The 57,671-nt window shown below is 39.7% G+C and carries 49 protein-coding genes and 1 riboswitch (1 of these 50 only partly in view); of the genes, 32 read left to right on the forward strand and 17 right to left on the reverse strand.

The window, feature by feature from the left end; translation table 11 throughout:
- Nucleotides 1-267 precede the first annotated feature (267 nt).
- The 3 genes from BM000_RS05890 to BM000_RS05900 are packed head-to-tail and all read right to left on the reverse strand — an operon-like array spanning nt 268 to nt 2,313.
- The gene (locus BM000_RS05890; RefSeq protein WP_091495822.1) at nt 268-1,434 is read right to left on the reverse strand and encodes a M20/M25/M40 family metallo-hydrolase; all 1,167 of its coding nucleotides are present in this window, start codon (nt 1,432-1,434) and stop codon (nt 268-270) included.
- A gap of 36 nt (nt 1,435-1,470) precedes the next feature.
- Nucleotides 1,471-1,680: a helix-turn-helix domain-containing protein gene (locus tag BM000_RS05895; protein ID WP_091495824.1), complete on the reverse strand. Its 210-nt coding sequence runs from the start codon at nt 1,678-1,680 to the stop codon at nt 1,471-1,473.
- A 12-nt stretch (nt 1,681-1,692) separates the two neighbouring features.
- Nucleotides 1,693-2,313, reverse strand: a complete 621-nt coding sequence (locus BM000_RS05900) for a DUF2975 domain-containing protein (RefSeq protein WP_091495826.1) — start codon at nt 2,311-2,313, stop codon at nt 1,693-1,695.
- 225 nt (nt 2,314-2,538) lie between these two features.
- On the opposite strand from BM000_RS05900, the gene BM000_RS05905 reads away from it, so the two are divergent.
- The gene (locus BM000_RS05905; RefSeq protein WP_091495828.1) at nt 2,539-3,231 is read left to right on the forward strand and encodes a uracil-DNA glycosylase; all 693 of its coding nucleotides are present in this window, start codon (nt 2,539-2,541) and stop codon (nt 3,229-3,231) included.
- A 161-nt stretch (nt 3,232-3,392) separates the two neighbouring features.
- Here the strand turns inward: BM000_RS05905 and BM000_RS05910 are convergent, their stop codons facing one another.
- The gene (locus BM000_RS05910; protein WP_091495830.1) at nt 3,393-4,142 is read right to left on the reverse strand and encodes an EcsC family protein; all 750 of its coding nucleotides are present in this window, start codon (nt 4,140-4,142) and stop codon (nt 3,393-3,395) included.
- Between the two features lie 411 nt (nt 4,143-4,553).
- A complete protein-coding gene (locus tag BM000_RS05915) occupies nt 4,554-4,862 on the reverse strand; it encodes a hypothetical protein (RefSeq protein WP_091495832.1) in 309 nt (102 codons plus the stop codon).
- A gap of 154 nt (nt 4,863-5,016) precedes the next feature.
- Between BM000_RS05915 and BM000_RS05920 the strand changes: the two genes are divergently transcribed.
- The 4 genes from BM000_RS05920 to BM000_RS05935 all read left to right on the forward strand — a co-directional run bounded on the left by BM000_RS05920 (nt 5,017) and on the right by BM000_RS05935 (nt 9,938).
- A complete protein-coding gene (locus BM000_RS05920) occupies nt 5,017-5,742 on the forward strand; it encodes a MurR/RpiR family transcriptional regulator (RefSeq protein WP_245751591.1) in 726 nt (241 codons plus the stop codon).
- 504 nt (nt 5,743-6,246) lie between these two features.
- A complete protein-coding gene (locus BM000_RS05925) occupies nt 6,247-7,836 on the forward strand; it encodes a PTS transporter subunit EIIC (protein WP_091495836.1) in 1,590 nt (529 codons plus the stop codon).
- A gap of 35 nt (nt 7,837-7,871) precedes the next feature.
- Nucleotides 7,872-9,197 carry a 6-phospho-alpha-glucosidase gene (locus BM000_RS05930; RefSeq protein WP_091495838.1) on the forward strand — a complete coding sequence of 442 codons (1,326 nt, stop codon included), beginning with the start codon at nt 7,872-7,874 and terminating at the stop codon, nt 9,195-9,197.
- Nucleotides 9,198-9,482: 285 nt separating this feature from the next.
- On the forward strand, nt 9,483-9,938 hold the full coding sequence (locus BM000_RS05935; RefSeq protein ID WP_091495840.1) for an 8-oxo-dGTP diphosphatase: 456 nt from the start codon (nt 9,483-9,485) through the stop codon (nt 9,936-9,938).
- On the opposite strand, the gene BM000_RS05940 is transcribed toward BM000_RS05935, so the two are convergent.
- The gene (locus tag BM000_RS05940; protein ID WP_091495841.1) at nt 9,930-10,283 is read right to left on the reverse strand and encodes a winged helix-turn-helix transcriptional regulator; all 354 of its coding nucleotides are present in this window, start codon (nt 10,281-10,283) and stop codon (nt 9,930-9,932) included. The two genes, BM000_RS05935 and BM000_RS05940, sit on opposite strands and share 9 nt — an antisense overlap.
- A 116-nt stretch (nt 10,284-10,399) precedes the next feature.
- Here BM000_RS05940 and BM000_RS05945 point away from each other — a divergent pair, with 116 nt between their 5' ends.
- The 4 genes from BM000_RS05945 to BM000_RS05960 all read left to right on the forward strand — a co-directional run bounded on the left by BM000_RS05945 (nt 10,400) and on the right by BM000_RS05960 (nt 13,502).
- On the forward strand, nt 10,400-11,482 hold the full coding sequence (locus tag BM000_RS05945; RefSeq protein WP_425425164.1) for an LLM class flavin-dependent oxidoreductase: 1,083 nt from the start codon (nt 10,400-10,402) through the stop codon (nt 11,480-11,482).
- A 12-nt stretch (nt 11,483-11,494) separates the two neighbouring features.
- On the forward strand, nt 11,495-12,064 hold the full coding sequence (locus BM000_RS05950; protein WP_091495843.1) for an NADPH-dependent FMN reductase: 570 nt from the start codon (nt 11,495-11,497) through the stop codon (nt 12,062-12,064).
- A gap of 123 nt (nt 12,065-12,187) precedes the next feature.
- Nucleotides 12,188-12,913, forward strand: a complete 726-nt coding sequence (locus tag BM000_RS05955; RefSeq protein ID WP_091495844.1) for a YhfM domain-containing protein — start codon at nt 12,188-12,190, stop codon at nt 12,911-12,913.
- Nucleotides 12,914-12,998: 85 nt separating this feature from the next.
- Nucleotides 12,999-13,502 (forward strand): hypothetical protein, encoded by a 504-nt coding sequence (locus BM000_RS05960; RefSeq protein ID WP_091495845.1) that lies wholly within the window; start codon nt 12,999-13,001, stop codon nt 13,500-13,502.
- Nucleotides 13,503-13,843: 341 nt separating this feature from the next.
- On the opposite strand, the gene BM000_RS05965 is transcribed toward BM000_RS05960, so the two are convergent.
- The 5 genes from BM000_RS05965 to BM000_RS05985 all read right to left on the reverse strand — a co-directional run bounded on the left by BM000_RS05965 (nt 13,844) and on the right by BM000_RS05985 (nt 20,138).
- Nucleotides 13,844-15,523 carry an ABC transporter permease gene (locus BM000_RS05965; RefSeq protein WP_091495847.1) on the reverse strand — a complete coding sequence of 560 codons (1,680 nt, stop codon included), beginning with the start codon at nt 15,521-15,523 and terminating at the stop codon, nt 13,844-13,846.
- Nucleotides 15,523-16,617: an ABC transporter ATP-binding protein gene (locus tag BM000_RS05970; RefSeq protein ID WP_091495849.1), complete on the reverse strand. Its 1,095-nt coding sequence runs from the start codon at nt 16,615-16,617 to the stop codon at nt 15,523-15,525. The genes BM000_RS05965 and BM000_RS05970 overlap by 1 nt, the downstream gene beginning before the upstream one ends.
- Before the next feature lie 17 nt (nt 16,618-16,634).
- Complete coding sequence (locus tag BM000_RS05975; protein ID WP_091495851.1) at nt 16,635-17,660, reverse strand: extracellular solute-binding protein; 1,026 nt, start codon at nt 17,658-17,660, stop codon at nt 16,635-16,637.
- An 89-nt stretch (nt 17,661-17,749) separates the two neighbouring features.
- On the reverse strand, nt 17,750-18,517 hold the full coding sequence (locus BM000_RS05980) for a response regulator transcription factor (protein WP_091495853.1): 768 nt from the start codon (nt 18,515-18,517) through the stop codon (nt 17,750-17,752).
- Nucleotides 18,510-20,138 (reverse strand): sensor histidine kinase, encoded by a 1,629-nt coding sequence (locus tag BM000_RS05985; RefSeq protein WP_091495855.1) that lies wholly within the window; start codon nt 20,136-20,138, stop codon nt 18,510-18,512. The genes BM000_RS05980 and BM000_RS05985 overlap by 8 nt, the downstream gene beginning before the upstream one ends.
- A 264-nt stretch (nt 20,139-20,402) precedes the next feature.
- On the opposite strand from BM000_RS05985, the gene BM000_RS05990 reads away from it, so the two are divergent.
- The 9 genes from BM000_RS05990 (at nt 20,403) to BM000_RS06030 (ending at nt 32,295) form a co-directional block, all read left to right on the forward strand.
- The gene (locus tag BM000_RS05990; protein ID WP_091495857.1) at nt 20,403-21,578 is read left to right on the forward strand and encodes a sugar ABC transporter substrate-binding protein; all 1,176 of its coding nucleotides are present in this window, start codon (nt 20,403-20,405) and stop codon (nt 21,576-21,578) included.
- Nucleotides 21,579-21,672: 94 nt separating this feature from the next.
- Nucleotides 21,673-23,193 (forward strand): sugar ABC transporter ATP-binding protein, encoded by a 1,521-nt coding sequence (locus BM000_RS05995; protein WP_091495859.1) that lies wholly within the window; start codon nt 21,673-21,675, stop codon nt 23,191-23,193.
- Nucleotides 23,194-23,205: 12 nt separating this feature from the next.
- Entirely contained in the window at nt 23,206-24,381 is a 1,176-nt protein-coding gene (locus tag BM000_RS06000) for a sugar ABC transporter permease (RefSeq protein WP_091495861.1), read from the forward strand.
- Nucleotides 24,382-24,539: 158 nt separating this feature from the next.
- Nucleotides 24,540-25,517, forward strand: a complete 978-nt coding sequence (locus BM000_RS06005) for a sugar ABC transporter substrate-binding protein (RefSeq protein ID WP_245751592.1) — start codon at nt 24,540-24,542, stop codon at nt 25,515-25,517.
- Nucleotides 25,514-26,947 carry a sensor histidine kinase gene (locus BM000_RS06010; protein WP_091495863.1) on the forward strand — a complete coding sequence of 478 codons (1,434 nt, stop codon included), beginning with the start codon at nt 25,514-25,516 and terminating at the stop codon, nt 26,945-26,947. The genes BM000_RS06005 and BM000_RS06010 overlap by 4 nt, the downstream gene beginning before the upstream one ends.
- Nucleotides 26,948-26,952: 5 nt before the next feature.
- Nucleotides 26,953-28,488, forward strand: coding sequence for a response regulator (locus BM000_RS06015; protein ID WP_091495864.1), 1,536 nt, complete (start codon nt 26,953-26,955; stop codon nt 28,486-28,488).
- 14 nt (nt 28,489-28,502) lie between these two features.
- Nucleotides 28,503-29,576 carry a sugar ABC transporter substrate-binding protein gene (locus BM000_RS06020; RefSeq protein ID WP_245751593.1) on the forward strand — a complete coding sequence of 358 codons (1,074 nt, stop codon included), beginning with the start codon at nt 28,503-28,505 and terminating at the stop codon, nt 29,574-29,576.
- A 583-nt stretch (nt 29,577-30,159) separates the two neighbouring features.
- Nucleotides 30,160-31,083, forward strand: a complete 924-nt coding sequence (locus BM000_RS06025) for an AEC family transporter (protein ID WP_091495868.1) — start codon at nt 30,160-30,162, stop codon at nt 31,081-31,083.
- A 24-nt stretch (nt 31,084-31,107) separates the two neighbouring features.
- Nucleotides 31,108-32,295: a class I SAM-dependent rRNA methyltransferase gene (locus BM000_RS06030; protein WP_218144079.1), complete on the forward strand. Its 1,188-nt coding sequence runs from the start codon at nt 31,108-31,110 to the stop codon at nt 32,293-32,295.
- Nucleotides 32,296-32,344: 49 nt separating this feature from the next.
- On the opposite strand, the gene BM000_RS06035 is transcribed toward BM000_RS06030, so the two are convergent.
- On the reverse strand, nt 32,345-33,241 hold the full coding sequence (locus BM000_RS06035; protein ID WP_091495872.1) for a DUF2268 domain-containing putative Zn-dependent protease: 897 nt from the start codon (nt 33,239-33,241) through the stop codon (nt 32,345-32,347).
- Nucleotides 33,242-33,451: 210 nt separating this feature from the next.
- Between BM000_RS06035 and BM000_RS06040 the strand changes: the two genes are divergently transcribed.
- The 4 genes from BM000_RS06040 (at nt 33,452) to splB (ending at nt 36,480) form a co-directional block, all read left to right on the forward strand.
- Nucleotides 33,452-34,321 carry a PD-(D/E)XK nuclease family transposase gene (locus BM000_RS06040; RefSeq protein WP_091495874.1) on the forward strand — a complete coding sequence of 290 codons (870 nt, stop codon included), beginning with the start codon at nt 33,452-33,454 and terminating at the stop codon, nt 34,319-34,321.
- Nucleotides 34,322-34,454: 133 nt separating this feature from the next.
- On the forward strand, nt 34,455-35,063 hold the full coding sequence (locus tag BM000_RS06045) for an acetate uptake transporter (RefSeq protein WP_091495877.1): 609 nt from the start codon (nt 34,455-34,457) through the stop codon (nt 35,061-35,063).
- Between the two features lie 141 nt (nt 35,064-35,204).
- Nucleotides 35,205-35,459 carry a transcriptional regulator SplA domain-containing protein gene (locus BM000_RS06050; RefSeq protein ID WP_091495879.1) on the forward strand — a complete coding sequence of 85 codons (255 nt, stop codon included), beginning with the start codon at nt 35,205-35,207 and terminating at the stop codon, nt 35,457-35,459.
- Entirely contained in the window at nt 35,452-36,480 is a 1,029-nt protein-coding gene (gene splB / locus BM000_RS06055) for a spore photoproduct lyase (protein WP_091495881.1), read from the forward strand. Before BM000_RS06050 ends, splB begins: the two co-directional genes overlap by 8 nt.
- A gap of 155 nt (nt 36,481-36,635) precedes the next feature.
- Here splB and BM000_RS06060 read toward each other — a convergent pair whose 3' ends face one another.
- Both BM000_RS06060 and BM000_RS06065 read right to left on the reverse strand, forming a co-directional pair.
- The gene (locus BM000_RS06060; RefSeq protein WP_091495884.1) at nt 36,636-37,925 is read right to left on the reverse strand and encodes an aspartate aminotransferase family protein; all 1,290 of its coding nucleotides are present in this window, start codon (nt 37,923-37,925) and stop codon (nt 36,636-36,638) included.
- A gap of 41 nt (nt 37,926-37,966) precedes the next feature.
- On the reverse strand, nt 37,967-39,901 hold the full coding sequence (locus tag BM000_RS06065; protein ID WP_091495887.1) for a peptidase U32 family protein: 1,935 nt from the start codon (nt 39,899-39,901) through the stop codon (nt 37,967-37,969).
- Between the two features lie 468 nt (nt 39,902-40,369).
- Here BM000_RS06065 and BM000_RS06070 point away from each other — a divergent pair, with 468 nt between their 5' ends.
- Genes BM000_RS06070 through BM000_RS06080 form a run of 3 tightly spaced genes read left to right on the forward strand, consistent with a single transcriptional unit; the run spans nt 40,370 to nt 45,229 of the window.
- A complete protein-coding gene (locus BM000_RS06070) occupies nt 40,370-40,987 on the forward strand; it encodes a TetR/AcrR family transcriptional regulator (protein WP_091495889.1) in 618 nt (205 codons plus the stop codon).
- 22 nt (nt 40,988-41,009) lie between these two features.
- Entirely contained in the window at nt 41,010-42,830 is a 1,821-nt protein-coding gene (gene ftsH / locus BM000_RS06075; protein ID WP_091495891.1) for an ATP-dependent zinc metalloprotease FtsH, read from the forward strand.
- A gap of 26 nt (nt 42,831-42,856) precedes the next feature.
- Complete coding sequence (locus tag BM000_RS06080; RefSeq protein WP_091495892.1) at nt 42,857-45,229, forward strand: ABC transporter ATP-binding protein/permease; 2,373 nt, start codon at nt 42,857-42,859, stop codon at nt 45,227-45,229.
- A gap of 71 nt (nt 45,230-45,300) precedes the next feature.
- On the opposite strand, the gene BM000_RS06085 is transcribed toward BM000_RS06080, so the two are convergent.
- Nucleotides 45,301-47,118 (reverse strand): beta-L-arabinofuranosidase domain-containing protein, encoded by a 1,818-nt coding sequence (locus BM000_RS06085; RefSeq protein ID WP_091495894.1) that lies wholly within the window; start codon nt 47,116-47,118, stop codon nt 45,301-45,303.
- A 233-nt stretch (nt 47,119-47,351) separates the two neighbouring features.
- On the opposite strand from BM000_RS06085, the gene BM000_RS06090 reads away from it, so the two are divergent.
- Nucleotides 47,352-48,212 (forward strand): AraC family transcriptional regulator, encoded by an 861-nt coding sequence (locus tag BM000_RS06090; RefSeq protein WP_091495896.1) that lies wholly within the window; start codon nt 47,352-47,354, stop codon nt 48,210-48,212.
- Nucleotides 48,213-48,287: 75 nt separating this feature from the next.
- Here the strand turns inward: BM000_RS06090 and BM000_RS06095 are convergent, their stop codons facing one another.
- Nucleotides 48,288-49,055: an AraC family transcriptional regulator gene (locus BM000_RS06095; RefSeq protein ID WP_091495898.1), complete on the reverse strand. Its 768-nt coding sequence runs from the start codon at nt 49,053-49,055 to the stop codon at nt 48,288-48,290.
- Nucleotides 49,056-49,222: 167 nt separating this feature from the next.
- Here BM000_RS06095 and BM000_RS06100 point away from each other — a divergent pair, with 167 nt between their 5' ends.
- A complete protein-coding gene (locus BM000_RS06100; RefSeq protein ID WP_091495900.1) occupies nt 49,223-49,954 on the forward strand; it encodes a ThuA domain-containing protein in 732 nt (243 codons plus the stop codon).
- A gap of 97 nt (nt 49,955-50,051) precedes the next feature.
- Here the strand turns inward: BM000_RS06100 and ytvA are convergent, their stop codons facing one another.
- Nucleotides 50,052-50,828 carry a YtvA family blue-light photoreceptor gene (gene ytvA / locus BM000_RS06105; protein WP_091495902.1) on the reverse strand — a complete coding sequence of 259 codons (777 nt, stop codon included), beginning with the start codon at nt 50,826-50,828 and terminating at the stop codon, nt 50,052-50,054.
- A gap of 673 nt (nt 50,829-51,501) precedes the next feature.
- Here ytvA and BM000_RS06110 point away from each other — a divergent pair.
- The 5 genes from BM000_RS06110 to guaA all read left to right on the forward strand — a co-directional run.
- The gene (locus tag BM000_RS06110; protein ID WP_177178228.1) at nt 51,502-52,869 is read left to right on the forward strand and encodes a TrkH family potassium uptake protein; all 1,368 of its coding nucleotides are present in this window, start codon (nt 51,502-51,504) and stop codon (nt 52,867-52,869) included.
- Between the two features lie 135 nt (nt 52,870-53,004).
- On the forward strand, nt 53,005-53,955 hold the full coding sequence (locus BM000_RS06115; RefSeq protein ID WP_091495904.1) for an AAA family ATPase: 951 nt from the start codon (nt 53,005-53,007) through the stop codon (nt 53,953-53,955).
- Complete coding sequence (locus BM000_RS06120; RefSeq protein ID WP_091495906.1) at nt 53,955-55,193, forward strand: DUF58 domain-containing protein; 1,239 nt, start codon at nt 53,955-53,957, stop codon at nt 55,191-55,193. Before BM000_RS06115 ends, BM000_RS06120 begins: the two co-directional genes overlap by 1 nt.
- Nucleotides 55,193-57,406 carry a transglutaminase-like domain-containing protein gene (locus tag BM000_RS06125; RefSeq protein WP_091495908.1) on the forward strand — a complete coding sequence of 738 codons (2,214 nt, stop codon included), beginning with the start codon at nt 55,193-55,195 and terminating at the stop codon, nt 57,404-57,406. The genes BM000_RS06120 and BM000_RS06125 overlap by 1 nt, the downstream gene beginning before the upstream one ends.
- 30 nt (nt 57,407-57,436) lie before the next feature.
- Nucleotides 57,437-57,538: riboswitch (purine riboswitch) on the forward strand.
- 131 nt (nt 57,539-57,669) lie between these two features.
- Nucleotides 57,670-57,671, forward strand: a 2-nt sliver of a protein-coding gene (guaA, locus tag BM000_RS06130; RefSeq protein WP_091496283.1) for a glutamine-hydrolyzing GMP synthase. Its footprint extends 1,519 nt past the window's final position; a 2-nt sliver of its 1,521-nt coding sequence is all that appears in the window; its start codon straddles the right edge of the window (only 2 of its three bases are visible, at nt 57,670-57,671); the stop codon falls past the right edge of the window.

Below are 57,671 nucleotides of genomic sequence, written 5' to 3' on the forward strand. Positions count from 1 at the left end.
TTCAAAAGTTTTTTACAGTTAGCCAGACCTACATTTGCTAATAGGGTCACTCTACCTTTGTAACTAATTATTTTTTGTAAAACCATTAAGAGTAAAGTTTCTTCTTTTAAAATCATAAAACGAAGTACGTTTAATTATTATCTACCCTCTTTGTCATAGCTAAAACAAAAATTTAATAGAGCACGTAAACTTTAAATGCACTGGATCTAAATCGACTGATAACATCCAATCTTGCTTTGGCTAACAGAACGACACTTTTGGAGAAGCTTAAAAGTCATCAGGCATAGCCAATATCGTTTTCACAATCGTAAGCGCCTGCTCCTGAAGTGATGAAACAAGTGCGCGCTCATTTTGTGAATGCGGATCAGTACCGATCACACCTACCCCACATAATGTCGGAATGCCTTTGGCAGTTAGATAAGCACTATCTGAGCAGCCACCAACATACAATGGTTTCGGTTGATGATAGCCCAGTTCAGCTCGGGCATCATGGTAAAGCTGGAACAGTGCTGGTGTTTTTTCGGTTTCCTCCATTGCTAGAAAGGCAGCTTCCTTTGTCAACGTCGAAACTGTTTTATCGACAAATGCTTGATCATTAATGGCTTGCAATAACTGCTCGGCCTGTTCCAAGTCTGCATTTGTTTTAAAACGAACCCCGACCTTGAAGGTACACGCATCTGGAATGACATTTGTTCCAGTCCCGCCTTCAATTACCCCGCAATTATAGGTTGTACCATCGGGAGTTGTATGCTTTTCAATTTCAATCATTTTGTGAGCTGCTTCTTTGATTGCACTGGCACCACCTAACGGATCGTTACCGGCATGAGCAGAAATGCCTCTTATACCAAACCGATAAAAAGCGCCACCCTTTCGTTTTGTAATCACATCGCCACTTAATCGTGCACTTTCACAGGTGAATGCAGCTGCCGTAAAAGCTGTTTCCAAATCAAATACCTCAGCTCCTTGTCCCTGTGAGAGTTGATGGGCAACTTCCTCATCACCAGACAAGATCAGCTTGAGCTGTCGTTTGTCATAGCCAATGCTTGCTAACGCTTGAATAACGAACAGCGCAATGACAATTCCACCTTTACAGTCATAGGCACCTGGACCATGGAGAAAGCCATCGCGATAGGCAACCGGATCAGTCCCAAATGAGCCAACAGGCTGAACGGTATCCATGTGGGCAACGAGCACAATATTCGGAAGCTCGCTAGCAGGAGTAGAGGCAATTAAGCTGCTACCTGCATGGGCGAATGTGTACGTTTTTGTCTCAAGGTTAACTTTGTTACAATAATCCGTTAAGTAGCGCGCCACAGCATTGACTGCTTCAATATCCTGTGACGGACTCTCAATGCGAATGATGTCTTCCCATAAAGCAATCATTTCCTGCTGCTTTGCTGCTAAAAATGCTTTTGCTTGTGCTAGTTTGGTCACCCTTGTCACATCCTTTTTTCAATTAGTTTATCATAATTAGTCATCAGGCTGGTATTCAAGGATATCACCGGGCTGGCAATTTAGCTCCTGACAAATCGCTTCTAAGGTTGAAAAGCGAATCGCTTTTACTTTGCCAGTTTTTAAATTGGACAGATTCACGTTTGAGATGGCAATGGCATCAGCCAGGTCATTTAATTTCATCTTCTTATCTGCTAGTATACGGTCTAATCTTATAATAATCGCCATTTTGGTCCTCCACTATAGAGTTGTGTCGTATTCGTGCTGTAGAAACGACCCGTATTGAAAAATATGAGCCAATACGAGTAAAAATGCGCCAATGGTTAAAGCGGTAAAATTAATTAGTTCAATAGACATTGAGAATGTTCGTGTTGAAAAAAAGTACATGGCTAACGTAACCAGTAAGTCACTAAGTAAAGCATAAACGACAATTAACCAACCTAATCGCTTTAATCTTAGTGTGTTTTGTAAGATAAATGGTCCCTTCTCTTCGTACATGGTTAGTAAGATGTGTTTTAATTGATAGATTGCATAACTAAATAACGATAAGTAAATAAGCAGATTAAAAAATAATTGGACCAAAAAAGCAGCTTTAATATTAATTAGATGATCGGCAAAGCGAGGGAGGTGACGAAAGGAAACCGTTGAAAAGAAACTCGCGCCATTTTCCGTTAGGTCAGCACTTAATTGCCAATTATCTATTCCTTGTTCGATCGAGAAAGATTGAGCTGGTAAGAAGCTTGCCCATATAAGCATAACGAGCACAATAAAAAGGAACAGAAAGCTACCAGCCAAGACAAAATTTATTACTTGCAATACTCTATTTGTTGTTTGTTGCATTGAACTTACCGATTTTGCCATCAATACACACACCTTTCAATCTGAATGTATTTCCATTTTAAAATAAAAAGGACATAAATACAATTTAAAATTAATGATAATCATTAAAATTTTAATGTTATATGATATTTTAAAGGGTATATAATAGAATTAGCAAGTATGCTAAACTAGATAGATAAGTTAAGCAAACTTCTTGTTTAGTTTGGCTACAAACATAATTTTGTTGATTGAGAGGATGAAAGTATCGTGGCAAAAGCAATTTTACATAACGATTGGGCGGGTGTCCTTGGCAAAGAGTTTGAGCAAACCTATTATAAGCAATTACGTCAATTCCTCAAGCAAGAATACCAGACACAAACGATATATCCACACATGGATAATATCTTCAACGCCTTACACTACACCTCGTTTGAGCAGGTTAAGGTTGTCATTCTTGGACAGGACCCTTATCATGGGCCAAACCAAGCACATGGTTTAAGCTTTTCGGTAAAGCCAGAAGTGGCGATTCCGCCATCACTGCAAAATATGTATAAGGAGCTCCAAGCTGATTTAGGCTACTTCATCCCAACCCATGGCTATTTAGTGAAATGGGCCAAGCAAGGAGTTTTATTATTAAATAATGTGTTGACCGTGAGACAGGGACAAGCCCATTCACATAAGGGCAAGGGCTGGGAACAGTTTACTGATCGTGTAATTGAAAAGTTGAATGAGAAGCAAGAATCGGTTGTTTATTTACTGTGGGGGGCCGCGGCTCAGAAAAAGATTGCCTTAATAGATACAGACAAGCATTATACGATCAAGTCCCCACACCCAAGCCCACTCTCCGCGCACCGAGGCTTTTTTGGTAGCCAGCCATTCTCAAAGGCAAATGCATATCTACAGCAAGCTGGGCGTGAACCAATTGATTGGCAAATTACAGAGGAAGACAAGCAACTTTAAGATTAGGGTGCTTGTCTTTTTAGTGTTCTTATGCATGGTTTTTGGTAGATGATGTGTGGAATGCGTTAACGAGAAGGGTTAACGTAAACAAAGCACAATTATGGTTAAAGTCGTAGAGAAGCCCTTACCCAAAAACGGGTAAGGGCTACAGTATTTTAATTTTAGTGATCATCAATGAAGATATCAGGTTTAATCATGCCTTTATCCGTCAAATAGCGAATCTGGTAGGCACGCTTAGCTGTTTCTCCTAATTTTTCCAATAAATTATGGTTAGCATATGCGCCCGCAATTGCCCCGAAACCAGGAACAAATTGAAGTAGCTTGGCAAGGTCCATGTAATCGCGGTATTCTTGCTGGAAGCTGTACCAGTCAAGATCAGTCACAAAGGCTTTGTTTTCGTTCCAATTGTTAACCATTTGATAGGCATCACGTTGCTTTTGATCGCTAGAAAAGGCTAGTTGAAAGACATAGAGAATAAACATCCGTTCTTCATATTGATCAACGGGGTATCCATATACAACTGCAGCTTCAAATAAAAACTTAATCTTTATCGATAACAAGAGTGGGAAGTCGGTTAAAGCAAGGACGAATCCACCAACTCCGGTACCAGCACCCTCAATAACGGCTGCTTTTTGAAATGCTTTAAATTTTTCATGAAGTAATTGGTCTTTCTCATACAGGCTTTCACCAACCTGTTGTGTTTTATTTGTGGTGACGTAAGAGCCGACTAATGTCGCCTTAACCATCTGTTTAATACTTTCGGTAATAATATCATGCGCTTTTTGCGGAATCAGATTATTTAATTTAGCCTGTGCTTGCTTCGTCATTTGACTAAAAATACCTGGGCGCTTATCCAATTGCTTACGCCACTGTTCAATTTCTTTCAAGACAAGTTGTTCATACTCTGTCAAACTGATCACCTCGTTTGGCGTTTGCCTTTATTATAACAGATTGCGCACATCAAAAAAATTAAAGTCATATTTAAGTAGAGGAAATTAATACTGTAAAATTAATTAAAAGTAAAGGGTGTTAGTTTTATCGGTAAATAAATTCCAACCAATAAAGGAATTGATATAATCAAATTGATGATAAGGAGGTATAGTGACGATAAATGTGGAAAAGCCTGAATTACTGATCTTAGATGAACCAATGAAATGGATTAGATAAGCATGGTGTTCTTGAAATGCGTAAGCTATTTAAAAAACTGAAAGCAGAGGGCTTAACCATTATCCTACCATGCATTATGCAGAGGATATTTATGAGCTATGCGATACCGTATGTGAAATGGATAATGGGCAGTTAACTATTTTAGAGGATCATAGTCAATCAAGTCTTGCCTGAAAGCGTAATTGATAGAGAGAGACCAATACGCCAGCTAAAGTAAGGAGTAATAATAGAAGCAGCAGTGTGCCTTGTGCCTGTTCGTCAATAACCAAACTAACAACGGCGAATAGAAGGTAACCGAATCCAAGTAAGGTGAAATTGCGTCCGAAAATTTGGCTTACCTTTGTTTTGTCATGCTTTTTAGGATTAAAAACATTAATGACATCACCAGCTTTTTGTGAATAAATCACAGCTCCAAAAGCAATAAAGCCAATTCCAGCCAATCCTAATAAAATAAAAGTTTCCATAAATAACCCTCCATTCTATATAGTTATTCCCATTATAATACAGTGTTCATTCCTAGACAAATTCTTTACCTAAGTCAAATCAATAATGATACAATGAAGCTAATGATTTCGATCCGTTTGGACAAGCTAACGTTAACTTTAGGAGAATCAAGTGATGGACTTAACTAAAATTGTTGAAGGCAAAAAACTGAATGAGACAGAACTAACCATTTTAACCTATATTGTTGATCATATTGATACTGTACTTGATCAAGGTGTACGGACAGTGGCGAAAGAAAATTACACCTCACCCTCTGCTGTCATGCGCCTATCGAAAAAGCTGGGCTATAATGGTTTTGTTGATATGTATTATCAGCTTCTTCCACTGGTTAAGCGTCCTGATCAAGATGAGGAAATTAGGCATGAGGCTAATCCGCTTCATGATTATCATCGCTTCAATGACCCGTCCGCTATTGATGACTTTGTCGAGATACTTAGTGCCAATGTCGATCGCTACATTTTTCTTTATGCAACGGGTTTCTCGGGTATCATTGGCGAATATATGTATAAGAAATTTCTTGTTAATGGTCGACGCGTTTTATTTGCGAGCGGACAGGATTCTGTCGGTATCCTTGAAAATAACATTAACCATACTGGTGTATTTATTGCACTAACTAAATCAGGTGAAACAAAAAATATTATCGAAAAAATTAGCTATTGCAAAGCAAAGTCAATTCCAGTTGTCGTGTTTACCAATGAAATTGACAATAGCTGTTCAAAGCTGGCTGATATTGTTTTTCGAATTCATGATCCAGAAAAGCTCGATGATCGTCATATGCAATCAAATTACTTTTTCGCTGAGACAATGCTGTTGTTTGAGTATATCATGTCATTTATATAGCGTTTTGATAAGTCACCAGGCTGTAAATCCACAACAGCAGGTAATAAATCCGCGCGTAGGAGGATAAATTCGTGGCAGGAGGGTAGTATATCCGCGCGTTCGAGGATAAATCCGTGGCAGCAGCCAGTATATCCGCGCTTACAAGGATAAATCCGTGGCAGCAGGCAGTATATCCGTACGTATGCGGCTAAATCCGTGGCAGGAGGGTAGTATATCCGCGCTTACAAGGATAAATCCGTGGCAGCAGCCAGTATATCCGCGCTCACGAAGATAAATCCGTGACAGCAGGTATTAAATCCGTACGTATGCGGATAAATCCACGACTGAAGTTGCTAAATCCGCTCTAATAAAGTAGTGGCTACCATCTTAAACTAAAAAACCGAAACGTGTTTCTATTTATAGAGACACGTTTCGTTTATGCCTGAAACCCTTTTCATTGAATCCGTTATCACCTACACTGTGCTTAGACATTATTTAAATTATTTTTATTAAGGAGGCAGTTTTATGAAAGCAAAACTTATGGATAGTATGCAGCGTTTTTCAAAGGCAATGTTTGTGCCAATTCTTATTTTACCGATCGCGGGTATTTTGATTGCAATTGGGAATTTATTTACAAATGCACAATTATTAGAGCGCTTTCCGTTTTTAGATAATCCAATTACGACTGGCTTTGGTTCAATTTTATCGGGGTCACTTGTATCGGTTTTAACCAATCTTGGGTTAATCTTCTGTGTTGGGATTGCGTTAGGGCTCGCTAAGAAAAAGAAGGCGGAAGCAGCTTTTACATCATTGCTTGGTTTTCTTGTTTTTATTAATGCAATGAACCGATTTATGGATCTTACTGGAATATTAGTTGATAGTGATGCGCTTCGGGGATCAGGTCAAACCCTTGTCTTAGGTGTTCAGGTTCTAGATATGGGCGTATTCCTCGGTATTATTCTTGGAATTGTCACCGCTTATGTGCACAACAAATTTATTGATACTGAATTCAGTAATGCGTTTCAAGTATACGGTGGTGCACGGTTCGTCTTTATCTTGTTAATTCCAATCGTGGTGCTACTGGCAATTTTATTCACTTATATTTGGCCATTTTTCCAATCAGGTATTAATGCCTTAGGTGATTTTATGATGCAAGCGGGTAACTTTGGGATCTTCCTTTATGGAACTTTAGAGCGACTTCTTATCCCAACTGGATTGCATCACCTTGTTTACACCCCATTCTTGTATACATCACTTGGTGGCTTACAAGAGGTTGGTGGTCAAGTATTTGAAGGTGCGCGGAATATTTATTTTGCCGAGATTGCTGATAACAGTGTTAGTGTCTTGTCACAAACCGTTATTTGGGATGCACGTGGTATCTCAAAAATGTTTGGGTTAATTGGTGCCTGTTTGGCGATGTACCATACGGCTAAACCAGCCAATAAAGCGAAAGCAAAGGCAATTTTAATTCCGGCAGCAGTCACGTCATTTATTGCCGGAGTAACGGAACCAATTGAATTTTCATTCATGTTTATTTCACCAATCTTATTCGTTATTCACTCAGTTTTAAGTGGTCTTAGCATGGTGGTCTTAAATATTTTCAATGTCCGCGCAATTGGACCAAATGGGTTTATTGATTTCTTACTTTATAACGTGCCTTTAGGTACAGAGAAAACAAGTTGGCCAATGTTTATTGTTGTCGGGATAATCTTCTTTGTTCTTTACTATTTCTTGTTCAGATTCTTAATAAAACTATGGAATCTAAAAACAATTGGTCGTGAGGATGACGGAGCAGAAACACGTCTTTACTCAAAAGCTGATTATAAAGAGAAGGTAGAAGCAGGAAAAGGGGACAATGATCACGAAAAAGCACGTATCATTGTTGAAGCATTAGGTGGTAAGGATAATATAAAGACAGTCGATAATTGCTATACGCGACTAAGGCTGACTGTTGATAATCCAGATAGCGTTAATGAAACAGTCCTAAAGCAGGATACTGGCGCAAATGGTGTCATTAAGAAAGGGAAGAACGTTCAAGTGGTCTATGGTCTAAATGTAACCAAAGTCAGAGAGATCGTTGATCACTATTTAGGACGAGATAACTCAGAACAATAATTAAAGAAAAAGTAGAAAGGTAAGGGTGACAAACTATGAAGAAATTTTCCGTTGTAATCGCAGGTGGGGGAAGTACATTTACACCAGGTATCGTGATGATGATGCTTGATCATCTTGATCGCTTTCCACTACGTAAATTAAAGCTCTATGATAATGATGGTGACCGCCAATCAGTTCTAGGTGAGGCACTTGAGATTTTATTAAAGGAACAGGCACCTGAGGTTGAGTTTAGCTACACGACTGATCCAAAGGAAGGCTTTGAGGATATTGACTTTTGCATGGCCCATATTCGGGTTGGCAAGTACGAAATGCGTGAACAGGATGAGAAGGTGCCATTGAAGCACGGTGTAATCGGCCAAGAAACCTGTGGACCAGGTGGGATCGCATATGGTATGCGTAGTATTACCGGGATGCTAGAGATTATTGATTACATGGAACAGTATTCACCAGATGCCTGGATGCTTAATTACTCAAATCCAGCTTCTATCGTTGCTGAAGCATGCCGGATTTTAAGACCCGATTCCAAGGTGCTTAATATTTGTGATATGCCTGTTGGCACACTGCGTCGGATGTCACAGATTATCGAAAAAACACCAGCAGAACTCGAGGTGCGCTATTTCGGTCTAAATCACTTCGGTTGGTGGACCAGCGTTAAGGATAGAGAAGGTAATGAGTACATTGATCAAATCCGTGCTTACGTGGCTGAAAATGGCTACCTTACTCAGGTTGAGGTCGATACGCAGCATACCGATCCGAGCTGGCAGGAAACGCATAAGAAAGCAAAGGATTTGTTGGCTGTTAATCCAAGGTATCTGCCAAATACCTATTTAAAATATTATTTGTATCCTGATTATGAATTTGAAAAAGCAACGCCAGATTTCACCCGAGCAAATGAAGTCATGGCAGGACGGGAAAAGAAGGTCTTTTCAGCAGCGCGTGCCATTATTGAAAAAGGCACAGCGGTTGATAGTGGCTTTGAAATTGATGCCCATGCTTCTTTTATTGTTGATTTAGCCCGTGCCATTGCTTTTAACACACATGAGCGGATGTTAATGATTGTTGAGAACAATGGCGCAATTGCGAACTTCCCTGATGATGCAATGGTTGAAGTGCCGTGTCTTGTTGGAACCGATGGACCCGAGCCATTAGCACAAGGTAAGATTCCTGAGTTTGAGCAGGCATTAATGTACCAACAGCTAACCGTCGAGAAGCTTGTTGTCCAAGCTTATATTGAAAAGAGCTATCAAAAGCTCTGGCAAGCCCTGACGCTATCAAAAACCGTACCAAGTGCTAAGGTAGCAAAAGATTTACTTGATGATTTAATTGAAGTGAACAAGGATTACTGGCCAGAATTAAGTTAGTACTAGAAAAAAGCAAGTGCTGAGGCACTTGCTTTTTTTTGTTGTGCGTTCAGGAGGGTGCTATACAACGGACTTATTAAAGAAAGCTACCCACCTGAATTAGACAAATTATTTCAAATAAATATTAGTGACGAATAGAAAAGGAAAGCGATGTTTCTCCTTTAATTACGCATTTGCTGTTAATAAAATGGGCATTAGGATAAAAAAACTAATTAGAGTTAGTTAAACGCTAGCTCACAAATTATGATAAACTGGCTAAAAAGCATGAAATCTTGGAGGAATATGATGAGTCGTAGCGAACGAGCAATTTTCACTAATATGTGTATGATTTATGATGACAAGGGCCATGTACTTGTTCAGGATCGGATTAGCAAGACATGGCCTGGGATTACTTTTCCTGGTGGTCATATTGAAAAGGGCGAATCATTTGTCCAAGCAGTTGTTCGAGAGGTTTGGGAAGAAACAGGCCTTACCATTAAGTCACCCGAGCTCTGTGGGATTAAACAATTTCAAACAAATGAGGACGAGCGTTATGTCGTTCTATTGTATAAGACAAATCAATTTGCAGGTGAGCTTATCTCTTCAGCAGAGGGTGAGGTTTATTGGCTACCTCGACAAGATTTATTAAATCACAAGCTGGCACCAGACTTCGCAGCGATGGTTCAAGTTATGGAGGATGGTGAGCTTAGCGAGTTTTTTTACGAACGTGAAGCGGAGCAGGTTAAGCTACATTTATTCTAAGTCTGACTTAAGTTCCTTCTCTTCCATGTGTGCAATGTGAGCAAGTCCCCATTGATGCATACGATCTAAGATTGGCTGTAAAGTCTGACCATGAGCAGTTATCGCATATTCTACACGTGGTGGTACCTCCGGATAGACTGTTCTTGAAATGATATCATGTGACTCCAATTCCCGTAGTTGTTTCGTCAGCATTTTTTGTGTAATTTCGGGAATGGCCTGTTTAATTTCGGTGAAGCGCATCGGGCTGTTTGCTAATAAATTTAACAGGATAATTGGCTTCCATTTCCCCACAAGCACTTCTAGGGGCTCACTAACCATACAATAATTCGGAATGATCTTGTCCATATGTTTACGTTTCTTCCAATAGTATCTTTTTGGATATTATAGCACTTTTAAGTACCTACTTCAAAAAAGAAACGATTGTGTTTATACTGAAATTAGACTAAAAGGAGTGAGGTACAATGACGGAAAATAATCGACATGTTATGCCTAAATTCGAGCCAAGCAAAGGCTTGGAATTTGGTATTTATACGTTAGGTGATCATTTACCTAATCCACACACAGGGAAGCGGATTTCAGCGGAACAACGTTTAAAAGAAATTGTTGAAATGGCTCAGCTTGCTGAACAGGCTGGAATTGATGTCTTTCAGGTTGGTGAATCGCATCAAGACTATTTCGTTACCCAATCGCATCTAATTGTCTTGGCAATGGTCGCACAAGCAACTAATCAAATAAAAATCACCTCGGGAGCAACGATTATTAGCACCTCAGATCCTGTCCGCGTGTTTGAGGACGCTGCGACTATTGATTTGTTGTCAAATGGTCGGATGGAGATCATAGCAGGGCGGGCATCACGGGTTGGTTTGTTTGAATTACTTGGCTATAATTTAGCTGACTACGAGCAATTATTTGAAGAAAAATTCGAATTGTTATTAAAAATAAATGAAAATGAAGTTGTCGATTGGGCGGGAGAATTTCGCAAACCGCTGAAACATGCCCATGTACTGCCACGGCCAAATAATGCGGCGCAAGGGTTGCCAATCTGGCGTGCAGTTGGGGGTTCGCTTGACTCCGCTCAAAAAGCTGGGCGACTTGGGGTGCCAATGTACCAAGCCCATCTGGGTGGTCCTGCGTCTGTTTTTAAAGAACGGATTGACCTATATCGGACAACGGCACAATCGTCTGGTCATCAAGCTGATCAGCTCCCCGTCGCAACGGGAGGATTCTTCTATGCCCATGAGGATATGATGGAGGCTTATCGCGCTTATTATCCGCATATTAACGAGGGGATGAAGAAGACAAATGGGAGCGGTTTTCCAAAGCAAGCCTTTGCACAAGGTCAGGATTATCGTAGTGTCATTAATGTTGGTGATCCGCAATTGATTGTCGAGAAATTACTTTATCAGCATGAATTATTCGGTAATCAGCGCTATGTCGGTCAGCTTGACTTCGGTGGTGTCAGCATGGATGAGATCAAACGAAATATTACCTTAATTGGCGAGCGAATCTTGCCTGAGATAAGAAAGCATACTATGAAGAAATAAGGAGGAGATCATGTGAATATTCTAATCCTGTCGGGTTCCAATATAGGTAGTAAAACACGAGTGGTTGCTCAATATGCCTATGATAGCTTAACGAGCAGATATGGCGCTGATCATTCGTTACAATTTATTGATTTAAAGGAAAAGGATCTGGTTTTTAGTGATGGACGAAACTATTTAGATTATCAAGGTGACACTGCTGAAGTAACGCAAGCCATCATGTCAGCTGACGTCATTATTTTTGCTAGTCCAATTTTTCAGGCCGCTATTCCTGCTACTTTGAAAAATGTTTTTGACTTACTCCCGCAAAATGCGCTTCAATATAAAACCTGTAGCATCATTATGACAGCAGGATCGGACAAGCATTACCTCATTGCTGAGCAGCAATTAAAGCCAATTCTTAGTTATATGAAAGCAAACGTCCTGCCGAATTACGTCTTTGCTGTTGCAACTGATTTTGACCATGGTCGCATTGTTAATGATGATGTTCATTTTAGAATTGAGAAATTAGTCGAGGATACCATTGTACTTGCCCGTAGTTATCAGCAAATTTGGCAAGATCAAGAAGAACAATACGGATTCTAATCGCGTTAAAGAGCAATATGTGAGCGGGTGAATGCCTGCTCACTTTTTTAATGTAACTTTTTAAAAAAATGGAAACTTTCTCATTATATCAAGCGACTAATTATAAAAAGGGGCTGATTTTCTTTGAAGAAAATTGGATTTATTGTGGCGGTAAGTATGCTATTAATTGCCTGTCAATCAACTGATCAAGCAGACGATCATGACCTTGAAGTGGCGCTCGATTTTACCCAATACAGCGTGGCGAGGTATCTTAAAGCTAGTGAAATCGTCATTAATGAGCAGGACATGGTGAAAGAACTAGCGAGTGTTTTAGCGGGCGCAGTTCAAGAACCAGGGGCTGTTAATATGGCTGAACCAGAGTATGAGATAAGCCTTCACTATGATAGTAAAGAGTCTGAACAGCTTTTTTTATGGATTAATAATGGATACAACAGTACCTTAATGAGGTCTAGCAATACAGAAACGATTTATTCCGTGTCCGCAGAACAGACTGAGCAATTAAAGACGTTAGTGGCCGATCAACTTGAACAAACGGTGCATTATTCACAGGTTAGCATAAGTAGAATTGGAAGTGGTGGAACGGTGACGTATACAGATGAGCAAATAGTCACTGAGCTCGAGCAAATTTTTGCAGATGCTGTTCAACAACCGGGCATTACTGATATGGTTTCCCCGAATTATGAAGTAAAGTTTGACAACGAAGCAGGGGCATCCAGCGCCTATTTTCTCTGGACGGGTGAGGCGGGAGAAGAGCGCGCAATGATGGTTAAATCCGATACACATACGCTTTACCTAATTGATCCTTCAAAAAGTGACCGTCTTATGGAATTAATTGACGAGCAATTTTAAGCTGTCCCCAAGCTACTGTAGAGTAGGTAATTGGTTTATATTATAGCTATGCATTAACATTAAGATTTTTATAAAGGGTGTTAAAATGACCAAATTAATTTTTCAACAACAACACAGCGATCAAGTAGACTTGTTAGGTATTGCTGTGCAGCATTCATTATCAGAAGATAAACAGTTTAACATAGTAGATAGAATGATTGAGTTAGTCGCTGGTAAGAGTGAGCAAGACGTAGCTATTTATTTAGTGCAAATTTATGAAGAGGATTATGAACCTGGAAAACAACTTATTACGTTTGTGGGTGCAGAGGCATCACCTGTATTTAGTGATCGTCTTCAAAAGCTAGCTATTCCAGCAGGTAGGTTCATCTACACGGAGAATGTAAGGTTAGAAAATATTGATGATACTTATGTGCAGAGCTATGCTTTTTTTGCGGAAAATGATCATACGATTGTGGCAAACTTTGATTTTGAAAAAATAAACAGCCAATATGATGAAAGCAGCTTATTCTTTCCACTTCAAAGCAATGAAATTGTTGTTAATCATTATTTAGACTTATCAGAGTTCTTAAAGGAATATAAAACCGATTAGGCTGGCATATATCGTGCTAAGGAGAACGCAATTAACGTTTATCTGTTTCTTTGCTAGTAAACTTAATAATCTGTGCCTGAGCACCAGACTCAATAAGTAATAAAGAGTAGATGATAAAAATAGCCACACTGCCAAATAATAAACTTATTTTACCTAGATGGTGGTCTAATTAAGTAAAATCCACATCTTGATAACTTCCTGCTATCATTTCTACTTGTTTGTTGTAATTTATTTTTAACATAAAATCAGCTGATTATTCGCTTTGAAAAAAATGACTACTAAACTTCTGCATCGTAAAAGCCCTTCATCTCAACTAGATAAAGGGCTTCTTCACAATAAAGCTATAAGCTAATCTCATCTTTACCAGACACCTTCATAAACAATAACAATGATAGGACGGTAAAGATCATTAAAATCGTTGATAGGGCTGCCGCAATGCCGTAATTACCGCGAATAACTTCAGTGTAGATTGCAACGGTAACTGTTCTGGTGTTGACGGTATACAGCAGGATTGAAGTTGATAATTCAGAAATCATGGTGATCCAACTAAGGATTGCACCAGCGATAATACCAGGCATCATCATCGGAACCGTAATCTTAAAGAACGTATTCAGCTTGCTACTCCCTAAGCTTTGTGCTGCTTCTTCAATGGATGGTGAGATCTGATGAAGAGAGGCAACTGACGACCGGATCGTATAAGGTAAGCGCCGGACAGCAAAGGAAATCACTAAAATCATTGTCGTTCCCGTGATTGATAACATCCCGGTCCCACCAATACCGGTGTTGTATGATGTTAAATAAGCGATCCCTAAAACGGTACCTGGAACAATGTAAGGGATCATACTCAAGCTATCGATGGTTGATGTCACCGCATTACGTCTCCGAACAGCTAAATAAGATATGAAGACAGCGAATAAGACAACCAAAATGATTGCAAAAAAGGGAATTCTTAATGTGTTAAAGATGGAATTACCCATTCGTGAAAATGCTGCACGATAGCTATTTAAAGAGTATCCAGATTGAAAGACCATCCCACTTGTATTTTGGAATGAGGTATAGACAAGGTAGAGCTGCGGCAGCACTGCTGTTAACACAATCCCGTAGCTTGCTAGATAAACGAGTACCTTCTTAATACCAGAAACTTTCTTTGTTCGAACAGGATGTAGTGCATTCATTGAAAACGCAAAGCGTAAAGATACAATTTGTTGCAACATGAAAATCGACAGTGCAATCACGATAGCAATAACTGCTAAGGCTGAGGCAAAGGCAGCATCACCACCAACCTCACTAATAAATTCAGTATAAATTAATACTGGGAAAGTACGATAACCTTCACCAATTAACATCGGCGTACCAAAGTCAGAGAATGCCCGCATAAAGACAAGCAATGCACCAGCTAATACAGTAGGCATTAGTAGTGGAAGAACAACCTTGAAGAAGCGGCTGATCCCTGTGACCCCCATGCCTTCTGCTGCCTCGAGAATCGATTGATCAATACTTTTAAATGCACCGTTAACATAAAGAAAGATTAACGGGAATAGCTGCAAGGTGAATACAAGCACAATGCCTGAAAAACCATAAATATCAGGCATTTGCACGCCGAGAATGTTACTTAAGAAGCTCGTGATTACACCGCTTCTACCGAGTAAGAGAATCCAAGAGTAGGCACCGATAAACGGTGCTGACATTGAAGCAATAATAATTAATATTCTTAGAAATTTCTTCCCTTTAAAATCAAACATCGCAAATAAATAAGCGAGTAATATCCCAATAATTAAAGCAAAAATAGTTGCAGTGATCGAAACTTTGAAACTATTAAACAACGTATTTGAATAATAACTCATGGAAAAGAATTTAGAAAATTGCTCAAGCGAGAAGCCTAACTCACTCGTATAAAACGATTGCTTTAAGATATTCCCTACCGGGTAGACAAGAAAGAGCAGGTAGCATACTAGAATGACTAAGCCAGCAATACCCCAAATATCTAACCGAAACCGTCTCGTGTTTTTGGTTTGTTTCATTACTTCACCTCCGAAAGGTTAGTTAACCCGTCGGTACAATAGACATTAATCTTATTCGTATTAACCGTTAAGTGAACACGATCGCCAACAATTAAGTCCTCATCAAAGCTTGATTCTTCTGTAACCTGGATATGATGTTTATCTGTTAAAGCCACAACGTATTCGGTGTTCAGCCCAAGATAGACACTATCCTCAATTCTAACTTCAAATGTATCTACTGAAGCGGCATCCTCAACCCGAATAAAGTCTTCTGGTCGAATACTAATTCGGACTTGTTGATCGTCAAGATGGTTTAATCTTGGATAGGGCACGATGAAACCGTTTTGTAGCTGAAGTTCAGCAAGCCCTTGTTCGTTATGCTTGAGCTCAGCATTAAGCATGTTGGTTCGCCCAATAAAGGACGCAACGAACTCATTAGCTGGGCGATGGTATAATGATTTAGGTGAACCGACTTGCTGGACAATACCATCCTTCATAACGGCAATTTGATCAGAGATAGCCATTGCTTCCTCCTGATCATGGGTCACGTAAACAGTGGTGATGCCAACTTCTCTTTGAATTTCACGGATAGCCTGTCTCATATCGACTCTTAGCTTTGCGTCTAAATTACTTAACGGCTCATCCATTAATAAAACGTCGGGGTTAATCGCTAATGCGCGAGCCAAGGCAACACGTTGTTGCTGCCCACCACTTAATTGTTCTGGCTTACGATCCATAAACTTTTCCATCTGTATGAGTTTTAAATACTTCTCAGCCCGTTCTCTAACTACTCCTTTGTCAAGCTTACGCTGTTTTAAACCAAACTCGACATTCTCACGTACAGTAAGGTGTGGGAAAATCGCATAGTTTTGGAAAACCATCCCGATATTCCGTTTGCTGGGCTCTGAATCATTAATGCGCTTCTCGCCAAAGTAGAAATCGCCACCTTCGATTGAGTTAAACCCGGCAATCATTCTTAAAAGTGTTGTTTTACCACAGCCGGAGGGGCCAAGTAACGTGAATAATGACCCCTCTTTGATGGTAATGTTTAAATCCGGTATGACAACTGCATCACCAAAAACTTTTTTTGCGTGTTCTATTTTTATCTGTGTCATAGCAATCTGCCCCCTTATTAATTCGATTGAATCTGAACAAAGATTTCATTGTAACGGTCAACAATATCTTGTCGATTTTCTGAGACAAAATCCATGTCTTCATCTAATGCATTGATATCGGCAAATGGCTTCATTACATCATTCGTTTCGACATCTTCACGAACGGGACGGTTTGTAGTTGTTGTTGATAGGACATTTTGAATCTCTTGTGAAATAATAAAGTCGATAAATTTCTCGGCATACTCTTGATTATTGGCACCTTTAATAATGGCTGCGTTTGCTGGAAGGAATACCACGCCTTCTTCAGGATAGATAAGTTCAACATTAGCCCCATCTTCAATTAATTTAGCAACAGGGTCTTCATAAGATAGCCCAACCGCCATTTCGCCATCAGCTACTGCGCGATAGACATTACTGGAGCTTGAGCTAATTTTGCCATCAATGTTGGTATACAATTCTTCTACATAGTTCCAAGCCTCATCTGATTCGTAACCACCTTTAGCTAGTAGCATGTTTGTTAATTGTGCAAATGCACTAGATGAGTTGGCTGGGTCGCCAGATGAAATCTTGCCTTGTAACTCTGGATTTAGTAAGTCTTCATAGCTATTAATTTCAATATCACCCAGAATATCGCGATTTGCTACCAATACACTACCATCTAGGGTATAAGGCGTATAAAATCCTGTCGAATTACGGTATGAATCGATAACATTACCATCCTCTGATGATACATACTCCTCAAATAAATCAGTATGCATGGAAAACTGTGTATAGCCACCACCGAAAACAATATCTGCTACAGGAGAGTCTTTCTCACTTTCTAATTTGGCGAATAACTCACCTGTTCCTGCTTGAATAAGGTCCACTTGAATATCGTATTTCTCTTCAAATGCTGGGATAGTGGCGTTAATTAACCCCTCTGAGTTAGGTGAATAGATCACTAATCGATCAGCGCTGCCTTCCTCATTTGCACATCCGACTAGTAAAGTAATTAACCCAATAAATGCAATTGCCAGTAATAATTGTTTTCTTAACGCTTTCATAATTTTCTCCCCTTTATCTTGTGATACCTTGATTATACTTAATTGAATGCGTTTTCATATCCGAAAATCGCCCAATAAAGGGGAATATCCTATAGTTTTTCGAGAAAGTCTTTGGTGCTCATTCCGATATACTTTTTGAATACTTTGTTGTAGTATTTGTATTCACTAAATCCGCAGTCTTCAGCGATCTCGTAAACCTTTTTTTCCCCTTTTAAGATAAATTCAATGGATTTTCGAATCCGATAACGGTTTAAATAGTCATTAAAAGTCGTATGCACTTCTTTTTTAAAGCGGTCGTGAAGTAAGGCTGAGCTATAGCCAATCGCTTTTGAGACATCATCAAAGACGAATTTCTCACTATAGTGATCCCGGATGAATTGAATCATTTCATTAACAACTTCATCATGTACTTGATGTCGTTTCACCTCATTGGCTTGAAGTTCATCTAGTGCTTCTTGAGAGTATGACAATTGCTTAATAATCTTTAGTTGCTGTGCTTGCAAAATAGCGCGTTCTAATGCTTCGTAGAGCTCACGTTCATTAATCGGTTTGACAATAAATTCAGTAACACCAAATTTAATCGCTTTTTGTGCATTCGAAAATTCATTGTAGCTAGATAAAATAATGGTACAGTAGCTGTAATCAAGCGTTTCCTCTAGCATGTCAAAGGCATTTTTGATTGGCATATTAATATCGGTTAGGACGATATCAGGTTCGAGCTCTTTAATTAGCTTAGTTCCTTCCTCACCATCGCGTGCTTCGCCGACCACCAGACAATTATATTTCTCATAATCTAAGCCATAGACGAGACGCTTACGAATCAGCGCTTCATCTTCTACAATGATTACTTTATACATAGTGGCCACCTCTCATTCTTATTTCTATTATCGTGCACCGACACTTCGTTTTGACCACAAAACGAGCATGTTCATACATTAATGATAAGCGTTGCTTTGTATTAATGAGTCCATGATGCTGGTCAGGCTTAGTTGTAGTGGTTAACATTGTATTCAACTGAGTCGCTTGGTCACTTGATAGGTTTCCGCCATTATCGATCACGCGAATTATAATATCACCATGGCTTCCCCTATGAATGGCTATAAGCATCTTTAAGTCACGTCGAAACTTGAAGCCATATTTTAAGCTATTCTCAATTAACGGTAACAGTAGCAACTTAGGCACGCGTAAGTTTTTAAGATCGTGGTCAATTTTAAATTTATAGGTGAAATCTTCATAGCGAATTTGATTTACGATTAAATAATTCTCTATATAGACCAGATCATCCTGTAAAGGCAAGTCGACCCTTTTTTCGCTAATACTATAGCGCAGGATGTCGTTCATCCGTGTTAGTAATTCTTCCGCTAAACTGGTATCAACATAAATAGCTGACCGAATAGTCTCTAACGTATTCGCGAGAAAATGGGGATGGAACTGCGCTTCTAGTTTCCGACGCTCTGATTCCAAATTCAATTCGCTGAGCTTAATATTACGATCATGGGCACTTTGTAATTCGGCAAGCACCTTGTTAATATTCTCTGCCAGTGTTTCAAATTCATCCTCGGTTTTAATTGAGATACGATGGCTAGGGCTCTTACTCACTTGCATTAATTGATCGTAAAGCAAATAAAGGGAATGGCCCATTTTTGTAGAGGCTTTTTTTGAAAAAATATATGTCTGTAAAGAAATAAAAAGGGATAGGATGGCAAGGACAATTAAACTTGTGAAGAAAACCCCTGCATAGCTCTGATTGCTTACATATGCTGTAATCGTTATGTTTGAAAAGGGTCGTGTCTCCTTATGATTTATGTCATTATTTAAATTTAGTTTTCCCGTCGTCGTGTGAACGATACTAGTTGAGCTTGCAGACAGAACATTATCGTACTGATCATAGATGACATAATTGGTAGAAGTGTCCTCCCTTAACAATTGAAATTCTCTGCCATCAATAACGGAGACAGCGTAGCCAATGATAGCTTGGTCAATAATTGGCAGGACATATAGTAAGTAGGTAGATTGATTTGATTGATAAACTCTTAGTGCGCCTGTTTCCTGAAGTGGCGCTTCATTATCAATAACGATGCTTAGAAAATGAAAAAGGGCATAGTCTGTTTCAAAGATTGGGTTGGTATGTAACACTAACGCTAACGCTTCATCAAAAACTAACAGATCACTTTTCATCTGTTGCCGGGCATTAAAGCTGTAGAACGAGCTAAACACATTTCTTGAATCAGATTCTCCAGTTAGAAAACGGATGAACACATCCTTGGAAACGGCGTAGAGCTCCTGCTGATTGGTGGTTATGACATGCTTTAAGCTACTGCTATAGTGATCTAGGGTATTATTAAGGCGGTAATTTCTCATATTATAATTAAAAAAACTGACCGTGATAATGGTAATGATAATCATCAGCGTAATAATCTTAAATGAAAACTTTAAGATGTCTACTCTAATTTTTGCCTCGAATCTTTTTAACTTCATTCTGCTCCCTCTCTTCACTTCCTGCTACTTTAACTCAACAGGTTAAATGATTGCTCTTATTCTATCTGAACAATTAGTTAAAAAGCAATACGCTTTAACGATTCTGTACTAGAATAATGTAGCTTTAAGCTCCTCCTCATCCTTTAGACCTTAAAAAATTCCAGACTATGATAAAAAAACACCAGTGAATCCGCTTACACAGATTCTGACTAGCCCATATACTTAGAGTGCAAGTTAAATTAAGCCATTGAGAGGGGTTATACAATGTTTAGAAAAGGGAAAGCATTATGGTTTTTAATGGTGGCAGGATTATTTGCACTTTTATTAGTAGGGTGTACAAATGATACGAGCAGTGAGCCGAATGAAACTGGAGACGATCAGACAGAAGAAACCGATACAGCCGAAGAGACAACGGGATCAGGGGAGATAAATGTAGGAATCGTATTACCAACGCGTGATGAACCACGCTGGGTACAGGATGAGCAACGTTTCAAGGATGCCTTGGCTGGCTCAAGCTATACAACTGAAATTCTGTTTAGTCAAGGATCTTCAGCTAACGAATTACAAAATGTTGAAACCTTAATTAGTAGAGGAATTGATGTCCTTATTATTAGTCCACATGATGGTGATGCAGCAGGTGCAGCAGCACAAGCAGCAGCAGCAGAGGGCGTAACTGTTATTGCCTATGACCGCTTAATTACCAGCACAGATGCAGTTGATTACTATGTAACATTTGATAGCTTTGCTGTTGGTGAAGCGCAAGGACAATACTTAATTGATCATGCAGAAGGCACAGGTGTGCCACTTTACCTTTATGCCGGTGCATCATCAGATAACAATGCCTTTTTATTCTTTGAAGGTGCATGGTCTGTTCTACAGCCTAAAATTGCTGATGGTACATTTGTAATCGCTAACTCAAGTGAAGCAGAAGCGCTATCAGCTAATGCAGAGCTATCACGCGATGAAATGGGTCGTATTCTTGGTCAGGTAACAACAAACTGGGATCCAAACGAAGCAATTAACAAAGCTCAAACACATTTAACAGCAGCTGGCGATGATCTAAAAGGTGATGTTGCCATTTTAGCACCAAACGATGGCACTGCGCGTTCAATTGCTGATGTGTTTGCAACTGATAGTGATATTACCAGCTTTGTGGTAACAGGTCAGGATGCAGAGATGGCGTCTATTCAATATATTATTGATGGCCAGCAATCAATGACAGTCTTCAAAGATGTTCGTCGTTTAGTTGAAGATGCAATGGGGATGGCAGTCACGATCTTAGACGGCGATACTCCAGAAACGACAGGTGCCTATGATAACGGAGCAAAAGAGGTAGCCGCCTTACAATCAGAGGTTATCGTTGTTGATCAAGCTAATGTAGAAGCTGAGCTAATTGGCTCTGGCTACTATGAAGCAAGTGACTTTACTGGCTTAGAATAATTTAGAAATAATTAAAAAGAAGTAAGCGTGAAATAGCGATAGTCTGCTATCGCTATTTCAGCCTTTACTTGTTTTTTATGAAGGTGGGATGATAATGGCTAATAACATTCTTGAAATGCACAGTATAACAAAGACTTTTCCAGGCGTAAAAGCATTAAGTGATGTGAATTTCAAGGTAGAAGAAGGTGAAATTCACTGTTTAATTGGTGAAAATGGTGCTGGCAAATCAACGCTTATGAAGGTGTTAAGTGGCGTTTATCCATATGGCGAATATGAAGGTGACATTGTTTATCAAGGCAAGGTACAACAATTTAATAAAATTAGTGACAGTGTTGAGGTAGGCATAGCAATTATTTATCAAGAGCTAGCCTTATTTCCAGATTTATCTGTTTATGAAAACATTTATATTGGCAATGAAGTTAAAAAAGGCTCAGTCATTAATTGGAATCAGACAATCGTGAAAGCAAAAGCTATGCTCAACAAGGTGAATCTGAAAGTAAACCCAGAAGTATTGATTAAGGATCTTGGCGTTGGAAAACAACAATTGGTTGAGATAGCCAAAGCATTAAGTAAGGATGTTAAGCTCCTTATTTTAGATGAGCCAACTGCGGCATTAAATGAAGATGATAGTGAGAACTTACTTGAATTGATTAAACAACTGAAGAAGCAAGGCATCAGCTGCATTATGATCTCACATAAGCTTAAAGAGGTCGTGGCAATTGCGGATAAAGCAACTGTTCTTCGTGATGGTCAAACAATTTGTACGCTCGATGCTAACAAAGGTGAAATAAACGAACGAACCATTATTAAGCATATGGTTGGTCGTGAAATAAATGATATCTATCCGAAGCGTCCAGAGAAAAAAATCGGTGATACCGTTTTGGAGCTTGTCAATTGGTCCGCTTATGATAGCCAGTTAGGCCGTGATGTTGTTAAAGAAGCAAGTCTAACACTGCGTAAAGGTGAAATTATTGGCTTGGCAGGATTAATGGGCTCGGGGCGGACAGAGCTAGCGCTTAGTATTTTTGGTAATCCAAAAAATTACAAGCTAAGAGGGGACCTTGCTTTAAACGGTCAACCTAGAAAATTTAAGCATACCAGTGAAGCAATTAAAGCAGGAATAGCTTATGTCACCGAGGATCGCAAGGGCAATGGTCTCTTTCTGTTGCAAAACATCACCAATAATGTCTCAGCAGCAAAGCTATCAGGAATTTCTAACAATGGCATTATTAATGATAATGAGGAAATTAAAGTTGCCGAGTATTACAAGGAATCCCTTCATATTAAAGCCTCCTCAATTGAACAGCATGTCGGCAAACTAAGTGGTGGTAACCAGCAAAAGGTCTCACTTGGTAAATGGTTGTTTGTCGGACCAAACATTCTAATTTTAGATGAGCCGACCAGAGGGATTGATGTCGGTGCTAAATTTGAAATTTATTCAGTTATGAATAAGCTTATTGAACAAGGGCTAAGCATTATTATGATTTCCTCAGAACTTGGAGAAGTGCTTGGTATGAGTGACCGTGTTTATGTCATGGCTGAAGGAAGGATTAAAGGTGAGCTAGCAGCAGCGGAAGCGGATCAAGAAAAAATAATGGAGCTGGCCACACAATAGGAGGGAGTAACAATGAAAATTATCAATGAAGCAATTGATTTAGTGAAAGAAAATATTCGAGATTATGGGATGTATATTGCCTTATTTATTATTATGTTTACCTTTAATTTGATGACCAATGGGATGTTTATGTCATCGCGTAATATTAGTAACTTGTTAGATTCAGCTGGCTATATTGCTGTATTGGCTGTCGGGATGACTTTAGTTATTGTTATCCGCCATATTGATTTATCAGTTGGCTATGTCGCTGGTTTTTTGGGTGCAATTGCGGCTATGTTATTGATGCAACAAGGTTTACCTGTCTATATCGTTATTCCAATCATATTAGTACTGGGACTAGTAGTTGGTTTGTTTAATGGTTTCTTAATTGCTCAGCTTGGGATTCCGGCATTTGTAGCGTCCTTGGCTGGCATGCTAATCTTCCGTGGAGCATTACTTCAGGTTACTGAAGGAACAGGAACAATTATTGTGCAAAATGCATCATTTAACGCATTGGGGAATGGTTTTATTCCTTCACTTGCTCAGATTAGTGAGCGCCACTTACTCACTTTAATTGTAGGGTTAATCGGCATTATTTTTTATTTTTACGGAGAATTTAAAACACGCCATGATAAGAAAAAATATAATTTTGAAGTTGTCTCAAACAGTATTTTCGTTTTAAAATTGGTGTTTGTTTCGGCAATTATTGGTTACATTACTTGGATTTTAGCGGGCTATAACGGCTTCTCATGGACAGTTGTTATTGTTCTGTTAGTCACAATGGTCTATCACTTTATTTCCAATCGAACGGTACTAGGTCGCCAGATTTATGCCGTCGGAAGCAATCCTGAAGCTGCGCATCTAAGCGGGATTAATGTTAAGAAGATTACTTATCTCGTAATGGCTTCAATGTCAATGCTAGCGACTTTATCAGGTATTCTTTATACTGCGCGTTTACAGTCAGCAACGACAACAGCTGGGATGCTGTTTGAGTTAGATGCAATTGCTGCCGCATATGTTGGTGGTGTATCTTCTGCTGGTGGTGTCGGTAAGGTTACCGGAGCCATTATTGGTGCAATTGTTATGGCGTCATTAACAAATGGGATGAACCTACTTGGTGTAGGAATCTCCTATCAATATATGATCCGCGGTGGTGTTTTAGCAGGAGCAGTCATTTTTGATGTCATTACTCGAAAAAAAGGTAAATAGTAGACGCACAGAGGGCTCATTATGGTCCCTCTCTTTCTGTTTATAGCGACATAGGAAATTGTAAACGCAATAACAAGAATGCTCTTGCCGAAGGTGATTAAACAGTGCTATGATAATAGCGCTTACAACAGAAGTTAACTGCAAGAGGGGTGAAAAGATTGCGCAAAATCATGCATATGACGTTTATTCTAATATTTGGTGTGCTTGGTTACTTTACCTTTACATCTGCTCGGCAATTTGTTCAATCTGATTGGCAGGAACCAATGCCAATTAATGAGGTAACCCAGCAGTATCGTCTTGTTTTAATTACCCAAGATATTGATACGCCTTTTTGGAATGAAGTTGCAGTTGGCGCTCATGCACAGGCTAATCTTGATGACGTCATTATTGAAGTGCTCGGCAACTACGGTCGGAATGAAGAGGTTTTTTTACGTAATTTAGAGCTTGCTATCTATGCTAAGGTCGATGGTATCATTGTCCAAGGATTAGATACCGATGAATTTAAGGAGTTAACCAAAATAAAAGCTGCTTTCTACGGTATCCCGATTATTACGATTGCCCATGATGTGGCAATGGAGGAAAGCTTACGCCGAACCTACGTTGGGTCACCACAGTATGAGGCTGGTCAATTAATTGCTCAGCAGCTTGTTAGCGATATGGGGGAGCAAGGTGAAGTCATTTTATTTGCAAATGAGAAAAACCACTCCTTCCAACAAGAAAGAGGAGCCGGTATTGAGTCTGTGCTGGCACAGTATGCCAATATAACGGTAATTAAAGCTGAGACAACAGATGTAAGAGAGGACATCCTCGCAACAACGCAGCAGCTATTAAATGATTACCCCCAAATCAAGGGCTTTATTTCAATAGATGCTAATTTGACAGCAGGCTTAATTCAAGAGATTAGTAGAAGACGACAGGTTGATTCATTATACATTTATAGCTTTGATGATCATGCTGACATTCAACCCTTACTCAGTCAAAAAAGAATTAACGCGGTAATTGCTCAGGATCCAGTGGCTATGGGCAGGACAAGTGTGCAGGTCATGATTGAATGGCTTAAAGGGGAGACGGTACCGCTTGATTCTGAAGGGTATTTTACCGACATAAGTATTTTAAAGGCGGTCGATGAATCATGACCACGATTCAAAAGAAGATTATTACCCTTACGACCATTATGTTGTTAGTCATGCTGACAATCTGGTTAATGATGACCTTTTATAATCGCCAAAGCCTAGATAAATATAATGGCATCTTACAGCGTTATCTTGTTTTGAACGATGTTAATGAGACGAGTCAACAACTCCTTACTGAACTTAATAATTATTTAACTGCACCTTCAGAACAAATTATTGCTAGCATTGAAGAACATAAAGCCGAGCTAGGGTCTAATGAGCAAGAGGTTTGGTCCTTGGCCCACGTGGAGAATCAGTTTGATATTACCAACTACATTAACTTAATGGATAGTTTAATTGAAACAATTGACCGTTCAATAATTCTTGATCGACAGCAGGATCCAGAGGCAGCCTTAAGTGAATTTACCGATGCCACTCGGATTACCAATTACATCTCGGAAACAACGCTTGCCCTTGTTGATCAAGAGTTGAAGACATATGACACATTTTATCGAAGTATCATTGAGCAATCTGCCGCACTTAACCAGTTTGGTATCTGGTTACTACTATGGCTTACCTTTAGCTTGATCGTCGTTACCTATACGCTTTCTAGGAGTATCACACGACCGATTAATCAACTAACTGAAGCAGCCAATGCATTATCGCGAGGGGAATTCGATTCTGAGGTAGAAGTCGATTCAAATGACGAAATTTCCTTTTTAGCAAGGACCTTTAACCGGATGCGGATTAACATTAATACATTAATATCAGAAATTCAATTGAAGGCTCAGCTAGAAAAAGAATTGCAAGAAAGCAAACTCCTTTTGCAGGAAAGTCAGTTCAAAAGCTTACAAAGCCAAATTAATCCACATTTCTTATTTAATACACTGAACACGATTTCTAAAAAGGCTTATTTAGAACAGGCGTTAGAAACAAGTGATCTGCTTGTCAATATTGCTGGCTTACTACGCTATAACCTTAAACAATTGGACCGATCGGTAACGCTCTATGATGAAGTAACTGTGCTAAAGCAATATATTGATATTCAACGGGCACGCTTTACTGATCGATTGAACTTTTTTGAGCAAATAGATGAGCAATTGCTGACAGTTCCAATTCCAGCGTTAACGATTCAACCAATTATTGAAAATGCTATTATTCATGCGATCGAGCCTAATGAGGATGGCGGTAATATTTATTTCCGCATTGCCGATCAGGATGATCGTGTTTTAATTGAGATAGAAGACAATGGCCCGGGTATGAGCAAAGAGAAGATAGAACAGCTTCTGTCTGGTTCAATCATGCCTAAGGAAGGTCACTCGACGGGAATTGGGTTTACCAATGTTGTGAAACGCTTAAGGATTTTTTATAATTGTGACCATTTAATTGAAATCCAAAGTGAGTTAAACAAAGGAACCACCATTTCATTACGTCTGCCTAAGCAAAGGGGTTGAGGAGAATGATCAGCGTATTAATCGTCGACGATGAAGAGATTGAGCGCACCAGCATGTCGTTAATCTTGTCGAAGGCTTTTCCCAAGCTTGAGATTAAACTAGCGAAAAATGGGAAGTCAGCTATTGAAATAGCGAATAGCTTTCAACCAGATTTAATTTTAATGGACATTAAAATGCCGGGTATGAATGGCTTAGAGGCGATTAAGCAAATTAAGCAAAGCCAGGAGCGCACAAAGTTTATTATGGTGACAGCCTATGATACGTTCGCCTATGCCAAGGAAGCCATTAAGCTTGGGGCTACGGATTATATTTTAAAGCCCAGTAAGGTAACTGAAATTACCGCAACAATTGGGCAAGTTATTGAGCAAATTGAGGCTGAACAAAAGGAGGCGGATGCGCGCCAGCTTGAACTGATTAACTACGAACGATCTAAACGTGTTCTTGAGACGGATATGGTTACTCAACTTTTATTTGACCATGTGCACGATGTCCATGTTGATATGCTGATGGAAATGCTAAATGTTAGCAAAACAAGGGAGAGTTTTGTGTTTGTTGTTCTATTACCTGAAGGGCTAGAAAGTAAGTATCCAGCTCTTTTACGGAAAATTAAGCAAATTGATAATGTCTGGGTTGGCGCTCTATCCGGTCGTCATTTTCCTGTCATTGTTTTTCGTAATGAGCAAAGCTTCCGTGCTCAGGCAATTGCAATTGTTAGGCAAGCGTTGCCACCAGCAGATCAGCAACTTGAACCGGGTTGGTCAATTGGGATTGGTCAAGTACACCAATTAATGGATGAAATTAAGCGTTCCTATCAGCAGGGGCTAATTGCTGGATTAGATCAGACGAGAGCCAATCAGTATCGCTTTTATGAGGATTTATCCCTTGGCCAGAATAGCTGTGATCAGTTGTTAGAGAAATACCGAACCAAGGATTTCTTCGATCATGTCAGATTAGGGCGTTGGGAGGAAATTCAGCAAAGGCTAACACTCTTAATCCAATGTTTTCAAAAAGAAGATTATCCAATACAGGTTGTTCAGCAACGGATGTTAGAAATGGTGTGGCTAATTGGCCGTATCCTAGATGAAATGGATATTAAGATGACGTGGGCTTCGGTCACCTTTCAAAGTCAATCCTATCAACAGCTCTCACGTGAGTTAGGGTTGTATTTAAGCCAATTAAAAGGGAATCATGCGCGTTATATTCAAAGCATGGAACGTGATAGTATGCATCAAATCAAGCATTACATTATGCAATTTTCACATGAGGATATTTCCCTTGATCTTCTAGCAGATAAGATGGGGCTAAGCCCGATTTATATCAGTAAAATGTTTAAAGAAAAGCTCGGCATTAATTATATTGAGTTTTTAACTGAATGCCGTATTGAGAAGGCAAAGCAATTGTTAGCTGACCCTGAGAAAAGTATTAAGGCAATTACTTTTGATATTGGTTATCACGATCCAAATTATTTTAGTAAAGTCTTTAAACGGCAAACTGGGCTGTCACCGAAGCAATATCGCGTGCAAATTGGATTATTAGGATAAGGAGGTGCATGTGGATGAGGGCAACCTTACTTTTGTTTATCGGCTATATCGTTATTTTGTTGGGATGTGAGCAAAACGAGGATACTTTACCAATAATTCCAGATGATCTTCCTGACGAACAGATTGGGCACGATCAGTCTGACGACAACGGCTCAATAACCATTGGCTTATCAATGGACACCTTAATTGAGGAACGATGGAAAAAAGACCGTGATATGTTCAAAGAAGCAGTAGAAGCATTGGGAGCTCAGGTCATTATTAAAGCGGCTAATGGTAATGATGCTTTGCAGGTGACACAAGCAGAGACAATGATTAGTCAAGGGGTTGATTTACTTGTTTTAGTCCCTCACAATGCCGAAGCAGCAGCAACGATTGTCGGGAAAGCGCAAATGGCTGAGATTCCGGTCATTTCGTATGATCGCTTAGTAAAAAATGCTAATGTTGATTTGTACATCTCCTTTGATAATGAGCAGGTTGGTATGCTTCAGGCTGAATGGGTCACTGACCTTGTTCCAACTGGTAAATATGTTTATATTGGCGGAGCAGCAACCGATAATAATGCCCATTTAATGAAAGAGGGTGTCTTCTCAGTTTTACAGCCACTAATTGAACAAGGGGACATAACTGTCGTTTACGATCAATGGACAGAAGCGTGGACACCGGTTAATGCCAAGCGAAATATGCAGGCAGCCCTAGAAGCCAACTACAATGATATCGATGCAGTCATCGCAGCAAATGATGCCACAGCAGGCGGTGTCATTGAAGCATTAGCTGAACAAGGACTAGCAGGAAAGATCCCTGTTGCTGGTCAGGATGCTGAATTGGCAGGGATTCAAAGGGTTTACACTGGGAAGCAGGCCATGACAGTCTATAAGTCAATTAGAGAATTAACAGAACAAGCAGCTGACATTGCTGTCAAAATGGCTCGAGGCGAGCAAATTGAAACCGAGCTAACGATCAATAATGGCAAAAAAGATGTCCCCACTGTTTATTTAACACCAGTCCCAGTTCATAAGGATAATATTTATGAGACCATTATTGCTGATGGATTTCATAGTGAGACTGAGATTTTTGTTGATGATAGATAATATGATCGCTCTTATTTGCGGCACAGCGCTGATAAGGGTGATTTTTTGTTAGGTGAGGCGGAGGATTAGTAGCTAGGGCACAAATGAGAGCGAAACCCGCCGTAATAGGAGCGAAAATCTGAAAATAAGAGCGAACTTAGCTCGAATGCGTGCGAACGCACTCAAATACGAGCGAACGCTCCCAAAGGTTGTGATATCGCACTCAAGTAGTGGAGAATCGCACTTAAATGAAAATGAGGGCGAAACCCACCCGAATAGGAGCGAAAATTTGAAAATAAGAGCGAACGTAGCTCGAATGCGTGCGAACGCACTCAAATACGAGCGAACGCTCCCAAAGGTTGTGACATCGCACTCAAGTAGTGGAGAATCGCACTTAAATGAAAATGAGAGCGAAACCCACCCGAATAGGAGCGAAAATTTGAAAATAAGAGCGAACTTAGCTCGAATGCGTGCGAACGCACCTAAATATGAGCGAACGCTCCCAACGAGTGTGAGGTCCCCCACAAATTGACCGGACATTTTAATTTTTACCTATTAATGCTATCCTTAATGTAAAGAGCATTATCAAGACAGGGGGAGAACGTTGACAGAATTATTAATTATATTAAGAGAGATTATTGGTCCAGTTTTTGTTATTATGTTACTTGGCTTTATTATGCAAATCAAGTTTAAGCTCGATCTATCTACCTTAGCAAAGGTGAATATTTACTTTTTGGCGCCAGGCTTTATTTTTAATGCTTTATACCATATTGAACTATCAGCTAGTCTATTCGGTCCGGCTATTTTATTCTTTGTTCTTTATATTATCATCATGTTTATCATTGCACAGCTATCAGGGAAATTGTTAAATCTTAATAAAAATAAGCGGACGATTTTTACAAATAGTGCGATGTTTTTTAATTCAGGTAACTATGGTGTGCCAGTAAATGACCTTGTATTTTACGGTAATCCATATGCCACATCGATTCAGGTTGTTGCGTTAACATTTCAAAACATGTTTATCTTCTCATATGGTGTTTTCTCGCTAAGAGCCTCGCAAAAAGGGGCATTGACAGCATTGCTAGGTTATTTCCGAATGCCTGTCCTATATGGACTTGTGTTTGGGGTGCTATTCAATTTACTCAATATAGATTTACCTGATTTGATTTTAACTCCAGCTGGCTATGTTGCAAATGCAATGATTGCAATGGCATTGTTTACCTTAGGTGCTCAGGTAGCAATTATTAAATTATCAACAGGATTAAAAACGGTTTACTTTAGCTTGTTATTGCGCCTAATAATTGGACCGCTGGTAGCCCTCGGGTTAATTTATTCATTCGGTTTATCTGGAATAATGGCCCAGGCGTTATTTATTGCTTCGGCAATGCCAACCTCAGTTAATACAGCAATTATTGCTCAGGAATATAGTGACCACCCGGATTTTGCAGCACAAATTGTGCTGTTTTCAACCTTATTTAGTGCAATAACTGTTACAATAGTAATTTACTTGGCTCGGGTGTTATTTTAATTTAAAAAAGATAGGATGAAACAAATGCAGAAGGTGACGGTTAGGGACAAATTTATCACTAAATATCAAAAGGGTTATCCACAATTGTTTGCAGATGCTCTTGAAGGTCTTAACCAGCTGAAATATGAGGGAGAGACCATTGATCTTGTTGATAAAAGTGGCGACTTTATCGCACGTGGCTATTATGGCCGAGACAATAAAGGCTATGGTTGGGTGCTTACTGCCAATAAAGAAGAGCAAATTAATTTTGCCTTTTTTAGCGGGAAAATAGCTGAGGCCTTTGCCAAACGAGCTCAGCTGCTAGCAAGTCAAGAAACAACTGCCTTTCGTATCTTTAATGGTGAGGGGGATGGAATTGGTGGTTTATCAATTGATTATTATGCAGAATACCTTTTAGTCACTTGGTATAGTGAAGGGATTTACCACTTTAAGCAGGAGATAATTGAAGCCATTCAGGATGTGCTACAGGTAGCAGGTATCTATGAGAAGAAGCGTTTTGATACTGGGGGAAAGTATTTAGGTGATGATGATTTTGTTACTGGTCAGCGCGCACAATTCCCTCTTATCGTTAAAGAAAACGGACTGCAATTTGCAACTTATTTAAATGATGGTCCAATGACCGGGATTTTTCTCGATCAAAGACAAGTGAGACAAACGATTCGCGATCATTATGCAGCTGGAAAAACAGTTCTAAATACGTTCTCCTACACTGGAGCCTTCTCAGTCTATGCAGCGATGGGCGGCGCAGCCAAAACCGTTAGTGTGGATTTGGCAAATCGTAGTCAGCCTAAAACAATTGAACAGTTTCAATTAAATGGGATTAATGAGACGAAGCATGAAATCCGTGTTATGGATGTGTTTAATTATTTTAAATATGCAGTAAAAAAAGAGTTGAAATTTGACCTTGTTATTGTTGATCCACCCAGCTTTGCACGTTCAAAAAAACGTGTTTTTAGTGTGACAAAGAATTATGTGGAATTGCTAGCAGATGTGATTAATGTGACTGAAGAAAATGGTGTCATTGTTGCCTCTACCAACTCTAGTGCGATCTCAGTGCAAAAGTTTAAGCAATTTATAAAACAAGCCTTTGCTAAGCAAGGTATAAGCTATAATATTGAAAGAACGTTTAATTTGCCTGAAGATTTTGCTTACCATCCGCAATATGCGGATGGTAACTATTTAAAGGTGCTATTCATTCGAAAACTAAGCTAATATTTGTTAAAGGTGGACAGCTGCTCTGTGCTTGTCCACCATTTTATCATTATTTAGTAAGGAAATTACAATTAGCTAATATTTCATTAGTAGAAAGTAATGTTGCTTCACGCACAGACACCTTATTTATCTTTAAAAAATTCTGTACCACATGATAGCCAACGGCATATCCAGCGAAGGGTGATAAACCAACAGGATGATAGCTGTGCTCTTTAGCAATTTCATCACCAAACATATAGCTGCTAACCTCAGCAAAGCCTTTAATAGCTAGGGCATCCTTAATAATTTCCATTGAGTAAAGGAGATCTTCTTCATCTAAAGCTGTAACCCACGGTCCTAGATATGCCTCCCCATAGAGTTCTTTGGCAAAAGCCTCGGCTAAGCCCTCAATAATTAGGTAATCGCCAACTGTTACGTTACCATGATCCCAATTAAAATACGAAAATCGAATATTGTGGTGAAATTCGTGGGCAATGACTGCAGGTAGCCTAGGGCTGTTATAGGTATTTGGGAAAAGCGAAATTTGAATAAATCCTGGAATTCCACCAAAACCACAGTATCCCCTTTGTAATTTAAGCTTGTCAGGATCAGCAAGGTAAGCACCAAAGCGTAAGCGATCAGCTTTAAGATGTAATTGATTTTTGTTAAGGTAAGTAACACAATTATTCAAAGCCTGTTGTGCCGTTTCAAGAATATGCAGTTCTTTAAACTGTGTTAACCCTTGTCTCCCCAGTTCGGTCTCTAAAACGTCAAGATAGCCAAGCATTTTAGTAGCGACAAGCACATCATAGCCATCGTATTGCTTTGCCTTTAGTGGAACATTAATGCTATCCCACATCTGTTTAAACGGCTTCATCATTGTATAGCGGAAGTAATCCTCGCGCCCTTCAGCTATTGAAAAGAGCTGATCGTATTGTTTAACGGTATCCTCAATTATTATTTGCATACTTTTCACCTCAATAAAAAATGATAACCCTTGTCGCCGCGTGAAGGTCAATAGCTTTGTAAAAAAAATAATACGATGCATTTATCAGCCTTTGTAACGGGAAAATTCCTTTTTAATAAAAAACAATAAAGAAAAGCTTTACATTTGATTAATTTCCTTTTTTTACAAAACGATGAAACCGTGCTATCTTTGAAAAAAAGGAGGAGTTAAATGTCACGAAGAAGTGCTCTTAAATATCCGTTACATGTTATTTTTCACTACATTTTTAATCAAGATGGCGGAAATGATGCGATCTTAATTGATTTTCTTAATAAGCTTCTGGTTCAATCGGTAAAACAAGAGATTATTGAGTGTGTTTATCAGAAAACTGATTACACTAGTAATGCTTTTCAGCTTGAAATTAAGGCACGAACAGCCGCTAGGGAGCATCTAGACATTCGTATTCATATCTGTGATCGAGCGTATCAAGCAACTCATAATATGAGGGAGTGGGAACCACAGTATGTCGATCATGTCATTCGTGAGTCGAATCCGTGTTTGTTAAAGTCTTGCTTTATCATTAATATGTTAAATTTTAACCTTCTGACTGAGTCCCCTCAATATCACAATGTCTATCAGGTCGAAAATAAACGGAATCCTTATTTGCTGTATGACAAAATGGAGATACATTATTTTGAATTAGCTAAACTACCAAAGGGCTTTCCACAAACACCTAGTGAAGAGTGGCTCTATCTATTAAAACAACTTGTAAATAGTGAGAAGATAGGCACTTGGATAAAGGGCAGAGCCATTTATCAGCATGCGGTAACACGGTTTAATGATGCACTTAACGCAGAGCTGCTAACAACGCAGAATAATAGTGAAAAATATTGGTATGTTGAACGTTTAGAAGAACAACAGATGTTGTTATATCAAGGTAAAATGCATGGACAAGTGTCAGAACGGGAGCGAATAGTCATTCAGATGATTAAAGCTGGCTATCCATATGGACAAATTGTTCACCTCACGGGTATTTCTATTGAAGAGCTCGATCAGCTTGCGATGAATCAATATCAGAAAAATAATCAAACGATCTCGTAAGCGATTACTTTGTTGAGGATACAATTGTTTTAATCTCAACCGCTATTACAAGTAAGAAAATAGTGATTGACTTCCTAGACCTAATTCGATAAATTAGTCAAGTATGTTTAATTTGTTTAGGGGGACACAAGGGATGCAAAATCAACAAGAGATAAAAATGATAACAGCTGACCCTTCAGCACTTGGGCTGTTTGGACTTGCTATGGTAACGTTAGTTGCGTCTTCGCAAAAGCTTGGTTTAACTGATGGGGTTTCGCTCGTTTTACCATGGGCTTTCTTTTTAGGAGGGATAGCGCAACTCTTTGCAGCAAGTCAGGATGCTAAGCATAATAATATTTTCGGAACAACGGCATTTGGTGCCTTTGGTTTATTTTGGTTTGGCGTGGGTCTTACTTGGTTAATTCAGATGGGTGTACTAGGTGAAGGACTTGCTCAACAGGCAGATTCTCGTCAGCTTGGAGTAGCTTTTATCGGTTATTTAATATTCAGCCTGTTTATGACGGTTGGTGCTATGGAAACACACAAAGTATTATTTTCTATTTTTGTCGCCATCGATTTCTTATTTATTGGTTTGTCACTAAGTGCATTTAATATTATGTATCACTATACACATCTGCTAGCAGCTGTAGCTGAGCTCATCATTGCTTTGCTTTCTTTTTACGGTAGTGCTGCAATTGTCTTGAATAAGCACTTTGGTAAAACTGTGCTCCCAATAGGGAAGCCGTTCGGTATCTTTAAATAATTCTCCTAAAAAGCTGATCTAATTGATTAGCTTTTTAATATGGACATAATCGTCCAACACGAGCAATTTTTGTTAGTTACGCTTAATCGTTATAAAATTAAGATAATCAAGGCAAACTACCTAAAAAAGGTGGTTAGAGCAATGATAAATCAAGATTATAATATTGGAGATCAGGTTTATGTGATGTTACGCAATCCCCATGTGCAAGGTGCAGTCAATGTTCAAGAGGCTCAAGTTGTTGCAAAGCCAGATTATCCAGGTGAACTAGCGCTACTATTAAATGAGGAATATTTTCCATTACGGGATGATTTAGCTGTTTTTTCTGACTATTATGAGGCTGAAATAGCTTATCGAGATGCGTTTGGTCAATCTGGAGCGGAGGACTATCATGGTTAAACCCTTTGTCCCTCAGCTTGTTTATTTTGAACCAAAAGCGTTGGAGTACCCGTTAGGTAAGAAGCTGTTTAAGAAGTTCACTGATATGGATTTAGAGATTCGTGAAACGACATCTCATAATCAAGTTCGTAATTTACCTGGTGATAATGATTTTCAAAAATATCGTCATGCAAAATCAACGTTAGTGGTTGGTTTACGTAAAACGTTGAAATTCGATACTTCAAAACCTTCAGCTGAATATGCAATTCCCTTTGCCACGGGATGTATGGGGCATTGCCATTATTGTTACCTTCAGACAACAATGGGATCTAAGCCGTATATTAGAACTTATGTAAATACTGATGAAATTTATGATGCTGCAGAGCAATACATGCGGGAACGTATGCCCGAGGTAACTCGCTTTGAGGCATCCTGTACTTCTGACATTGTTGGGATTGACCATTTGACCCATACCTTAAAGGATGCGATTGAATACTTTGGTAAAACAGAGCATGGTCTCTTGCGCTTTGTGACAAAATTTGCCCATGTCGATCACTTACTTGATGCTGATCATAAAGGACGTACGCGATTCAGATTTAGTATTAATGCAGATTATGTGATTAAATACTTTGAACCAGGTACATCACGCTTAAAAGAACGAATTGAGGCTGCTACAAAAGTAGCTGAAGCTGATTACCCGCTTGGCTTTATCATTGCCCCAATTTATTTGCATGAAGGCTGGCGAGAGGGCTATCTTGATATGCTTGAGCATTTAGCGGAGATGCTACCAGCAAAGGCCAAGCAAGGACTTACCTTTGAGCTTATTCAACACCGCTTTACTGCGCCGGCAAAACGTGTCATTCAGAAAAACTATCCAATGACGAAGCTGGAGTTAGATGAGTCAAAGCGTAAAACAAAATGGGGACGTTATGGTATCTTTAAATACGTTTACACAGATGAGGAACAGGCTGAAATGAAAGAATTGTTTAAGACTCAGATACCTCGTCTCTTCCCACAAGCAAAAATTGAATACTTTACTTGAGCAGGTGTGGAGTATCACACCTGCCTTTTCTATTCCCTTATTAATAATCTAATCATAGATTAACAATCAAATCCCTTTAAAAGTCATTCTTTTACGGTGCGCACTTTTTTGTTACCGAGAGGACAATAATATCCCATACTAATTAAAGAGCTCCTTTATTTGCAAGCTAGTTCAGCTTCTTTACTTGCCAATACTTTAGTAAGAGCAGCAAGCATCTGATCAATGTCCTCTCGCTCAATAACAAGCGGTGGTTGAAAAGCAAGCACATTTCGATCAAGCCCATTTTTCCCAATTAGGAAGCCACGTACTTTCATCTCTTCTAAAATATCATCAGTCAAGTCAGCTGCGCTTATCTTAGTATTTAATGCCTGTATTTCTACACCAAGCATCAGTCCAATTCCACGAATATCTTTAATTAGCGGGCTATTAATGCTCCAAAGTGCACCCTTTAGATATTGCCCGAGTTGATAAGCTCGTTGGACAAGGTCATGCTTGGCGATATAGTCAAGCACCCGAAGAGCGGTCTCAGCAGCAACAGGATTCGCGCCAAAGGTAGAAGCGGAAGGGCGATTGAATGCGGTGGCGATTTGGTCAGTAGTTGAAAAGGTAGAGATCGGTATCCCGTTACCTAATGCTTTGGCGGTTACAAGAATGTCGGGCGTCACTCCTTCATGCTCCACCGCAAAAAACTTCCCAGTTCTCCCATAGCCAGTTTGTACTTCATCAACAATTAAGAGTACATTATGCTCCTTCAGAAGCTGATGCACCCTTTTTAAAAACCCTTTCGGATACCTAATAATCCCACCATTACCTTGGATCGGTTCAAGAATCATGGCAGCAATGTTTTCGCCATGCTCCTCTAAGGTTTGTTCTAGCTGTGCGAGTGAAGTAGCCATTGAAGCTATTTCAGCTATCTCAAGATTGTGGGGGCGATCAACAAAATAAATCTGGTCATCAACTAGCTGATCATCCAAGCGCCACATAGGGATCCCAGTAACACTCATGGCAAGATGCGTTCGTCCATGAAGTCCGCCAGATAGCGCAATGAAGCCTTTTTTCTTTGTGTAAAGTCTTGCTAATGATAGAGCTCCTTCATTAGCCTCTGAACCAGTCACGCAGAAAAAGGTTTTTTTTAATTCTCCAGGTAATAATTCTGCTAATTTTTCCGCCAAATCGACAATTGGCTGTGTTAAATAAATGGTTGATGTATGTTGCAAGCTAGTTAGCTGTTTCTGAGCTGTGGCAAAAATCTCTGGATTGCTATGTCCACAATTCATCACGGAAACCCCAGCAAAAAAATCAACATATTGCTTGCCAGTTTGATCATATAAGTATTGCATACTTCCTGACACTATTTGAGGGGGCTGTCGGTAAAAGTGGGCCGTAGCAGGCATCAAGAAAGTCTGTCTCTTTTCCAAAATTTTCTTAGGGCCAATGCTGTACATAGAAAAACTCCTTTACGTTAGTGATTAGAACGGCTAGCTGGCTACGATCGCTGATATTGATAGGATAGAGAGCCTAATGTATAACCAGCTGGATCTGCTTCTAATTGTGCAAACAATTGTTTTGCTCGATGAGGAGCTATAATTGCGGCCTGATAAGCTTGAATAATTGCTTTAAGCTGATGAATTGAATAAGTTTGACCTTCAATTCTAAGTGCTGTTAAATTATTGACCTGTAATTGTGCTAAAACAGGGAGCAGGCAGATAGATTTCATCGAGTATAAATGATTTTTTTGATATTGATCACGGTAAATAGGGTTTTCACCTTTGTCAGTCAGCAATGTTAATACTGAGTTGCTAACGTATTGGTTATTGCAGGTGTCAATTGGTGTTAACACTTCGGTGTTCTCGTATAAATCTAAGTCTAAATACATCATCTTTAGTGGTCCGTGCGCAATTAACTCAACAGGCAAAGGTGATTGCGACATAAATTGACTAAGCTGATCTGACTTACTTTCAATTGAAGCGGTTATCCGATTAACGCCAAGTTTCTGATAAAATAGGGCAGCTTGATGGTTATAGATATTTGTATTAAAGTCAGCAACAATTGAGAAATGTTTCCCGTATTTAAAGATAGAGCCCAAATTTCCAACGAGTAAGCCGTCAAACAACTGACCATACCGAGTTAAGAAATGGTCAATCTGGTCAACCTGCCCTTGAGTGACCATTTGCGGTAGAGCGAAATACACCTCAGTCGCATTCTTTGCCGTAATGATCTCTTGAATTTGATAGATTGTAAAAGGCTGATCTGGTTCAAGCACATCACCGGCTAAGTAAATCCGGTCAACCCCAAGATCAATAGCTAGCTTAGCTTGTTCGATGTTATTCACCTTAACCGTTAACTGTTTGGTTTGTCCTTTATTGGTTAGACTAGGCTGAAAGCTAGCCGTAAATGTATTGATTAAATAATCTGTTAGCTTAGGCTCCTCGGTTGGGGTCGAGAACATCTTACCTGTTGAATAGAATTTACCTGTCCCTTCATAACGCTGGTTGATAAAAGTTAACCCAGGCTTACCAAAGGCATAAGCGGTTGAAAAATCCCGTTTTCGATTATTAACCAGTTGCTCGGCCTGTTCCTTTCGATTGAAGGCAATTGGTTCTTTAATGTAGCGATCAATTGCATCACCATATGTATTAACAAGGTTAATGATAAAATCTGCTTCACGCATGCGCCCTTCTATTTTAAACGAGGTTACCCGTGCTTCGATTAGCTCAGGGATATGCTCATACATATACATGTCTCTTGCGGCTAATGGATACTCAGTCGGATAGACCTGTCCATCCTTCTTAGCGCGGTATGCCCAGCGACAAGGCTTAAAGCAGCGTCCACGATTGGAACTGTTACCCCAAATAGTTGAGCTAAAATAGCAGTTCGCGCCATTTACCGTACACATGTCACCATGCATAAAGTATTCTGTTTCAATATCCGTCTCCCTCTGAATATATTTGGCAGTTTGCAGATCCATCTCTCGAGACAGTACCACTCGTGTAACACCCTCTGCTTGAAGTGCCCTCACGTAATCACTGTTATGGACATTCATCATAACCGAAGCATGAATATCAATGGATAACGCCAAATCTTGGCAAAGCTTCACCACTGCTAAATCCTGAACAATAATACCATCAACATTAGCACGATCAAGAAACTGTAAATAATCGCTCGCTAGGTTAATTTCATTGTCATGTAATAAATTATTGAGAGTCACGTAGACCTTTTTCTCGTAATGATGAGCGCGTTTAACAGCCTCAACAATGTCGTTATTTGAAAAATTAAACCCTTTCCGCATCATGCGCATGTTTAGATATTGACCGCCAATATAAATGGCATCGCAATTCGCTAAGACCACTTGTTTAAATACGTCAAGGTTGCCTGCTGGAGCTAGTAGCTCAATTTCTCTTTCATTAAAATAGCGTGGCATTATGCTGCCTCCTCATGTGATGTGATTCACAAATGTAGTTATCCTGATTTCTTTATTGCATAAACATTAAGGTGAAATTAAGCGTGTAACCTTCTATCTTTAAAGGATATCATACCTAAGCCAGACAATTCCTCGTAGAAAATGACAATATTTTGTCTTTTTATCCTGTTTACGTAATGAAAGTATAAAAACAAGTATGTTAGTTATTCCAGCTAGGTCTACAGGCTTAGAAGAAGATAATCCTGACGCTGGTTATGTTTACTGGGTGACTACGGTAAACTGATAATAGCTAGTGTTACCTATCATGATAGAGCAGTGCAACCTAGCTATACATAATTCCATCAGACAAGCGTATGACTAACCCTAACAAGCATGGTCTTGCAAAGCATATTCGTTGACAGATGACACAATGTCACTTAGGATAAAGGTACGATATGACACGATGTCATATCGGTAGGGGGAACGGAAATGCCTAAGCAAACCTTTTTTAATTTAGATGGCGCAAAACAGGGTAAACTGGTAAAGGCATTGATGAAAGAATTCTCAAGAGCATCACTTCATGAAGCATCAATTTCCAATATTGTGAAGTTTGCCGAAATTCCGAGAGGGAGCTTTTATCAATACTTTGAGGATAAGGAGGATGCTTTCCTTTATTTAATGAATGCATATGGTCAAGAAAATAAAAAGCGCTTTGCTGCGAAATTGATTGAGACAGATGGGGATTTGTTTGCGACATTTGCTTACATTTATCGTTGGATACTGAAAGATTTAGCAAATGGGGACAAAAGTCAATTTTTCAAAAATGCTTTTCTTAATATGAATTACAAAATGGAACGCACTCTGTCCAATTACGTTGAAACCAATGACCTTGAAAATAGTCTGCCATTTATAACGGCATGGCGCTTGCAGCATAATCTTGCTATTTCAACAAAAAAAGAGCTCGTCCATGTTTTCGCTATTCTTGTCTCTGTCACCATGCATAATATTATTCACGCATTTGCCACGCAACTACCGGTTGAAAAGGCTTGTGACAACTATCAAATTGAATTAAATATGCTAAAAAAAGGATTACTAAAAAACAAATAGATAAGGGGTTTAATAAACGCTGATGGATAATCAATCAAGAAGGCCGATGCTTTATTATATTGGGATTGGACTTGTTATTGTTCTCATTTTAAATGAGATCATTATACCGTTTGTATTCAATCAGACGGTCACAGAGGTTGACTACAGTCAATTTTTAACTGATTTAGAATCAGGTATTGTTGAGTCGGTTGAGATTCAGGATGAAGAGGTGGCTTATCAATTAATTGAGGGAGAGGGTGGCGACAGCTTTACGACTGGAAGGATGGACGATCCAGAGCTTGTTGAACGCTTATATGCTCAAGATGTTGAATTCACTCGCGTAGCTCCAATTGGCCAATCACCACTTATTTCCTTTATTTTCTCATGGGTACTACCACTCGCTATTTTTATCGCAATTGCCCAATATTTTATGAAGAAAATGGGTGATCGAATGGGTGGTCCTAATGCGATGAAATTTGGTAAAAGTAATGCCAAGGTGTATGTTGAGGCAGAAACGGGTAAAACCTTTGAGGATGTTGCTGGACAGGATGAGGCAAAGGATGCTCTTGTCGAAATAATTGATTACCTTAAAGATTCTAAGAAATATCGAGAGGTTGGGGCGAATATCCCTAAGGGGGCACTGTTGGTTGGACCACCTGGGACCGGAAAAACCTTGCTAGCTAAAGCAGTTGCTGGCGAGTCAAGTGTGCCGTTCTTCTCTATTTCAGGATCTGAATTTGTCGAAATGTTTGTCGGTATGGGTGCAGCCAGAGTCCGTGATTTATTTAAACAGGCTCAGGAAAAAGCGCCATGTATTGTTTTTATTGATGAGATTGATACCATCGGAAAAAGCCGGACTGGGAATGGCCCTGGCGGTAATGATGAACGGGAGCAAACCTTAAACCAGTTACTCACCGAGATGGACGGCTTTGATCAAGATAAGGGTGTCGTCATTTTAGCTGCATCTAACCGTCCAGAGACGTTAGATAAGGCGTTGCTTAGACCGGGTCGATTTGACCGTCGTATTCCTGTTGAATTACCTGATGTCCAAGGGCGAGAGGCAATCTTAAAAGTGCATGCCTTAAAGGTTAAACTTGCTGACGATGTCGATTTAAATTTAATAGCAAGAGCAACATCAGGTGCATCAGGGGCTGATTTAGCCAATATGATTAATGAAGCAGCATTGCGAGCAGTTAAACATGGTCGAAAGGTCATTAATCAAAGCGACCTTGAGGAATCTGTAGAGGTTGTCATTGCAGGCTATCAACGTAAAAATGCAGTGATCTCAACTAAGGATAAATTAACGATCTCTTATCACGAGATTGGTCATGCCCTTGTTGCGGCCAAGCAAACGAACGCAGCCCCTGTCCATAAAATTACTATTATTCCGCGAACATCGGGTGCATTAGGTTATACCATGCAAATCGATCAGACGGAACAAGTGCTTTATAGTAAAGAGCAGTTATTAGAAAAAATAACAACCTATATGGGTGGTCGTGCGGCAGAAGAATTAATTTTTGATCGGATTACGTCTGGCGCTTCAAATGACATTGAGCAGGCAACGAAGCTTGCCCGTGCAATGGTAACGCGCTATGGCATGAGTAGTCGATTTGGCATGATGGGCTTAGAAACGGTTAGTAATCAATATCTGTCTGGTGATACCTCGCTTACTGTTTCGGATGGAACAGCGACGCTAATTGACCAGGAGGTTGAGCAGATTATTCGAGACTGCTATCAAAAGGCACTGACCATTCTTGAAGAAAATAAAGCTAAGTTACATGAACTGACTAAATTTTTATTAGAAAAAGAGACGATTTCAGGTGAAACGTTTATGAACCTACTTCACGATAAAATCGAAGCTTAGCTAATTGCGAAAAGGAGCAGATTTGTTTGGGAAAATTAAAATTAGTGGCAATTGATAAGTCCTATCGCACGGGCAATCAATACCTAAATGTTTTAAAGAAAATATCGTTAGAATTTAGAGAAAGTGAATTTGTCTCAATCCTTGGACCGTCGGGGTCAGGGAAAACGACCTTGTTAAATCTTATTGGTGGTTTAGATCAATATGACTCAGGTGATCTCGTTATTAATGGCTATTCAACTAAGCACTTTGGCAACAAAGATTGGGATGCCTATCGTAATCGCTCGATCGGGTTTGTCTTTCAGAATTATAATCTAATTGGTCACCAGTCTGTCCTTCAGAACGTTGAGATTGCTATGACCCTGTCAGGTGTTTCAAGCGCAGAACGTAAGCAACGGGCAACGAAGGCATTAGAAGAGGTTGGCTTAAAGGACCATATACAAAAGAAGCCAAATCAACTGTCAGGCGGGCAAATGCAGCGGGTGGCAATTGCGCGTGCCTTAGTAAATAATCCAGATATTATTCTTGCTGATGAGCCGACCGGCGCACTAGATTCAAAGACAAGCACCCAAGTCATGAAGATATTACAAGAGGTTGCTAAGACAAGACTTGTCATTATGGTCACGCATAATGAAGATATCGCAGAAGAGTACAGTACACGGATTATTCGTTTCCTTGATGGTGAAATTCAATCAGATAGTAACCCAATTGAGACGACAGACAGTGTCAAAGCTGAGAAGCCAATCAAAGCTAAGAAAAAGAATCGCACATCAATGTCACTGTTCACTGCACTATCGCTGTCCTTTAAAAATCTATTAACCAAAAAGGGCCGGACGATCTTAACAGCCTTTGCTGGAAGCATTGGTATTATTGGCGTTGCCCTCGTCTTGGCATTATCTAATGGATTATCAGGCCAGCTTGACGTGATGCAAACGGACACACTAGCAAATTTTCCAATTATGATTGATACTGGTGAGCAGTTTGTTAATTTTGATGAAATGGGTCCACCTGATCAAAATAATGGTGACTTTGAAGAGTATCCTGACGATACCGTTATTTATCGCTATGATAACATGGAGAATTTCTCAACACATACCAATGTGTTAACCGATGATTTTCTTGATTATGTTGATCAAATGGAGACAGAGATTGCCGATGCGATTGATAATGTTTCATACACACGTGGGGTCGAAATCAATCTTCTCGCACAGCATGATGATCAGGTTGTCAAGTTTCAAACGACATCAGACGCAATGATGATGCCAGGTATGCCGGGAATGGGTGGTCAGGGTACACATTGGCAGGAAATGCCGAGCGATGAGGACTTTATTTTAGAAATGTATGATTTCATTGGTGAAGGAAGTCGCTTACCCGCGGCTGATAATGAGGTTGCGATTGTCATTGATCGCTACAATCGAATTAGCACTGAGTTTTTTGATAAGCTGGGCTTTGATGAGGCTGAAGAGAGCTATGATGTCACAGACTTTATTGGCGAAACCATGCTTAAGGTGATCCCAAATGATTCGTATTATACGGAGGAGGAGAATGGGTTCTTTAGCCCTGCCAATCCATCTGCGTATCAGGATTTATTTGAGCAAGAGGAAGGTAAGGAACTTGTCATTACAGGTGTTTTACGGGAAAAAGAAGACGTTACGACTGCCTATTTCGAAGAGGGTTTCATCTATACGGCAGCTTTAACGGATTATATTGTTGCCAACGCCCAGGACTCTGAAATTGCCCAGGCGCAAGAAGAATCTGACCTGGATCTCTTATCAAATGTGCCATTTCAAAACGATGCAATGAAAGAGCAAGCGTTAATCCGTCTAGGGGCAATTACAACACCAACTGGAATTAATATTTATCCAACCAGCTTTGCAGCTAAGGATGAAATTAAAGCTGAACTCGATAACTATAATGAAGGGTTAGCTGAGGAAGACCAAATTGTCTATAATGATTTAGCTGAAATACTTGGTGATATTATGACCGATATGATTAACACGGTAACGTATGTGTTAGTCGGCTTCGCTGCTATCTCCCTAATTGTATCGACCATCATGATTGGTATTATTACGTATGTGTCGGTCATTGAGCGAACCAAGGAAATCGGTATTCTGAGGAGTGTCGGAGCTCGGAAGAAGGATATTTCCCGCGTGTTCAATGCTGAAACGCTTATTGTTGGCTTTGTAGCAGGTTCATTAGGAATCGCACTTAGTTATTTACTTATTATCCCAATTAATAATTTAATTGAGATTCTGACTGACATTCCTAATGTTGCCAGCTTAGCTATTATCCCAGCTGTTATTTTAATTGCGGGGAGTATGATCTTAACGCTAATTGCTGGCCTTATTCCAGCGAGAATGGCGGCGAAGAAAGATCCGGTTGTGGCATTAAGAACGGAGTAAATTTAAATTAATAAAACTTTTTTTGTAGGCTACTTTGGTCCAATTAGGGAGCAAAGTAGCCTGCTTTTTTTCTAGAGCATGTTAATAGCTTTGTTAGTAAAATAAACGGTATATACTTCGTCCTCAATTTCATAAAGTGGTTTAAAAACAAAGTTTTGTGACTGATGTCTGGTCAAATAATTATTTTGCTGCCATGGAAAGGTTTCGTAGGTATGCTCCGTTTGCGGCATAAGAAATGTTTTTGGATTAGTACAATCTCCTGTCAATCCGCAGTCACTCTTTACTAAACCAGCTAATACAATCGGACCATCAATGACAGCTACTAGCTCTGGCAAATCAGGTAAAGCTTCCACACGCAGCTCACTAGGGAAGAAGATACTTAGCTGATCATCCTGCCAATCATGGGTAAGGTCAAAATACCCGTTATGAAGTTCAACTTGAATAGCGACACCATTTAGCTGGACAGACGGTTTTCCGGTTACCCATGCTGGTACACGAAATGAAAGTGTGCGTTTTCTAGCTTGCGTCGATTTAATTGAGAATTTTAATAACCAGCGCGACATTTGACTATCATCATGCTCATCAAAAAAGGCTTGGTCATTATAATACTTCATGGCAATGGCCTGTTTAAGGTGGATGTCTTGATATGTTAATTCAGATGGGATATATTGGCTAATAATTATCTTCTCGGTTGCAGCATCTTCAAAGTAAATAAGCTCGGGATAAAAAGCTTGGGCCTGAACCATTGTGCCATGGCAACACCAGAAATCCCTTGTTTTACTGCCCCATTTCTTCTGGCTTCCTGCTGCAAGAGGAAGAAAGTAAGTGGGCATACCAGTCTTAGCATTTTGCTGAGCAAGAAAACCGTTGTACAGGTTTCTTTCAATATAATCAGCGTATAATGGATCGCCGGTCCATTTATAAAGATATTGCGCTGTTCTGGTCATATTATACACCGTACAAAATTCTTGATTTCTTTCGCCAAGAAATTGACCTAACATAAATGGTGGTGTCCAAAACTCTCCCGCATTTTGTCCTCCCGTACAGTACATACCTCTCTCAGATACAGCATTTTTCCAAAAAAGCTCGGTAATGGTGCGCCATTTCTCATCACCAGTTAGTTCGTAAAGCTTCGCTGCACCGTGAGATAATGGAATACTTGCATTGGCGTGGCAATTGGTGAGGGCATCCTTTCCTTTAAGTAACTTAGAGAACAAGCCAGCATCCCAATAACGCTTAGCTAGGTTTAAGTACTTGTCATCTTTTGTAATCCCATAGAGGGATGCCCAAACTTCAAGCATACCGGCTTCTTCTCCTTTATAGGCAGCGTGAGAGTTTGTTTTTGCTAACCGATCGGTCCATCTAATGTACCAGTCACTTAAGTGATCAAGAATATCAAGTGCCATTAGGTTATTGGCATGTAGATAGGCATTCATTAACCCCATCATTGTTTTGTGCATGGTGTATTGAGGTGACCATACATGTTGATTATTCTCTAGCTTGTTAAAATATTTTTCTGGAAATGATCCGACCCATTCACCGCCATTTAATTCCTGACACCTAGCTAGCTCGGAAATAATTATATCTAGCTTTGCTTTTAATTCAATATCTTTATCTGTCGCAATGTATGAAGCAGCGGCAGAGAGCCAGTGACCGAGAAAATGGCCTCTGAGTTGACAAGTTGGTGCTTCCCACCCCCAATGGAGCTTTGCTGTTTCGGGGTTATCGATTACTTGAAGACCAGGGAGGACAATACCAGCTTCAAGATAAAAATTTTGCAATAAGCAGGTTGTATCTAGTTCTAGAAGATACTCTCTGTTTACCTGCATTCTTTCTCGGAAGATACCAGGCAATAAAATCACATTTTTTTGATTAATAGCGTTGAGCATATAAATCTCTCCTTCTTAATTTAGTGAGCTGCAAATAGTTTAATAGTGAATTTACATGTATTATATTGATAAGATTAACCGTATACAATAGAATAAATAACGAATAACATGTATTTTTTGCTGATTATATTGGTTTCTTATTATAATGATAAGAGTAATTTATCGGAAAATTATTGATGAGTGATTAGCTATGTGCTTAACGAAACGTGCGCACCTAAGTAGAGGGGGGAAGTATGGTGAAACAGCATTTATGTGAAATTCCATGTGGCAGTATGCCGGTAATTAGTGAGACTAATTTTGGTAAAGTGACAAAGCCATTGTTGCATCTGGATCGAAGTGCGAGCTTTAGTGTACTCATATACGTCGTAGAAGGAGAAATGGAGATTTTTGAGGATGGCATCCCTTATTTATTAACCGCGGATACATTATTTTTTTTGAAAAGTGGGGTTCATCATTGGGGCGAAAAGCCGTTTCTGCAAGGGACTTCATGGTATTATGTCCACTTTGAATTTCCTAACGTAGCACAATCAGTAGAAAAAATTTACAAGAATAAGATGCAGCAGGAAGAGATAATGGATATTGCTGAATACAAAATTATTTTGCCTAAAATTATTAACTTTGCGCATAATCCTGCGATTAAATATTTAATAAAGCAGATTGTGACGAACTATAATACCGGAAGGCTAATGCATGCCTCGCTATTACTGTGGAATGTTCTGTATGATTGTTTTGAAAAAGACAGCCCTGAGCATCAATCCGAGTCGTATCCAATTAAAATTAACCAATTAATGCATTACTTAGAAGAATTTTATTATAAAAAAATTACTCATGAGGAGATTGAGATGGAGCTCGGTTTATCATATAAGTATTTGTCTGCATTACTTAAAGAATGCCTTGGCAAAACGATTAAGCAATACCAGCTTTCGATCCGATTAAAAAAAACTGTCGAATTACTATGTGAGTCGTCACTTTCCATTGCAGAAATATCAAGAGAAACAGGATTTTATGATGAGTTTTATTTTAGTAAGATATTTAAACGAGAATTTGGTATGCCACCATCACAATACAGACAAATTTATACAACCAGAATTTAATAAGATTTAGCACCCCACGGAGCGCCTAACGTGTGGTGCTGTACTGCATAAAGCGGGTCAAGCCGCTGTCAATTGTTAATGCTGTTGTTTCCGATACTTTCCTGGTGAGGTTCCATAAGTCCGCTTAAAAACACGATGGAAATAGGGATAATTGCCAAAGCCACACTTCTCGGCAATGTGCTCAAGCGTCATATTGGTATAGGCCATATGGTTGACCGCTGTTGTTAGCCGGATATGGTGGGCATACTCAATCATTGTTCGATTAGTATGTTCCTTGAACAAATGGACAGCACGAGATACGCTGAGATCAACTTCAGCAGCAACATCCTGAATGGTTAAGCCAGCTAAGGCATTCTCCTCAATAAATCGTTTCATTTTTGTTACAACAAACGGATAATTAAGGGCAGATCGTTCTTGGCGATCCTGCTTTATTGCTAAGCAAATGGATTTAAACAGGTGCATTTTTAAATCATTATTCTGCTCTGTTGGTGGTCTTCTTGTTTCACTAGCAAGAAAACGCCATAGTGCTGAAATCTGATCAATATCATGAATTTTAACATGAAAGGGTTTATCCATTGAAGCCCACCAGCGATTAATCCAAGCATCTTTACCAAACAGATGGAAGTCACCACTTGTTTCACTATCTGCTATTTCAAGTCGATACCAGTTATCAGATGGGATAATGGTAATCGATCCTTTCTCTAATGGGAAAGTCTGTTGATTTACGGTAGTTGTCGCCTTGCCCTCGGTTTGCAACCGAATAAAAAATGCACCTGCACTAACTTTTCTTGTTTCATCATAGCCATTTGTATGTAATGAATAACCACAGTGTCCAACCTTCATAAGCTCACCTCTTTTAGCAAAATCGGATATGTATTTATCATATCATCTATACCCAAATATGCAATTAAGGCGTAATATGGTGTTAAAATCATTAGTTGTATTTGTAATCGCTTACCTTAAAGTGTCATAATCGTAAACTTAAGCTTTAATTATCTAGGAGGATATAAATGAATATATTAATCTGGAATGAAAATCGTCATGAGAGGCGTGATTTTGTAGCGAGGCGAATTTATCCAAACGGAATTCATGGTGTCTTGTCTGACTGCTTAAGAGCAGCGGGGCATGTTGTAATAACTGCGACTTTAGACGAACCTAATCATGGTTTATCAGAAGAAAAGCTGGCAGAAACAGATGTGTTTATCTGGTGGGGTAACCTTGCACATGCTGAAGTTGATGAGCAAATTGTTGATATGGTTAATCGGCATGTTCTGGCTGGAATGGGATTAATCGTGTTACATTCAGGCTATTTCTCAAGCGTGTTCAAAAAGCTAATAGGTACGAGCTGTCGGCTCAACTGTAATGGAACGGAATCATCAGAGAAAATCTGGAATGTTAATCCCAGTCATCCAATTACTCGAGGGGTTGGGCAATTTTTTGATTTAGCTGAGGAAGAGGTTTATGGCGAGCATTTTGATGTGCCAGAGCCAGATGAGCTGATTTTCTTAAGTTGGTTTAAAAGTGGGGAGGTTTTCAGGAGTGGGATGACTTTTTATCGTGGGAAGGGTAAGATCTTTTACTTTAGACCTGGTCATGAAACGTATCCTACCTATCATAATAAATACGTGCAAAAGGTCATAAAGAATGCGGTCAATTGGGCAAGACCCATTCATAGCTCCGTAAATCAGGATATAGAGTTAGATCAGATTGAAATGATCTATGAGAAAGAATCGTTTATCTAGCATTATAAATAAAGCTGTCCCTAGATGCGTACCGACCGCAAAAAGTTAGTAGTAAAAGTAACCTTTGCGGCTGAATACCAGATAAAGGGACAGCTGTTTAATTCGATAGTGCTTTAATGGCGTCCTGAACAGTTAAATAGGTATGCAAATGCTTGAGATGATTACCGATCTCAATTGTTTTAATGGCAAGCTCCGGTCTAATTCCGGTTAATATAAGCTGTGTCCCAATTAACTGAGTGAGGTCGTGAAGCTTTAGCAAGGATGAAGCAACATACGTGTCTACTTCATAAAGTCCAGACAGGTCTAGAATCAAATAGTCATTCTTCGATTTAGAAAGATAGGTAGATACTGAGTGAGTTAGATGATCAAGGCGGGACTGGGTAATACCACCAATTAAAGGAAGAATGGAAATATTATCATTAATCGGAACAATAGGGGTAGAAAGTTGTTCCATTTCCGTTAATGCATCCTTTAATAAACGCTCCTGCTCTTTAAGCTCAGTTACGTCCTTCTGAACACCGACAAAATACAACTTTTCTTTGCCATCCTCTTCAATCCACATTGGATCAATCGTTAGTTCATTCCAAAATCCGCGTCCGTCTTTAGTATAGTTGTACAACTGAAGCGTTAAAGAGGTTGCTTTGCGAATAGCTTCTCGAATCTCTTCAATAGCCTCTGAACTAGTCAGTTCTCCTTGGAGAAATCGGCAATTATTACCAATTATTTCCTCGGAAGTATAACCAGTCAAATTAATAAAACCTTGGTTAACAAAAACAATGGGGTGATCAGGGAGACTAGGATCGGTAATTATTAATCCGACATTAGTATGATTAAGGGCCTCACGAAATAAATGCTGATTTTGTTCATTTAACACGATTCATTCACTCCTTACTATAAAAAATTATGGCATGAATAGCACAATAAATCAATTAATTCCTATTAGGAATAATTAACTAGGGTGTGGGGAATTATGGCGACCTTATTCGCGCATTAAATTTATAAAAAATTGCCTGAGTAGCTGATAAAAGTAGAGGAGCGTGGAAAAAAGGTAAGAGTCGCGGATAAAAGCAGGGAAGCGCGGATAAAAACGTAAGAGTTGCGGATAAAAGCAGAGGAGCGCGGATAAAAAGGAAAGAGTCGCGGATAAAAGCAGTGAAGTACGGATAAAAAGGAGTGAGCCGCGGATAAAAGCAGTGGAGCGCGGATAAAAAGGAGTGAGTCGCGGATAAAAGTAGAGGAGCACGGATAAAAAGGAGTGAGTCGCGGATAAAAGTAGAGAAGCGCTGAAAATAAACATCAGAGTAACGAATATGATATGGACATTCTAAAAATCGCTTGCAAGTAGAAGGAAATTTATAAAATAAATGCGAATTAACAGGAGGCTTGACGTATTTATATAAAAGAAATAGACTAGCTTTATTGTAGCTTAGTTGACTGTAAGCCTCCCTTTAAGAATAGGAGGAGAATCCCAATATGCTAAGTAGCCGAGAAAGAAAACCCGCGCTGGTTGCAGATACACTTTATTAGTTTGAAATGAGGAATTTAAGATGTTTAAAATATTACGTTTGCCCTTTAGAAAATTACCGCAGCTCTCTACGTTTCAATTATTTGTCATTTTTTATTTAATGGCTATTTCTATTGCTACACTGGTATTAAGTATGCCCTTTTTTCTTGAAGATGGTGTTACCGTTTCGTTTATTGATACCTTGTTTACGGCTATAAGTGCGATTAGTGTTACCGGTTTAACTGCTGTACCGATTGAATTAACCTTTAATACAGCTGGTTATTTTGCTTTAGCTTTTATTTTGCAATTTGGTGGTATTGGAATTATGACGCTGGGTACGACTATTTACCTTCTTCTCGGAAAGAAAATTGGCATCCGCGGACGTCAGCTTATTTCAGTCGATCAAAATCGATCTACTCTATCTGGTTTAGTTAAACTCATGTTAAAGATTCTTAGAACAGTTTTGTTTATTGAGCTTGTTGGCATGATAATTTTGAGCCTGCATTATCTTAATTATTTTGATACCTGGCAGGAAGCTTGGCTGCAAGGTTTTTTTGCATCGGTAAGTGCGACGACTAATGCTGGTTTTGATATTACTGGGGCGTCACTAGAGCCGTTCGCGAACGATTATTTTGTTCAGATTGTTAATATGTGTTTACTCGTGTCAGGGGCAATCGGTTTTCCCGTGCTTATGGAAATTGAACAGTGGTTGTTTATGCGCAAAGCAGAACGCCATCGGTTTCGCTTTAGCACCTTTGCTAAGCTAACCACGACTACTTTCTTTTTATTAGTATTATTCGGTGCAGTTATCTTCTATTTATTAGAACGGCAGCATGTTTTAGCTGACGATAGCTTTCTAACTGCTATTATTCATAGTTTCTTTCAATCAATTACAACACGTAATGGGGGCTTACAGACATTAGACATTAATCAATTCACCCCGACTACACTTATGTTCTTCTCATTCTTAATGTTTGTCGGTGCTTCCCCTAGTAGTGTCGGGGGTGGCATTCGAACGACGACTTTTGCAATTGTTTTATTGGCGATTTATCATTATGCCAAAGGCCATACCGCAATTAAAGTATTTAAAAGAGAGATTGCCAGGGAGGATGTCTTGAAGGCGTTTATTGTAATGACAACTGCCCTGTTCCTTTGTTTACTAGCTGTTCTTTGCTTGTCAATTAGTGAGCCGTTTTCTAATTTAGAAATTACCTTTGAGGTTTTTTCTGCCTTTGGAACAACTGGGCTTAGCTTAGGAATCACCAGTGACTTGACGGTGTTTGGCAAGATCATCATCATGATCATGATGTTTGTCGGTCGGATTGGAATCTTTTCCTTTTTATTCATCATTAGAGGAAAGCCAACGAAAGACTTATATAAGTACCCGAAAGCTAAGATGATTATTGGCTAGTCCTGTTTCAACTACAGGTAAGTTTCTAAAAAAAGACAAAAACCGAGCGTAATAGCGGTAAACTGTTTCTTTTTGGTAAAAAAATATAGTATAGTAGGGGTAGTAGGGTTACTGGGAAATGGAGGACTTAATAATATGCTTGAAATTAAATCGTCGACACATGCTGTCGTTGAGAATATCCAAAAGGTTATTATTGGAAAAAGTGAAATAGCCGTTTTGAGCTTAACCACCCTCTTAGCTAAGGGACATGTGTTACTAGAAGATGTTCCAGGTGTTGGGAAGACCATGCTTGTGCGTGCGTTAGCTAAATCCTTAAATTGTGCATTTAGTCGCATTCAGTTTACCCCGGATTTATTACCGTCAGATGTTACGGGCGTGTCTATTTATCATCCACAAACACAGCAGTTTGAATATCGCAAGGGGCCAATTGTCGGGGACATTATTTTAGCTGATGAAATTAATCGGACCTCACCAAAGACACAATCATCCTTACTTGAGGCAATGGAGGAGTCAAGTGTAACCGTTGATGGTGAAACGGTCAAAATTGATCAGCCCTTCTTTGTGATGGCAACTCAAAATCCGATTGAATACGAGGGGACCTATCCATTGCCAGAGGCACAGCTTGATCGTTTTTTAATGAAGCTTAATATGGGCTACCCAGCTGAAGCAGATGAGCTAGAAATGCTTCGTGTCATGGGCGACGTACACCCGATTGAATCGTTAACAGCGGTCCTTGAGAAAGCTGATGTTGTTAAGATGCAGGAAGAGGTCGATCACGTTTATGTTGATCCACTTGTCCAGCAGTTTATTGTTCAGTTAGTCCGGGCAACTCGGAAGCATAGTGCTGTTGAGCTTGGCGTCAGCCCGCGTGGCTCCATTGCCTTACTGCGTGCTGCTAAAGCCTATGCTTTTATTCACGGACGTGACTACGTTATTCCTGATGATGTGACTTACCTCGCTCAATACGTTCTAGGTCATCGTCTTATCTTGACCCATGAGGCCAAATACAGCAAGCAGAATGGTGCATTAATTATTAAAGACATTATGCGTCAGCTTGATATTCCTGCACGGAAGGCATTTAACTAATGCGTCAATGGCTGAAGCTTCTGACCAAATGGGTGCAGCTAGCGGTTCTTTTTGCAGCGTTATTTAGCTATGCAATGTTTCAGGGTGGCTTTGTCAGTTGGTTCTTATTCTATGCGAGCCTTCCGTTCCTGCTTTATTATCTAATCTTGCTCCTTTATCCAATTGGGAAATGGCAGGTTAAGCGAATTGTGCCGTTAGAGGCAATTGCAGCTGGGCAATCGGTTACCATTCAGCTTGTGTTAGAGCGCAGGCTACCGCTACCGTTTCCATATTTAATTGTTAAGGAGCATCTGCCCTCATCTTTGGCGGTCCGTTTTCCTAAAGATAATTGGCCAGCACTACTAGTAGATGATCTTTCAAAAAATAGAAAGCTAACCGTGAAGCAGATCGTTTATCCTATTTTTCGAAAAAGGTTAATGTTTAGCTATCAATTAAGTCAATTACCACGTGGTATCCATCAATTTAATGATTTGGAGCTCATCGTCCATGATCCATTCGGATTTGTTTCTAAGGAAACTATCGTCTCAACTGCAACGGAACTAATCGTACGTCCAGCATCTTTAGCGCTCGTAACCAACTGGACCAATCGCATCCAACAGCTTGGAGATCAAGCTAGTTCATCAATTCAAGCAGTACGGTCGAATGTGGTAACTGGGGCACGAGAATATCTGCCAGGCGACCGTGTCTCCTCAATTAATTGGAAGGCAACCGCTCGAACAGAGACGTTAATGACCAAAGAATTCGATCAGGAGCAAAATGCCGAAGGAGCTATTGTACTAATTGGGGCAAAGGAAAGCGCTGGATTTGAGTGGAACATCTCCGCCTCCTCAAGCCTGCTACAGTACTTAGCACGAAGAAATCATCAGATTGATTTCTTTTATATTGGTTCTGAACAACATTATTTATCAGTAAAGGATAAACCAGAAACTATAGTTGATGTATTCACTAAGCTAACAACTGGTCGGACAATGGATTGGCGCACGATTAGACAAAAGCAACTGCTATTTAAAGCAAGCTTTATCCATCTCTTTACTGATCATCTCTCAGACGGGCAGGTTGAGCAATTTAAGTTACTAAAGCGTCATGTTAAGCATATGACGGTGTATTGGACGAAAGCCCAAGCTGCTCAAGCTAAGCAAGAGAAGCTTCTAGCCGAACAGCTTAGATATATCGGTGTTATTGTTATTGAGATCACAGAGTCAGTGTTAGCGAACGACCGTTGGGTGGTGAATATTTAGTGAAGAAACAAACAACGCTTGGAAAAGGCCAGTCCGTGCTAACAGCCTGTCTTTACTTTGGTGGCTTACTGCTGGCATTAGAGTGGATTAAGCCGCTTCAGGAACTTGCAGACACCGATTACTTTAGGTTATTTACCATTTTTGCCGTTTTTTGCTTTACGCTAACCTATTTACAGCTACCGGCAGTGCTGTCGATTATTATTAAAAGTGGTGCAATCATCGTTATTGTCAATTGGCTTTTTCTTCCGGGTACGATGCTCAGTCAGCAATGGACCAGCTATTTAATAAATGAGTGGCAACTAAATAGCCGGGCAATTGGTAGATTAAATTGGTACGGACTAACCGATATGTTTGAAGTGCTGTTATTTTTGCTGCTCATTACGCTATTAAGCTATTTGCTCTATTTTTGGTTAATTACGATGAAGCGAGCATTTATTTATATCCTGCTTACGTTTACTTTTGTCACGGTCCTTGATACTTTTACAAATTATCAAGCCAATTATGCCATTATTCGTTTGTTTGCGATAAGCCTTGTCATGCTTGCCTTAACGTCATATTTAAAGCGACTTCAGCAGTATCAACTAAAGGTTAATTTGACCAAATGGCTTAACAAACTGGTTACGCCGTTAGCGATGCTCTTAATTGCTAGTCTATTGCTTGGCTTTTTACTGCCTAAACGTGAGCCAGTCTGGCCAGACCCTGTCCCGCTTTTGACTGAGTTAACGGGGTTATTTGCCAATGGTGTCGGTGGACTAAGTCAAGTCGGCTATAGTGAGGATGACAGTACACTTGGTGGTTCATTTGCTCAAAACAATACCCCGCTATTTCGGACAGAAACACAGTCTAATCACTATTGGCGCATTGAGTCAAAGGATTTTTACACAGGAAGTGGTTGGGAACGAACAACGGATTTAAACTTTCAACCGTTTGAAGCAGATGCTCTTGAGATCAATTTTAATGACAATACTCAACCGATGCAGGAAGCAACGGTCGAGTATTTAGATGCGGTTAACTTTGACTATCTCGTTTATCCATATGGGCTATCTCAGCCAGCTCCGACCGAAAATGGTGGCTTTATTTTTGACCAGGAGAGTGGGTTTGTTCAGTCTGAACAAGGTAGCTTACCACGAAATGAACCGATCAGCCTTTTTTATCAATATCCTGATTTCTCAACAGACCAATTAAGAAATTCAGTGGGTGGCTATCCTGCTGCTGCTACTCGTTATTTGCAACTACCAGATAGCTTGCCTGAACGCGTCTATCAATTGGCGGCCGAACTTACTGAGGGTGAAGAGACGATCTATGATCAGGTCGTTGCGATTGAGCAATATTTTGATCAAGGCGAGTTTACCTATCAAACGCGGAATGTTCCAATTCCTCGTGATGATCAGGACTATGTTGATCAATTTTTGTTTGAAACCCAGTACGGCTACTGTGATAACTTCTCAACCGCAATGGTAGTGATGCTACGTACCCTTGGCATTCCCGCCCGTTGGGTGAAGGGCTTCACTGGCGGCGAGCTTCTTGAAAACCTATCAACTGAGGATGAGACGCTCTATCGTTATGAGGTGAGAAATAGCAATGCCCACTCGTGGGTCGAGGTCTATTTCCCAGAGCAGGGCTGGGTATCCTTTGAACCAACGATTGGCTTTAGCGGTGAAGAAATGGTCTATCAAGAAACAGGGGACACGGAAAATGAACAAGATCCGTTAAATGAAGAGGAAATAGAAGAAACCGAGCAACCTGAGCAGGATGAAGAGCAAGAGGAACAAGAGGATGAAACGCAAGGAGAGAATGAATCAGAGCTTGAGGCTACGGCAGAAGAGGCCGACGAAGCACCATCTGTGACAGTAACGATTTGGCCCTGGCTGTTAGGACTGGTCATCTTAGCCATCGTTGTTGCGGGAATTAGGTGGAAATGGTGCATCAAGCAGCTCTTTTTCTGGCGCTGGGCCCGTTTTAGTACAGCCGAAGAGCTTCAGCATGCCTATCACATGTTACTAAAGCTGCTTGCGCTACGTGGCTTAAAACGCTCAGCCGACCAGACGCTCCAGCAATTTGCCCAAATCGTTGATCAGAAACTGGCTACAAATGAGCTGTCGCAGCTAACAAGTTACTATTCACGGATTCTATATCGCAATGAAGCTGAGCTAGTGGAACCAGAAAAAATCCAACAGCTATACCGATCCATTCTGGAAACAATATTAGCTTGACCAAGCGAATCGCGATTGATAGAATAGAAGCATTATTATAGTAAGCACCTCTGTATATCCTCGATAATAAGGTTCGAGAGTTTCTACCGGGAGACCATTAATTTCCTGACTATAGAGGCGGAATAACTGTGTAAATTATTCTGCCTCTGTCTTTTTTTGGACAGGGGTAGTTTTTTTCATGTTTTAGCGTGCTAGCCATGCTAGCTTAATGGGACAAGATTATGATTTGAAAAGGAGTGGCAAGTGTGCAGGTTGAAAATGAAAT

Origin of the sequence: Amphibacillus marinus (assembly GCF_900110345.1) — a bacterium.
In the GTDB taxonomy this organism is placed as follows: Bacteria; Bacillota; Bacilli; order Bacillales; family Amphibacillaceae; genus Amphibacillus_D; species Amphibacillus_D marinus.

Bases quoted from the DNA above. Each gene is read 5' to 3' on its own strand.
- BM000_RS05895 (WP_091495824.1), bottom strand. From the start codon at position 1,680: ATGGCGATTATTATAAGATTAGACCGTATACTAGCAGATAAGAAGATG.
- BM000_RS05900 (WP_091495826.1), bottom strand. From the start codon at position 2,313: ATGGCAAAATCGGTAAGTTCAATGCAACAAACAACAAATAGAGTATTG.
- BM000_RS05915 (WP_091495832.1), bottom strand. From the start codon at position 4,862: ATGGAAACTTTTATTTTATTAGGATTGGCTGGAATTGGCTTTATTGCT.
- BM000_RS05920 (WP_245751591.1), top strand. From the start codon at position 5,017: ATGGACTTAACTAAAATTGTTGAAGGCAAAAAACTGAATGAGACAGAA.
- BM000_RS05925 (WP_091495836.1), top strand. From the start codon at position 6,247: ATGAAAGCAAAACTTATGGATAGTATGCAGCGTTTTTCAAAGGCAATG.
- BM000_RS05930 (WP_091495838.1), top strand. From the start codon at position 7,872: ATGAAGAAATTTTCCGTTGTAATCGCAGGTGGGGGAAGTACATTTACA.
- BM000_RS05935 (WP_091495840.1), top strand. From the start codon at position 9,483: ATGAGTCGTAGCGAACGAGCAATTTTCACTAATATGTGTATGATTTAT.
- BM000_RS05940 (WP_091495841.1), bottom strand. From the start codon at position 10,283: ATGGACAAGATCATTCCGAATTATTGTATGGTTAGTGAGCCCCTAGAA.
- BM000_RS05945 (WP_425425164.1), top strand. From the start codon at position 10,400: ATGACGGAAAATAATCGACATGTTATGCCTAAATTCGAGCCAAGCAAA.
- BM000_RS05960 (WP_091495845.1), top strand. From the start codon at position 12,999: ATGACCAAATTAATTTTTCAACAACAACACAGCGATCAAGTAGACTTG.
- BM000_RS05965 (WP_091495847.1), bottom strand. From the start codon at position 15,523: ATGAAACAAACCAAAAACACGAGACGGTTTCGGTTAGATATTTGGGGT.
- BM000_RS05970 (WP_091495849.1), bottom strand. From the start codon at position 16,617: ATGACACAGATAAAAATAGAACACGCAAAAAAAGTTTTTGGTGATGCA.
- BM000_RS05975 (WP_091495851.1), bottom strand. From the start codon at position 17,660: ATGAAAGCGTTAAGAAAACAATTATTACTGGCAATTGCATTTATTGGG.
- BM000_RS05980 (WP_091495853.1), bottom strand. From the start codon at position 18,517: ATGTATAAAGTAATCATTGTAGAAGATGAAGCGCTGATTCGTAAGCGT.
- BM000_RS05985 (WP_091495855.1), bottom strand. From the start codon at position 20,138: ATGAAGTTAAAAAGATTCGAGGCAAAAATTAGAGTAGACATCTTAAAG.
- BM000_RS05990 (WP_091495857.1), top strand. From the start codon at position 20,403: ATGTTTAGAAAAGGGAAAGCATTATGGTTTTTAATGGTGGCAGGATTA.
- BM000_RS05995 (WP_091495859.1), top strand. From the start codon at position 21,673: ATGGCTAATAACATTCTTGAAATGCACAGTATAACAAAGACTTTTCCA.
- BM000_RS06000 (WP_091495861.1), top strand. From the start codon at position 23,206: ATGAAAATTATCAATGAAGCAATTGATTTAGTGAAAGAAAATATTCGA.
- BM000_RS06010 (WP_091495863.1), top strand. From the start codon at position 25,514: ATGACCACGATTCAAAAGAAGATTATTACCCTTACGACCATTATGTTG.
- BM000_RS06015 (WP_091495864.1), top strand. From the start codon at position 26,953: ATGATCAGCGTATTAATCGTCGACGATGAAGAGATTGAGCGCACCAGC.
- BM000_RS06020 (WP_245751593.1), top strand. From the start codon at position 28,503: ATGAGGGCAACCTTACTTTTGTTTATCGGCTATATCGTTATTTTGTTG.
- BM000_RS06030 (WP_218144079.1), top strand. From the start codon at position 31,108: ATGCAGAAGGTGACGGTTAGGGACAAATTTATCACTAAATATCAAAAG.
- BM000_RS06035 (WP_091495872.1), bottom strand. From the start codon at position 33,241: ATGCAAATAATAATTGAGGATACCGTTAAACAATACGATCAGCTCTTT.
- BM000_RS06040 (WP_091495874.1), top strand. From the start codon at position 33,452: ATGTCACGAAGAAGTGCTCTTAAATATCCGTTACATGTTATTTTTCAC.
- BM000_RS06045 (WP_091495877.1), top strand. From the start codon at position 34,455: ATGCAAAATCAACAAGAGATAAAAATGATAACAGCTGACCCTTCAGCA.
- BM000_RS06050 (WP_091495879.1), top strand. From the start codon at position 35,205: ATGATAAATCAAGATTATAATATTGGAGATCAGGTTTATGTGATGTTA.
- splB (WP_091495881.1), top strand. From the start codon at position 35,452: ATGGTTAAACCCTTTGTCCCTCAGCTTGTTTATTTTGAACCAAAAGCG.
- BM000_RS06060 (WP_091495884.1), bottom strand. From the start codon at position 37,925: ATGTACAGCATTGGCCCTAAGAAAATTTTGGAAAAGAGACAGACTTTC.
- BM000_RS06065 (WP_091495887.1), bottom strand. From the start codon at position 39,901: ATGCCACGCTATTTTAATGAAAGAGAAATTGAGCTACTAGCTCCAGCA.
- BM000_RS06070 (WP_091495889.1), top strand. From the start codon at position 40,370: ATGCCTAAGCAAACCTTTTTTAATTTAGATGGCGCAAAACAGGGTAAA.
- ftsH (WP_091495891.1), top strand. From the start codon at position 41,010: ATGGATAATCAATCAAGAAGGCCGATGCTTTATTATATTGGGATTGGA.
- BM000_RS06085 (WP_091495894.1), bottom strand. From the start codon at position 47,118: ATGCTCAACGCTATTAATCAAAAAAATGTGATTTTATTGCCTGGTATC.
- BM000_RS06090 (WP_091495896.1), top strand. From the start codon at position 47,352: ATGGTGAAACAGCATTTATGTGAAATTCCATGTGGCAGTATGCCGGTA.
- BM000_RS06095 (WP_091495898.1), bottom strand. From the start codon at position 49,055: ATGAAGGTTGGACACTGTGGTTATTCATTACATACAAATGGCTATGAT.
- BM000_RS06100 (WP_091495900.1), top strand. From the start codon at position 49,223: ATGAATATATTAATCTGGAATGAAAATCGTCATGAGAGGCGTGATTTT.
- BM000_RS06110 (WP_177178228.1), top strand. From the start codon at position 51,502: ATGTTTAAAATATTACGTTTGCCCTTTAGAAAATTACCGCAGCTCTCT.
- BM000_RS06115 (WP_091495904.1), top strand. From the start codon at position 53,005: ATGCTTGAAATTAAATCGTCGACACATGCTGTCGTTGAGAATATCCAA.
- BM000_RS06120 (WP_091495906.1), top strand. From the start codon at position 53,955: ATGCGTCAATGGCTGAAGCTTCTGACCAAATGGGTGCAGCTAGCGGTT.